Source organism: Terrisporobacter petrolearius, from assembly GCF_020748185.1.
Classification (GTDB): Bacteria; Bacillota; Clostridia; order Peptostreptococcales; family Peptostreptococcaceae; genus Terrisporobacter; species Terrisporobacter petrolearius.
Window position 1 is genome coordinate 115343 of sequence record NZ_JAHZMO010000003.1, and the last position, 57671, is coordinate 173013.

The following is a 57671-nucleotide window of genomic DNA, read 5'->3' on the forward strand; positions in this document are numbered from 1 at the left end:
CATGCACGAAAAAAACAGTTAACAAATTATATTTAACTAATAAATATTAACTCTTGATTTTTATATTTATTTCTGTTAAAATCTAATATGTTGACGATGAGAATAATTATATTTACGAGGAGGTGTTTTTCGTGGCAAACATAAAATCAGCTAAAAAGAGAATAAAAGTTATCGATAAGAAAACTGCTTTAAACAAAGCTAGAAAATCTCAGTTAAAAACTGCTATAAGAAGATTCGATGAAGCTGTTACTGCAGGTAACGTTGAAGAAGCTACAGCTAGATTCCAATACGCTCAAAAGAGAATATATCAAGTAGCATCAAAAGGAACTATACACAAAAACGCTGCAGCTAGAAAAGTTGCTAAATTAGCTCAAAAATTAAACGCAATGAACGCATAGTAACAGTTTAATTTTTATAAATTTAAACCCTTGATTTTATATCAAGGGTTTTTTATTGCTTTAATTTAATATTATCTTACTACCCCATCCCCACAAATAAAAAAGTCTTAGCATTTTAACTAAGACTTTTAACTAATGTTTCTTTGGCAATACTTACTGACTAGTATTTCTATAGCCAAAGTATCCTTTATTAATCCATTTTTAATTTTAAAATCATTTTCTAATATAAAGTTTAACATATCTATTATTATATCATCAGAAAAGTTACGACTTTGTTTTAATGCTTTATTAACAACAAATTGTCTCAAACTAAGTTTTTCACAAATATCATTTACAGGTGTCCCCTCTATTTGTAAACTTCTAACCTGAAGAACAATTTTAAATTGTCTGCTTATCATAGCAAATATTCCAAGAACAGATTCTCCTTCACTAATCATATCATTCAATATTTTTATGGCTGACGAAGAATTCTTTTCTCCCATATAGTCTATAAGTTTGAAAATGTCATTTTCTATTTTCTTTTGAGACAGCCTATCTATAATCTCATTATTTACTTTATTTTCTTTGCCTACAAAGGAGCTAATTTTAATTATTTCATTTTCCAAATCTGATAAAGTCTTTTCACTATTTTTATCTCTATATCCTTGAGATTCAATAAAGTACATAACTTGCGCATTTTCTATTATAGAACCAAAACTTTCAAATTTTCTTTTTGTCCATTTAAATAGATCCATATCAGAAATTTTATCACAGTTAAATACAACACCTTTTTCTTGTATTTTTTTTACTATCTTTTTTCTTTTGTCTATTTCTCCGTACACGACAAATACTAAAACTGTACTTTCTGATATATTATCTAAGTAATCTACGAAGTATTTTTCATCACCTTCAGAAAGATTCTTTCTTTTTCCTTTTAATAGTTCAAAATCCTTTACTATAGTAATTTTTTTATCATCCATAAAAGGAAGAGTTTCTATAGAGCTTAGCAATTGATCCAAAAAAACTTCTTTACCATCTATTATATCTAAATTAAAATCAATCATAGACTCATTAAGACTTTCTTTAAAGCTTTTTATGGCATTATCAATTAAGTAACACTCTCTACCATATAAAAGATATATATTTTCAAAATTTTTATTTTTAATATTCCTTATAATATCCTTGTAATCCATTTTCTTGCTCCTTCATAATTTTTAACTCTCTATATATCATATACGAAAAAATTAAAATGTAATAAAAAGTTACATAAAATAATTTAGGATTGTTAATTTCTATATATGCTAATTTATTCCCTGCGAGTTTGTCTAATAAATAATATACCATAATAATAATACTTTTGCTTAAATATGCTAAAATTTTTGATATTAAAATACTAAATCTAAATAAAATAACACTAATTATACTTAAATTCATTATTATACCAATTACAGGAACAACAATCATGTTACCAATAAGGAATAAAACCGGTATTCCTTGAAACACGTAATATATAATTGGCAAAGTTAGTATGTTCGCACTTATACTTATGGATATTATGCTTATTTTTAAGTATTTATTTATTATTTTATAAAAATATATAATAGATAAAGTTGCTAAAAATGATAATTGAAAAGATATATTATAAATTACATAAGGATTATTCACAATCAAAAACACACCTATAAGAGATAGTGTGCATATACCATCTCTCTTTTCTTCTAAAAATATGGCCAAATACATAATCACAACAAAGACTATAGATCTACTTATAGATGGAGAAAATCCAATCATTATACTGTATAAAATCATTATAATTGTTAAAATTATAAGTTTATAAAATTTATTAATTCCTTTTATAATAATTGCAATCATAGTGCATAGTATGCCTGTGTGAAGCCCAGATATAGCTATCACATGACTAGTACCTGTTTTGGAAAACATGTCTTTTTCTTCTTTACTCAAGTTCTCCTTTTGCCCTAATATTAAAGAATTAATAAAATCAGATTTATCTTTATATAAATATCTAAATGTATCGCTCAAATAAGTTTTTGTATTACCTACAAAAGTATAAAATTTGTTATCTCCTTGTATTTTATAATATTTTGCAGTTATAATACCTTTAAATCCCATACTTTTAATATATCTACCATAATTAAAATCATCAAAGTTCATTTTATCTAAACTTTTAATACTTCCATTTATTTTAACTATTTCACCTATTTTTATGTCTAATTTTTTACTATAATCATTTACTAAGTATTTTTCTATTTTATATTGATCATATTTATCTTTTTCGATTTTATCCTTTACGACACCTTCTATAGTTATATTTTCTTTGTCTTTAATTTCGTCTAAGGATTTGTTATTTGTATAAGTATAAGATATGAATAATAAAAATATGAACAATATTAATATTGGTCTTCTCATCTTTCCTCCATAATTTTTTATTTATTTTTATTATCATCATCTTAAATTTTTTCAAACATATTATACTTTTCTATTAAATAAAAAATCAACTTCTCTTAGGATAAACCATATGAAATTTCAAGTAAATACATTTCCAAAGTAATTAGAAATTAAAAAAGCACATCTTCACACAAGAAGATATGCTTTTTTATAAAGTTACATTTATGTCTAAAAAGACAGTCTTTAGCTGTCTTTTTAGACATATTCATTTATATAATTTTCTTTTTTAACAAAAATTAAATCCAAAAATTCTATAACCTCTTTATTTTCTTTTAAGTTGTTTAATAAATAAGCTTCTTTTGAGTTTATATAAGAAAATGCTAGTTGAGATATAGTATTTATATCAAATTCCACATCATAATCAAAGTTACCATCTTCCACAATTAACTTATTATTTTCTAAGGTAATTTTAAATATTTTATTATTTTCCTTTATATAATTATCTTTAATAGAAATAATTACACTTAATTTATCGTTACCTTCTATATATAAACTTTCTAAATACTTTTTGAAATTAATAATTCTTCCCATCATAAAAGGTTTTAGTTTCATAGTAATAGTTCTAGGGTTTGATAAAATAAATCTTATCTTATCATCTAAAGGCGATGTTATATTTACTTTTTTGCATTGAGTATTATGATTGTATATAAATCTCAACATTCCCTTAAGAGCATTCATATTTTTATAATATAATTCTCTAACAAAAATATTGTCTCCATTTATAAAGTATATTATATATCCATCACTTTCATCATTTCTATGAATATAAATATATCCATCTTCACTTTCTATTTCTTTGAATAAGTTTTTATAGTAATCTTCATCCCTTATTACTTTTCCATTTAAATTTTCTAAGAAAGATTTTTCTATATTTATCATCTCATTAATATGATCTGTAGTAGCCTTTATTAAGCTGCCAGATGATTTAAATCCACCTAAGTCCTCTATATTAATTTCATACTCTATTTGATCATAACAATGCTCGTATCCATATTTTCTATACAACCTATAATCTATTGGCATCAAAATTGAAACAAGCTGTTCTTTTTTATATAACTCATTTAAAGTAAAATTCATAATATGTTTCATATATCCTCTACCCCTAGCTTCTGGCAAGGTAGATACTCCTACAACATAAGACGTTTCATATTCTTTATCATTTAATCTTATCTTATATTGATTTAATTGAAGAGAAGAGACTATATTCGCCTCTTCCTCAACTACTATTGTGTTATAATTTTTATATTTATTATTAAAATAATAATCTGTAAATTTAGGGCCATCATTAAAACAATAGTTCCAAATTTTCATTATATTATTTTGGTCACATTCCCTAGCAAACCTAATCTTCATAAATCTTATACCTCTCTAACAGTATATTTTTCTACAAACCTAACTGGGTGATAAGAAAGTTTTGCCTTTCTAAGTCCTTCTATCCCTAAATCTTCTTCCCTATTTATAAATTCTGCATCACTAAATTCATGAACTAAAAATTGTTGATTTATAAATGGATATAATCCTCTTATGACTGGATTAGCTTTTTCTATATGAATTAAGGCCATATTAGGGTTAATATACTCTCCCATTGTAAAAGCTTCTAATTTCCCGTCTATAAATATTCCAGCTATTTTAAGTTTATCTTTTAAAACACTGTAGTTTTCAAATAACTTCTTAATTCCAATAAGCTCTTCTTCCATCTCTTCATCTACAGCATTATTTTCTTCTTTATTACTAGTCCATTCTTGTACTAGTTCTAAACAAGCGTCAAAATCTTTTTCATCAAGTAATCTATATTCGTATCTTCCTTCATATTCTTTTTTGAAGTAATTTATATGATTTCTTTTCTTTACGTTCTTTCTACCCTTTAGTTCTCTCAAGCTTTCTCCATCATAAACATAATCGAATAAATCTCTTTCTTCAATATAATTGAATTTTCCTGGGTAATTTTCTTTTAAGAAATCTACTACTTCTTGTGTTATTCCCCTAAAATAGATTTTCTTTTGTTCTTTTTCAAAGTAATCAACCACAAATTGTATAACTCTTGGCATATCTTCTTTTCTAGCTAATGGTAATATTGAAAATGTATTTCCTTCATATTCTGCAACTATTACTGCAAATCCATCTCCTATATAATAACCAGTTTTATATAAATGTTGCCACATATATAATGTATTGAAACAATATTCACACGCTTCATAATCTACTAAATCGAAATATGGATTAAGCATTTCTCTGGATTCCATATTTATATCTTTAAAAATCATAATTTCCTCCTAATTTACTGCTACAAATTCTATGTTAAATAGTAATTTTACATTTATATTTTATTATTAAATCTTTTCGCTCAAAATTGAATTTAATATATATAATACCCTAACAATGCATATATAAACATTTTTATTTGAATTCAAATAAGTTTTTTTATTTTATTCATTGTATATAATAGCACTTTTATCCAAAGTAAACAAAAAATTTTAATTTTTTTGTTTTTTAATATTATAAATGTATAATAAGTTTTATTTTAATTAATAATTATGAATAAAATATGAAGAATAATTATTGGGAGGATTTATTATTGATAAAAAAAATTAAATGCATGATTATAGCTTTACTTCTTACTTTATGTTGTGGTTGCGACAGATATAAAGATTTTTTATCTGTACATATTATAGATGTAGGACAAGGAGATTGTATTTTAATAAAAACTCCTCAAAATCAAAATATATTAGTTGATGGTGGAGATGATAGTACTTATAAAATTATAAAAACCTATTTAAAATTGAATAAAGTACATAATTTAGACATAATTATAGCTACTCACTTAGATAAGGATCACATTGGTAGCTTAGACGAAATTATTAATAATTTTGACGTAAAGAAAGTTTATACACCAAATCAAAAAGATGATTCATCTCATTATTATGACCTTGTAAATGCTTGCAAAAATAAAAAACTTAAAATCAATCATTTAAGTAAAGGTGACTCAGTAAAAATAAACAGTACTACGCTTTTAAATGTACTTAGTCCTTCCTATATACAAGATAATAATAATCAAAATTCCATCGTGTTTAATTTAGAATATAAAAACATGGACTTTTTATTTACAGGAGACTGTGAAGAAACGAATGAGATTGATATGACTAATTCATTTGAACTTGAAGATGTTGATTTTTTAAAAGTTGCTCATCATGGAAGTAGTTCTTCTTCTACTGATAACTTTGTAAAAGATACCAGCCCTTCCATCGCAGCAATATCTTGTGGTTACAAAAACCAATATGGTCATCCACATAAATCAACTTTAGATACCTTAAAAAAATACGGAGCTAAAGCTATTCGTACTGATATTAATGGGGATTTAGTATTTTATAGTGACGGGTACAAGATTTTTACCACTAAAAATTATAAGTAATCACAAAATAAAGAAGTTACCATTAATACATTATTCTTATACATACTGACTCCCTAGTTATTTTCAAATACGTATAAATTTATAATAATCTACAATTCTAAAAAATACTAATATATTAAAGAAAGCCCTTAAAAGGGCTTTTAATATATTAGTTATTAATTAAATCATTTACAACTACAGAGGCTATTATTAAACCGCCCACAGAAGGTACAAATGAGGTACTTCCTGGAGTAACTTTTCTGCCATTCATTATTTTTTTCTTTAGTTCTTGTGGTTGCTCTTCAGAGTAAACTACTTTAAGTTTTTTAATCCTTCTATCTTTTAATTCTTTTCTCATTACTTTTGCAAGGGGACAAGTATGAGTTTTATGTATATCCGTAACTACTATTTTTGTTGGATCTAACTTATTTCCCATTCCCATAGATGATACTAATTTCAATCCTTTTTTGTTACATTCTTCAACTAATAAAATTTTAGATGTAACCATATCTATTGCATCTACAACATAGTCATAATTTTCTATTAGTATTTCATCTGTAGTTTCTTTATTATATTTTTTAGCTATAGCTCTTATATTTAAATCTGGATTAATATCTAATAATCTTTCTTTCATAACATCTACTTTTAATTTTCCTACTGTTGAATGTAGAGCTGGTAGTTGTCTATTTATATTTGTTATATCCACATCATCAAAATCTACTATAGTTATATTTCCAATTCCAGCACGAACTAAAGCTTCTGTAGCAAAACTTCCCACTCCACCTACTCCAAATACTATAACATTTGATTTTTCTAACTTATATATACCCTCATCTCCAACAATAAGGCTTGTTCTCATGGTAAAATCTTTCATATATACATTCTCCTTGATTTTTAAATAAATATTATTATAAATTATCTTTTATAAGATTAAAAGACAATCTGTATAATTAATTTTCAATTCCACATAAATACATCTTAATTATAGTTTATTATACCTTATTTTTATACTTTGTATTAAGTTATATTGTTACAAATAAAAATAAAAAAAACGAATTATCTATAAAATAGCTAATTCGCTCCTTTTTAATTATTTGTTTAAAGCTTCCAATCTAAGTATTTCTGCTTTATCAGTTTTTTCCCAAGTAACACCTAGGTCAGTTCTTCCAAAATGTCCATATGCTGCTGTATTTTTGAATATAGGTTTTCTAAGTTCTAAATCTCTAATTATTGCGCCTGGTCTTAAATCAAAATGCTTATTTATAAGTTCAACTAAAACTTCATTGCTAACTTTACCAGTTCCAAAAGTATCAACAAATATAGATAGAGGTTTTGCCACTCCTATAGCATAAGCCAGCTCTATTTCACATTTATCAGCAAGTCCTGCTGCAACTATATTTTTAGCCACATATCTTGCTGCATAAGCAGCCGATCTATCAACTTTAGTTGCATCTTTTCCTGAGAATGCTCCACCACCATGTCTTGAATATCCACCATAAGTATCTATTATTATTTTTCTTCCTGTAAGTCCTGTATCACCTTGTGGTCCACCTATAACAAATCTTCCCGTTGGATTTATATATATTTTAGTTTCTTCATCTAATAAATTAGATGGTATTACTTCTTTTATTACTTTTTCAATTAAATTTTCTCTTATTGTCTCAGTTTCCACATCTTCGCTATGTTGAGTAGATATAAGTATAGTATGAACTCTAAGAGGAGTATTCCCTTCGTATTCTACAGTTACCTGAGTTTTACCATCAGGTCTTAAAAAATCTAAATTTCCGTTTTTTCTAACTTCTGTTAATTTTCTTGATAATTTATGAGCTAAAGATATAGGTAATGGCATTAATTCTTTTGTTTCATTACATGCAAAACCAAACATTATACCTTGATCACCTGCTCCTATAGCTTCAATTTCATCTTCACTTTGTTCACCTATTCTATTTTCTAAAGATTCATCTACTCCCATAGCAATATCTGATGATTGTTCATCTATCGCTGTTAACACACCACAAGTCTCACAATCAAATCCATATTTTGCTCTATCATATCCAATTTCCCTTATTGTTTCTCTTACAACTTTAGGTATATCAACATATGCATTTGTGCTTATTTCCCCCGCTACCAATACAAGGCCTGTTGTAACAGTAGTTTCACAAGCAACCCTTGATAGAGGATCTTGTTTTAATAATTCATCTAATATGGCATCTGATATTTGATCACATATTTTATCTGGATGCCCCTCTGTAACTGATTCTGATGTAAATAAATGTCTCGTCATTTTTTTCTCCTTATATAAGTTTATTTTTTTCTTTTTTTTCACGATTTTTTATTAAATTATCTGAAGCAACTAAAGATAATTCTCTTAGTATTTTGCATGCTACAATTGTAGATACGTTGCTTGTGTCATAATCAGGACTAAGTTCTACTATGTCGCAGCCTACTAAATTTATATTTGAGTTTTTTAGTATTTTAAATATTTGTTCAAACATTCTATATGTTATTCCTCCAGGTTCTGGTGTACCTGTTCCTGGGAATATAGATGGATCTAATACATCCAAATCTATAGTTAAATAAACATTTTTACCACCTAATGTAGATACTATTTTCCAAAAAGTATCTATAGTATGAGTTTCCATATAAGTATGTTTTTCTCTTAAAGCAAATTCAAACTCTTGCCTCGTGCCTGATCTTATTCCAAATTGAAATATTTTTCCATCACCTGTTATATCCCAAATTCTTTTTATTACTGTTGCATGAGAGTTTTTATTATTATTGTACTCTTCTCGTAAATCTGTATGCGCATCAAAATGAAGTACATAAACATCCCCATATTTTTCTTTAATTGCTTGAAATGCAGGAAGAGTAACTAAATGTTCTCCTCCTATCATAAATGGAAATTTTTCATCATTTAGTATTTCTTTTGTACCTTCATATATCTCATTTAATACTTTATCAGTATTGCCTATACTTAGCTCTAAATCACCTATATCACATATATTAAAATCTTGTAAATCTAACCCCAATAGCGGACTATATGTTTCAAGTCCATAAAACTCCCCTCTCATGACACTACTTGCAAATCTAGTTCCCGGCCTATTAGAAGTAGTTCCATCAAACCCAGCGCCAAATACTATTACATCTGACTCTTCATAATCACATTCCATTTCCATAAATTGACCAATATTATAAAATCTATTATTTTTCATTTAACATATCCTTTACATATTGTGGTAACATAAATGCTCCTCTATGAATATGGCTATTGTAGTACTTAGTTTTTAGCTCTAAAGCTTCCCATTTTTCTATATTTTGGTCTTTTATAGGATCATATTTTTTTGATGCAAACCCAAATAACCAATGTCCAGATGGATATGTTGGAATATGTGCTTGATAAACTTTAGCTATAGGAAATAAATCATTTATTTTTTCATAAGCTCTTTTCATTTCTCTTGCATTAAAATCAAAATATGGACTTTCATTTTGATTTACAAGAATTCCTTCATCAGACAATATTCTATAACAATCATTATAGAAATCAACGGAGAATAATCCTTCTCCTGGACCTATCGGATCTGTTGAATCAACTATTATTAAATCATAGGTTTTGTCTTTAGAATTTTTTACAAAAGCAACACCATCTTCATAATATAAGTTAACTCTTTCATCATCTAATTTGCATGCACAAATATCTATAAACTCCCTAGATACATCTACTACCATTTTGTCTATTTCAACCATATCTATGTTTTCAATTTGAGGATATCTAGTAAGTTCTCTTACTGTTCCACCATCTCCACCACCTATAACTAATACATTTTTAATGTTCATATTAGTTGCCATTGGAGTATGAACTATCATGTCATGATAAATAAACTCATCTTTGTAAGTTACCATCATTAAGCCATCTAATGTTAAGAATTTCCCATATTCCTCACTTTCAAAAACATCTACCCTTTGAAAATCTGACTGTCCACTGAAAAGTTGTTTATCAACCTTTATGGAAAAACGTACATTGTCTGTCCACTCTTCTGTATACCAAAATTCCATAATTCTTCCTCCTTTTGTTATTTTATAACTATCTATTTTATCTATATCTCTGTATTTGTATAATTTTTATTTTTATGTTAAAATGTTATTTCGATTTTTATTTTATATTTTTATTTTATATTTAGGTATTAATTTGCTTATATAGCCTCTGGCTTATGGCTAATTTTGCCTAAATCTTTTTTTGCAAATTTTTGTATTTTACTTGTTAATCCTCTTGGTATTTCTGTTGATTCACTTCTTTCAGCTTCTAATAATTTTTCTAATAATTCAAAACTCTTCCATGGATCAATATCTCCACATGTAAAGAAATCTGCTGCTGCATAACCATATTCTGGCCATGTGTGTATTGTCAAATGTGACTCAGCTATTATTACTGCACCTGACACACCCCAGGGATTGAAATGATGAAAAACTGAATCAACTATTGTTGCTTTTGCATTTAATGCAGAGTTGTTCATATACTCTTCTATAAGTTTTGGATTTGATAGCATCTCCTCATTGCAATTATAATATTCTACTAAGATATGTCGACCTAATGTTTCAAATTTCATATTATTCACTTCCTTCTTTCTATTTTTCTTTTATTACCAAAATTGTATTTAGTTCTTTATCTATCATATCTGTTAAGTGCGCATTACTACTTTTAAGAACTTTTATATAGTCTATAATTTCTTTAGTTATTATTTCTCCTGGTGATATTATAGGAATACCTGGTGGGTACGCCATAATATTCTCTCCACAAATTCTATTTATAGAATTTTCAATATCCAGACTTTCCTTTTGGCTATAGTAAGCATCTCGTGGATTCATTTTCACAATAGGATTTATTTGTTTCATAGAAGGACTCTTTAATATAATATCTTTTTTGTACATCTTAGAAATTATACCTAGGGCATTTATAAGTTTATCCACATCTCCCTTGGTAGTTCCTAATGATATTAAGGCTAAAATGTTATACAAGTCTCCTAATTCCACCTGTATATCAAATTCTTGATATAAGATATCATATACTTTAAATCCAGTTATATTTAAATTTTTAACGTTTATGCAAAGTTTTGTTTCATCAAGAAGATACATTCCTTCTCTGTTACTACTTTTATGACTAATAACCTCTATTCCTGGTATTTTATTAAGTTTATATTTAGCATATTGAGAAATATTCAAAGCTTTAGATAATTGTAATCTACCCTTATTAACTAAATTATATCTAGCTCCATCAATACTTGACATTAATAAGTAGGATGCAGATGTAGATTGTAACATGTTTAAAGTTTGACTAACTTTCTCTCCATGGATATTTTCTTCATTCACTAATAGCACAGAAGCTTGAGTTAATGCACCTCCTGTTTTATGCATACTAACTGCTGCCATATCTGCTTTTAACTTCATTGCCGAAGGTGGTAGATCATCATGAAATGGAAAATGTGCTCCATGAGCTTCATCTACTAATACCAATACTGAATGGCTTTTGCATAAGCTAATTATTTTTTCTAATTCACAACAAGCTCCATAATATGTTGGGTTTAATAAAAATATTGCTTTTATATCATTATTCTTTTCCAACTCATTTTTCACACTTGAATAACTTACATTTAAACTTATGCCTAATTCTTCATCAAATTCAGGTTGAATATATACAGGTTCTCCTCCACTAAGTATTAATGAATTAATGACCGACTTATGTATATTCCTAGGTAAAAGTATTTTGTCATTAGGGTTTATTACACTTAAAATCATAGCTTGAATCCCTTGTGTAGTTCCATTTGTTACAAAAAAAGCTTTATCACATTCATAGGCTTGTGCTAATAATTCTTGTGATTTTTTTATAATTCCACTTGGTTTGGATACATTGTCCATATATGGAGATGAGTTTATATCCATTTTCATAACATCGTCTCCAAAAAAATCATTTAATATTTGCACGCCTTTGTTTTTAACATGACCAGGTACATCAAAGCACGCTATATGCCTATTAGAATAATCCTTCAATCCTTGTAACAAGGGTATATTATCTTCGCTTAATCTAAGGCTATTATTTTCAATAATCATATTTCCATTCCTCCTTCCCATGCATATTACACTGACCAATTGATTATTATTTCTAATTTTCTAATTTAGTTTTATTAAACTTACGAATCAAATTATATAAACATTTCCACCAAATTGCAAGAACTTTTTTCACATTCAAAACCTCTATTTTTCAATATTATTTCAATATCATTTCATTTATGTTTATATTATTTTATTTAAATTTTAGTATAAGTAAACATTATTTTTAAGATTCATTCTCTAAAAACCTTTTAATTATTTAATTTGAGTTATATAATCAGAAATACTTTATTTAATATTTTTAATAATAAAATATACTATTACTAAACTTTTAATTTTTAGTTTTTGACACAAAAATATAAAAAATTTCCTTATCTTTAAACCACGTTTGATGGAAACATTTCATATTACAAGAATTCATCTTCGCTTCTTTTAAAATAGTAATTATTATAATTTATCTAAAAATCAAATAATTTATAATATCTCAGTTCATAAAAAAACCTTAAGATGGTTGTCCACCTTAAGGTTTTTATCTATTGAACAATATATATATCTATTGTTCTTTTACCCCAGTTATTACACTGAGATTCACTATTCATAAATATATCGATTTTATTACCTTTGATTCCTCCACCACAGTCTTCAGCTATAAAATACTTATCAAATTGAGGTATATATACCTTGGTTCCATATGGTATAACAGTCGGATCTACTGCTATAGTTCCCCATTTCGGAACTGTACCTGTAGCTGTTATAGTATGTCCACTGTAAGCTGTCGCTGACACTGTTACTTTCTTCCCTAAACTGCTTTTCGCACTACTTGACTTTTTACTAGTATTAGTATTTCTACTAGTGCTTTTAGCCTTTTTCTTTTCTTTTGTACCCTTTTTAATTATCTTATCCTTAGATTTTTCTATTGTATTTTTTTCTACTAAGGTTTTACTTACTAGTCTACCGTTTTGGTATATAGCTTCATATATAAGCTCTCTTGTACCTTTTTTACCTTTTTGTGATACCTCTATTCTACCCTCTAATAAAGAATTATCTTTTTTTATAACAGTATCATAAGGTATGTCTTGCGTTTCAGTAATAGTCTTTTTTTCAACCTGTCTAACTTCTATTTTCATCCCATTTTTCAAGGAAGTATCTAAGTCTTGGTTAATTATATCATGTTTATCATAATCTATTTCATTTTCTTCTAGTACACCTTGTACGTTTCGTTGAAATGATTTCACTTCAATTTCTTGCCCATCAACTACTAAAACAACCTCTTTATTAAAGGCAACATAATTTGCTGTTACAATCCCCATAGATAATAGTCCCGATAACATAATAGATTTTACTTTTCTATTTATATAACTCAAACTATCTCCTCCTAAGTTTTATTTAACTTTAAATTATTTTCCAAAGTTATTTTGTTACTAAATTGTAAACTGTTTTTTATCACCTGTCAACTTGACAAAAAATACAAAGAGTGCTTATCTAGTTTTTTCAACCATTTAAGCACTCTTTCACCAAAGTTCAACATTTAACAAAAATGTTACCTTTTGTTTAAATTTTTTTATACAGTTTGTATTTATAATTTTTTATTCCATTAGCAAGACTATACACATTATTAAACCCATCTAACAGAAGAACTTTTCCCACCGTTATGCTTTGATTTCCATTAGCACAGTACAGCAATATACCTTCATTTGTAATACTTCTAATCTGTTCTAGGTTATCATTTATTTCACCTTAACCGCCTTTGGTAAATGTCCTTCTAAGTAAAGTTCTTCTTCTCTTAAATCAATTATTAATTTAAATTCATTATTTTTTACCATTTCACTAATTTTTTTACTATTTAATATATTAACCTTCATAATTAACACCTTACCTCAATATAAGATATTACATTTTGAGGTAAGGTGTTACAATAAAACATATTATTCTATATATTTGGTATTTGCCAATCAATAGGATCCTTTCCTAACCTTATAAGTATGTCATTTATTTTAGAAAAATGTTTACATCCAAAGAATCCTCTATGTGCAGATAATGGACTTGGATGAGGAGCTTCTAGAATATAGTGTCTATCACTGTCGATAAAAACTTTTTTCTTTCTAGCATTTCCTCCCCACAATACAAAAATTACAGGTTCTTCTCTTTCATTTAATTTCTTTATTATTTCATCAGTAAATATTTCCCAACCTTTATTCTGGTGAGAATTTGCCTCTCCAGCTCTAACTGTAAGAGCAGTGTTTAATAATAATATACCTTGATCTGACCAAGGAATCAAATAACCATTGTTAGGTATAAAATATCCCAAGTCATCCTTCAATTCTTTGTACATATTCAATAAAGATGGTGGAGTCCTAACTCCTGGTTGTACAGAAAAAGCTAATCCATGAGCTTGATTTTCTCCATGATATGGATCTTGTCCTAAAATTAATACCTTTGTCTCCTTATAGGACGTATGCTTTAGCGCTTCAAATATATTGTACATATTTGGATATATAATCCTGCTTTTATATTCTTCAATCAAAAACTCTCTTAATTTTACGTAGTAATCTTTTTCAAACTCTTCTTTTAGTAATTCATCCCAATCATTTCCTAAGTTAACCATTTTATCCTCCAATTCTTAATTCGATATAACATCTTCTTTATTTTTATCCTTATCTTTGTTCTGAGTTGTTATTTTTATATGAACCTTGTTTGGTAGACATACTATACTTTCACTGGGTTTGGTAATAAAACCAGCATGAACACATACTTTATCTGGACAAGATGCCTCTGATATTTCAACTCCATGATCATGAATTTTAATTATATTATATCCTTCTTGACTTTCTATTTTGATTTCGTCTTCATCATCAATACTATAAGTTTTATATAACTTATTATCCACATATATTTCTATATTGTCCCCACTTTTAGTATTTACAAAGTAGTTAATCCCAAAAGTAGTGGCTATAACTATTAAAATTGCAATTATTAATATAAAGTCTTTTTTTTTCAACCTTCTACCTCCTAATCATAAATATTATTTGTAAATATTTATGATATAATTATAAATATTAAATTAAATATAACATAAAAAATTGGAGGAATCATTATGAATAAGAAAAAACTCCCATCAATTTTAATTTTAGTTGTAATTATAGTATTTGGTCTTTTTATAATAATTAAGAACAAAAAAGAAGATAAGTGTTCAAATACCTACTATAATTTAGGAACTATAAATGAAATAACTTTATACGATATTACAAAAAAAGATGGGGATAGGATATTAAAAAAATGTGAGGCAATATTAAAAGATATAGACGATAAAATGAGTTCCCAAATAGCTTCTAGTGAAATTTCTAAAATAAATAACAATGCTGGGAAAAGCCATGTTAAAGTATCCGAGGACACATATTATGTTATTAAAGAATCCATAAAATTCTCTAGCATGTCTAACAATACATTTGATATTAGTGTAGGTCCTATTATCGGCTTATGGGGAATAGGTACAGAAAGTGCAAAAATACCTAAGGAAAAAGAAATTAAGGATAATCTAACTTTAGTTAATTACAAAGATATACTTTTAGATGAGGAGAATAACTCTGTAAAATTAGCAAAGAAAAACATGAAAATAGATTTGGGCGGTATCGCTAAAGGATATGCTGCAGATAAAATATATGAATACTTAAAAGAAGAAAAATTAGAAAGTGCTTTAATTAATTTAGGCGGCAATATATACGTTCTTGGTAATAAAGAAAATAATCAACCTTTTTCCATAGGAGTTCAGGATCCAACTAAACCTCGTGGCAATTCTATAGGAAATATTAAAGTTTCTAATAAATCTGTTGTTACTTCTGGAATTTATGAGAGATACTTTGAAAAAAATAATAAAATCTATCATCATATGCTAGACCCTCATACAGGGTATCCTTTTGATAATAATTTAAGTAGCGTTACTATTGTATCTGATAAATCAATTATTTGTGATGCATTATCAACCACAACCTTTGGTTTAGGCATTAAAGATGGCCTAAAATTAGTAGAAAGCTTAGATGGCGTTGATGCTATTTTTATTACAAAGGATAAAAATATATATTTAAGCAGTAATTTAAAGAATGAATTTAACTTAACTGATAGTAGTTTCACTATTGTTGATAAATAATATTTTTACAAAAAATTCTTCCTAGGTTTAAAATCCCTAAGAAGAATTTTTTATTTATAGAAAGTTATAATTTCATTTTACACATATTAAATCCTTCATGTCTTCAAATTTTTTGTCTCCTATACCATTAACATTCTTAATTTCTTCAATAGATTTAAAATCACCACTTTCACCTCTGTGATTGACTATTTTATTAGCTGTAGCCTCTCCCACTCCTGGCAAGGTATCCAGTTCTTCTATTGTAGCTGTATTTATATTTATTTGGGATGCTTTTGATGATTCACCCTTATTAACATCATTAACATCGCCCTCCTTTACAACCTGAGTAGCATTGTGCTTATCCACTGCTCCTACTTTAGGAATTATATAATGCATTTCATCTTGCACTTTAATCGCCATATTTACACCATCTAAATCAGCTTTTTTAGTCGTTCCTCCAACTTTTTGGACAGCTGTTGCAAGTCTTTCGCCTTCATTCAAAGATACTATTCCCGGCTTACTTACTTCACCACTAATATACACCGTTATTTTTTTATTGGTAACACTTTCTTCTTTTTTTACTTCTTTTTCCTCAGTAGTTTTTTCAGGTTGATTCTCATCTTCTGTCAAAACGTATACATTTTCTTTTGATTGAAGCTTATCCTTAATAACCAATCCAATGGGGCACATTAATATTATAAATATAAAAACAATTATTTTCTTTTTATTCATTATTTTTATCCCTCCTTAATTTAATTATTAACAAAAATATGGTATACTAAAAGACGAGACTAAAATTGGGAGGTTACCTATGAAAAAGTTTTTATCTTTTTTGCTAGCATTTCTTTTTTCTATAACAACTTTTTCAGGTCCAATTTCTGTATTTGCTGATAGCAAAGATGTATCTATTTCTTCACCTAACTCCGTAGTATTAGACTACGAAACAGGTACAGTGCTTTATGAGAAGAACGGAAATAAAAAAATATATCCAGCATCAACAACAAAGATATGGACTGCTTATCTAGTTATAAAAAATGTAAAAGATTTAGACCACTCTATTGAGATTGATAAAGATCTTTCTGTAGATGGTTCGAGTATGTACTTACAAAAAGGGGAAATATTTACTGTTAGAGAATTATTACAAGGATTACTTGTACATTCTTCAAATGATACTGCAGAAGTATTGGCTGAATATGTATCTGGATCCAAAGAAGCTTTTGCTGACTTAATGAACAAAGAGGCTAAGGCAATAGGGGCAAAAAATACTCATTTTAATAATCCACATGGATTACCTGACAAAGAACATTATACAACTGCTTACGATATGGCTTTAATGGCAAGACAAGCTATGAGTAATGACCTTATTAGAGAAATAGTTAGCACAAAATCATTAACCTTTGAAAAGTGCGATACCCCTACTAGTAAACGTTTTATAACAAGAACTTTCTTTAATACAAATAAGTTTTTAACTTCAACTGAAAAAATCGAATATAAAGGAAAGTCTGTAGATATAAAATACGACATAATAGATGGGATAAAAACAGGGTATACTGATGATGCAGGAAGATGCTTATTATCAAGTGCCGTAAAAAATGACATGAGAGTTATATCAGCAGTTTATAAAGATGCTGGTACTGATGTGTATGCAGACTCTAGAACTCTTATAGATTATGCCTTTAACAATTACTACAATCAAACAATAATTAACAAGGCTGATTATACCAAGAGCAAAAGGGTTCTATTTACTGAAGAAAAAGAATTACTTTACGAACCTGAATTTAACTATAAAATTGTTTTAGAAAAGGGAAGTAAAGCATCTGAAAATTATAATGCAAAAGTCAATTTAGACTATGATTTGCCTATTAAAAAAGGGGATAAAGTAGGTACCCTTGACGTATACAACGGTAAAACTTTAGAAAAAACCATAAATTTAGTAGCAAAAAATAATTTAAATAGTTTATTTGGATTTATTACAGAAAATACTACTGTAAAATATTCTATTAAACTTGCTTTGGCTTTAATTTCTTTATTTATTATATTTATAATTTCTAAAATAATAAAGAAAAGAAAAGCAAGAAGAAGAAGAAAATCAGTCAATTTTAAAAGAAAATAAAAATAAGATGGATCATCCATCTTATTTTTTATTTTAAACTTTTCTTTATACCTTTATCCAGTATATTTTCATAATCAATAAAATCATATATATCTTCATCAAAAACTTTAGAGAAACTATGTAACTCACCTAAAGATAAATCTTCTATAGATTTATTATTATCTTCACAATAAATTACAATTCTACCCACTATACCATGAGCATCCCTAAAAGGCACATTTTTATTTACTAAATAATCTGCTACCTCTGTAGCATTTAAAAAGCCACCTTTAACAGCTTTTTTCATATTATCTTTTCTAATTTTCAATGTAGCTATCATTCTCTCCATTATTTGAAGACACATGGAAATAGTGTTTACACTATCAAAAAATCCTTCTTTGTCTTCCTGCATATCTTTGTTATAAGCTAGAGGCAATCCCTTCATTACTGTTAATAGAGAAATTAAGTTACCATATACTCTTCCTGTTTTTCCTCTTATCAATTCTGCTCCATCAGGATTTTTCTTTTGTGGCATTATAGAACTACCAGTTGAATATAAATCATCTAACTCAATAAATCTAAATTCTTGAGAACTCCAAAGTATTAGTTCCTCACTAAGTCTGCTTAGATGCATCATTATTATAGAAAAATCACTCATAAGTTCCAATAAATAATCTCTATCACTTACTCCATCCATAAAATTGTCTACTGGCTTTTTAAATCCCAACATGTCACAAGTAATATTTCTATCAATATTATGAGTAGTACCAGCCAATGCCCCACATCCTAAAGGCGATTCATCTAAAATTTCTAAAGCATTATTTAGTCTTTTACTATCCCTATCTAACATACTATAATAAGCCATAAGGTGATGTTTAAATGTAACTACTTGAGCTCTTTGTAAATGAGTATATCCAGGCATAATAACCGGATTATTATTTGCCACTTCTTTAAGTGTATTTTTTAACTTGTCTACATAGAAAATAATTTCTTTACATTTTTCCTTTGCAAATAATCTCATATCTATAGCTACTTGATCATTTCTACTTCTTCCAGTATGAAGTTTTTTACCCACATCTCCAACTCGCTCAATTAAATTTATCTCAACAAAACTATGAATATCTTCATAATTTCCTATAAGAGATAACTTTCCTTCTTCTATGTCTTTCTCTATGGATTTTAGACCTTCAATTATTGTTTTTCCTTCTTCTTCACTTAACAAGTTAACCTTAACTTGCATATGAACATGAGCTAAACTTCCCTCAATATCTTTTTTATATAAAAGTGAGTCAAAGCCAAAGGATTTATTAAATTCCTCCATTAACTTATTTTCATCACTTCTAAAACGTCCTCCCCAAAGTTTCATCTAAATTGCCCCCTTTAGCACATAATTTGTCCTATTAATCTACATTTCTTATAATAGTAGCATAATTATTAATTAAGCACTAACAACTTTTTGTAAAATTAAATCATTTATAGCCTTAGCTACCCCACTATCTCCATTTTTATCTGTTATATGATTAGCAATTTTTTTCACATCTTCTTCTGCATTTCCCATTGCCACACCTGTTCCTGCAAATTCAATCATAGATAAATCATTGTAATTGTCTCCAAAAGCCATAATTTGTTCTCTATCTATTTTTAATAAATTAGATAGGTACTCTACAGCATTCCCTTTATGACTTCCCTCACTCATCATTTCTAAGTTGCCTTTCCATGAAGATGTAATTTCTATATTATTTACAAATTGTAAATCAGCTCTAACTTTATCTAATAAATTTTCCATTTCCATTTCCATAACATTAAACTTTAAAACATTGCTGCTTTTAACATCTTCTCTTAAATCTTTTTTAAATATTATTTCAGCCTTATCAGAAAAATTTTTTTGAATAAATTCTTTCATAAATTTCTTTTCTTTTTCAGTCTCATACTTTTGAAATATCTTTTCATCTGTATAAACTTGATATCTAAGATTATATTCATCTATAATATCCATTATTTTCAAACATATATCTTTATCTATAAAATTAGAATATAGAACTTCATTTGTTATTGGATGTTTAATTATAGATCCATTGGAAGATATTATTGGCATTGTATTATCTAAAAAAGTAACATGTTCCTTAGCTGAATCATGAAATCTCCCTGTAGCAAAAACAACTTTAATCCCCATTTTTTCTGCTTCCTTTAATGCAATTTTATTTTCCTCTGTAATTTTATGGTCTTCACCTAAAACAGTGCCATCCATATCTGTAACTATCAATTTATAATTTTTCATACTCACTTTACCTCTTTTTATTATTTAGTCACTTTATATTTTATCATATAGATAAATACCCTTAAAACAAAAAAATATAGCATAAATACAAATATTTTATACTATATTTTTCATTCTTAATTTAATGTTACCTCTTTACTTTCTTCCTCTTCCATTTCTAGTAAACCAAGTTTTTTAGCTACAAGCTTAGTTGTACTTCCTTGTAATATAAGTGTTATTAATATTGTCATAAACACAATAGATGATATTATTTCACTTCCAGGCACCTTCATAGCAGTAATTATACCACAAAGGGCTGCTGGGATAACTCCTGTTTCCCTTACCCACATCATAAATATAAGTTGGTTTTTATTCCATTTTGCTTTTCTATCTACTAAAGTACATACTAGTACACACAAAGGTCTTACTATAAAGATTAAACCTAGAACAGATATTAACGAAGGTACGAAATATTTAAACAACACATCTAGTTGAACTTGACTACCTAATATTATAAATATGCACATTCTACAAATTGTACCTAAAGTTTCTGCCACACTACAATCTGCATCATAATGTTTTTGGCTAAGCCATAATTTAAAGTTCTGTTTGTTTCCTGTAACCAAACCAACTATAAAACATGACATATATCCACTACCACCTAAGTAGGTAGAAAGCTCATATGCTATTATTACAGATAGTATAGATATTATAGGTGTATAATCTTTAAATATTCCCTTGGGGCTGTCATTTACTAAGAATAATAAAACTAGCCCTGTAATTAAACCTACTATTATCCCCACTATAACCATAATGCAAAGATTATATATATTTTCCTCTACAGAAAAATGCCCTCCCATAATTATGGATAGAACTGCCACTGTTAATATTGCCCCAGTAGCATCATTTAATGCAGATTCACTAATTACTGTTTGTTTTACTTTTTTATCAATTTTCACTTGGTTAAATATCGGCACAATTGTTGCTGGGTCTGTAGATGCTATTATTGAACCGGCTAAAAGACACGTCATAAAACTAATTTGAAAATTCAGCCCTATAATTTTTGCCATAAAAAATGATGTTATAACAACACCAAGTGTAGATAAAAGAAATACACTAATTTTTACATCTTTCAGGACTTTTAAACTAACTTCTTTTCCTCCCAAATATAAAATAAATGCTGATCCAAATGTTAATATTAATTGATTTTCTAGTTGAAACTGAGTAATATCAATAATTTTCAAAACGGAAGGCCCTAAAAATATACCAACAATCAAAAACAATACTACATCCGGTATATTTATTAATTCACTACCTTTGCTGCATATTATCCCAGTAATAGCTATGGTTGCAAATAGAATTAATAACTTGTTACATGCTATTGCATGAATGGATGTTTCCATGTCTCCATCTCCTTTTTTCGTGTATGTTATTTTATATCATAATATTAATTATAAATAAAAAATGACCATCTGTGATGGTCATTTGTGTTAAATTTATGTTATAAATTTTACTATTCAACTACTGCTATTATTTCTATTTCAACCTTAACGTCTTTTGGTAATCTAGCAACTTCAACACAAGCTCTAGCTGGTTTATTTTCTCCAAAATATTCAGCATAAACTTCGTTTATTTGAGCGAATTCATTCATATCCTTTATGAATACTGTAGTTTTAACTACATGTGAGAAATCAGCTCCTGCTTCTTTTAATATAGCTTGAAGATTTTTTAATGATTGAGCAGTTTGTGCTTTTACATCTCCTTCAACTATTTCCATTGTTTCTGGAACAAAAGGAACTTGTCCTGATATAAATAATAAATTTCCAGCCTTAACAGCTTGAGAATATGGTCCTATTGCAGCTGGTGCATTATTAGTATGTATAACTTGATGTTTCATGTTTTTTACCTCCTAAAAAATATATTGATTAAAAACATTTTCCTCTCTATTATACTACTCATAAAAAGAATTGTACATATGGTTTTTTATAATTCTTTTTTATTTAATAAACAAAAAAAGGCCTAAATATTTATTTTTAGACCTTTTTTTTATTTTCACTTTATATATTTAAAGCAAATTCTATTTAACAACTATGTTTACTAATTTTTTAGGAACAGCAATAACTTTTACTATGTTTTTACCTTCTATTGCAGCTTTAACTTTTTCGCTTTCTAAAGCTACTTTTTCCATATCTTCTCTAGCTATATTAGCATCCATAGATACTTTGTCTCTTAATTTACCATTAACTTGAACTATTACTTCTACTTCATCTTGAACTAAAGCTTTTTCGTCGTATTTAGGCCAGTTTATATCAAATACACTACCTTCTTTACCTATCATAGTCCATAATTCTTCACCTACATGAGGAGTGAATGGTGCAAGTATAGTAACTATAGTTTCGATACCTTCTCTGATTATTCCATCATTTCTAGTATTTAATTCTTTATATTTGTACATTTCGTTTATTAATTCCATTAATGCTGCTATAGCAGTATTAAATCCAAATTTTTCACTTAAATCAGCAGTAACTTTTTTAAGTGTTGAATGTATTACAAGTCTCATAGCTTTGTCTTCTTTAGTTACAGCTTTAACCTCTGCATTTGATTTAGCAACTTCAGCTAATTCATCAACTAATCTGTAAACTCTGTTTAAGAATCTGAAGCATCCTTCAACACCTTGTTCTGACCAGTCTAAGTCTCTTTCTGGTGGTGCTGCGAATAATACGAATAATCTAGCAGTATCTGCTCCGTATTTGTTTATTATTTCTATAGGTGATACAGTATTACCTTTAGACTTACTCATTTTACTTCCATCCATTAAAACCATACCTTGAGTTAACAAGTTTTTGAATGGTTCATCAAAGTCTAACATTCCCATTGATTTGAACGCTTTAACAAAGAATCTAGCGTAAAGTAAATGCATTATAGCATGCTCTACCCCACCTATATATTGATCTACTGGCATCCATTTATTTACTAATTGTTTATCAAATGGCTCTTCAGTATTTTTAGGATCTATATATCTTAAGAAGTACCAAGATGAATCTACAAATGTATCCATAGTATCAACTTCTCTTCTAGCTTCTTTTCCACAGTGAGGACAAGGAGTAGTTGCAAATGCTTGGGAAGTAGTAAGTGGAGATTCTCCTTTTCCTGTGAATTCAACATCTGTAGGAAGTAATACTGGTAAATCTTTTTTATCTACTGGCACTATTCCACAGTCATCACAGTATACAACTGGTATTGGACATCCCCAGTATCTTTGTCTAGATAATAACCAGTCTCTAAGTCTATAGTTAGTTGTTTTCTTACCTCTATTATCTTTGGCAAGTTTTTCAACTATAGCTTCAAATGCATCTGAAGCATCCATACCGTTGAATTCTTCTGAATTTATCATTTTATTATCTTCATCTATAACAGGTATTATATCTAAACCAAATTTTTCGGCAAACTCTTTATCTCTATCATCATGAGCTGGAACTGCCATTATGGCTCCAGTACCATAGTCAGCTAATACATAGTTTGCTATCCAAACTGGTATTTTCTTGTTGTTTACTGGGTTTATAACATATTTACCAATAAACATACCTTCTTTTTCTACATCAGAAGCAGTTCTTTCTATTTCTGTCTTAGTGTGCATTTTTGCTATGAAAGCATTAACGTCAGCTTCATATTCAGTTCCTACAACTAATTCTTGAACAAGTTCACTTTCAGGAGCTAAAACCATGAAAGTAACACCATACGTAGTATCTGGTCTAGTAGTGTAAACTGTCATAGATTTGTCAGTTCCATCTATATCAAATACTAATTCAGCACCATTAGATTTTCCAATCCAGTTTCTTTGCATTGTTTTAACTTTTTCTGGCCATCCATCTAAAGTGTCTAAGTCATTTAGTAATTCCTCAGCAAATGCAGTAGTTTTGAAATACCATTGTTCTAAATCTTTTTTAACAACTACGCTATCACATCTATCGCAAAGTCCTCCAACAACTTGCTCATTAGCAAGAACTGTCTCACAAGATGGACACCAGTTAACGAAAGATTTTTTCTTATAAGCAAGACCTGCTTCTAAGAATTTCAAGAATATTTCTTGTGTAAATCTATAATATTCTGGAGTAGAAGTAGCTACTTCTCTTTCCCAGTCATAACTTAATCCTAATAATTTTAATTGACCTTTCATGTCTTCTATGTTTGCCATAGTCCATTTATGCGGATGTACTCCATGTTTTATAGCCGCATTTTCAGCTGGTAAACCAAATGAATCCCATCCCATTGGATGAAGTACATTGTATCCTTCCATTTTCTTAAATCTAGCAACTACGTCACCTATAGAGTAGTTTCTAACATGCCCCATATGTATGTTTCCTGATGGGTAAGGGAACATCTCTAAAGCATAATAATTTGGTTTTGAAGAATCTGTTGTGTCAGTTTTATATTGATTATTTTCTGTCCATGTTTTTTGCCATTTGTCTTCAATCTTTTTAAAATTGTAAACGCTCATGATTTACCTCCTAAGTATTCTCTGTAATAATTTCCATAAGTATTATTTTATCCAAATTGAGAAATTCTAAAATTTCTTAATAATATTAAAAAAATCCCCGTCCTAAACTTTACGTTTAGGGACGAGGATATATTTTCGCGGTACCACCCTAATTAGTTTACAAAAGTAAACTCTCTTAGACAGTTTTTATGCCAACTAAGGCCAAATAATTCAATGTTAGCAAGTTCAAAAATAGTTTATGCTGATTCACACCAAATATCAGCTCTCTGAAATAAACAAAGTTTTCTACTACTCTAACTTATTTGATTTCAATCTTTATTTTTCTATAATATTAACATCTTTATGCTAAAGTGTCAACATCCACGTATGGAGCATCTTTCCATAGTTTTTCTAAATTATAGAACCCTCTATTTTCTTCATCAAATACGTGAACCATTACATCACCATAATCAAGTAATATCCAATTTTGAGTTTCATATCCCTCTTTTGATCTTGGTTCTATTCCGTGCTCTGTTAAGGCATCTTGTACATTATCTGCTATTGCTTTAACTTGTCTTGTAGAACCAGCAGTTGCTATAACAAAATAATCACATAGAGAAGATACTTTCCCTATATTTATTATTGATATATCTTGACCTAATTTATCATCAATTGCATCGTAAACAATCTTTGTCATTTGTTCAACAGTCATGTTAGTCATATTCCGTCTCCTTTCAATTTTAAAGCTACCTAGTTATTATATCATAAATATTTGTATTATTACTATTATATATACAAATTTAAAAATTTGCGCCTATTATTATACAATCTGACAATACTATTTTCCATAAATATAATTATTCTAGTTAAAAGTACCTATAATCAACTCTTCCAAGATATAATTTCTAGCTTTTATAGTTCTTGGGTGTATTAACTGGTTATTATCTATGATAAATTTTATAGTATTATTGAAAGATAAAAGTAATGCTTCTTCTAATTTACCACTATATGTTAGTTCTCTCAACTCTTCTACTTTTGGAAAGTTTCTACCCTCTTCTATTAAGTCCGCCATATATATTATTTTTTCTAAAAGAGACATATTTTCCTTTCCTGTAGTATGATATTTTATTGCATTTATAATTTCTTCATCCTTAATATTAAATACATCTACAGCTACATAAGAACCTATAACGCTATGAGATAGAGCTATATTGTTTACTTCCAAAGGATCTAGTTCTACATTAAATCTTTTTATGCTATCTTCAATTTGTTCATCTGTAAAATATTTAGCACAATCATGAACAAGTCCCGCAATCTGGGCCTTTTCTTTGTCACACTTATATATTTCACTTAACTTTACTGCACATTTTGATACATTTAAAGAATGTTTTAATCTTCTTTCAGGTAACATCCCTTTTAGTGTTTTTTCTATTTGTTTTATATCCATTTACTCAACTCCAAAATTGTATAAACCCTTTTCCTTTATATATGATTCCACATTTTCAGGTATCAGGTACCTAACCGACTTCCCTAAATTCAGTTGATCTCTAATATATGTGGATGATATATCTAAAGAAGGTACATATACATTTATAATTTTTGCATTATATTTATTTTCTAATTTTTCTATATAGTCTTGAGCTCTAAGCAGACTTATACCCGGTCTTGTTGCTGCTACAAACGTGGCTAATTTGAAATTTTCAGCAACATCTTTCCATGCTTCTATATCACATATAGCATCTGCTCCTGTAATAAAAAATAATTCACAAGTTGGATAAGTCTTTTTTAACTCCCTCAAAGTATCTATAGTATAAGTCTTTCCATCTTTCTTAATTTCCATATCAGAAACTACAAAATTTTCATTTTTTACAGTAGCAAGTACTACCATTTCATAACGATCTTTTTTATCAGTTATATTCCAAAACTTATGAGGAGGATTACCAGAAGGTATGAAAATAACTTTGTCTAAATTATATTTGCCTCTTATAAACTCCACCGTTGCTAGATGAGCATAATGTATAGGGTCAAATGTTCCGCCTAATATTCCTATTCTTAAATTATGAGCACTGTCCCTAAATTTTGCCATCTTCTCATTATTTTTCAATATAGATTCAATAACTATATCTTCAATCCTCATTATTATTCTCCTTTTTACTCCCTTTTTCTATAACAATTAAGTTTATTATATAAAAACCCTTTTTTTAGTATATAATCATAAATATATATTTTTACTAACTAAATTATCTATATTTATACTTTAATTGCAAAAATTTGTTCACTATTAATATATATAATAATTTCAATTATATAACAAGTGATTTTTAACATTTATTTAACTTTAAGCAATAAATTTAATTCAAAGGAGACAAAATATGTCTGTAATAACAAAAATTGAGGTTCAAAAGAAAAACCAAGACAGAGTAAATATCTATGTTGATGAAAAATTTTTCATGGCTATTTATAAAGAATTAGTATTTACTTTTAACTTAAAAAAAGGTGACAACATAGAAGAAGATCATCTTAGACAAATTTTAAAAGATGAAATGTTTTTAAAAGGTAAAAATAAAGCTTTAAATATTTTATCAAAGGCTAGCCAATCTGAGAAAAAAATTAGAGAAAAATTAGGAAGCGATTTTGAAGAGGACGTTATAGACGAAGTTCTAGATTTTTTAAAAAAGTACAATTTTATCAATGATAACGAATTAGCTTCTAAAATTGTAACTACAAATGTTAATCTAAATAAATATGGTAAAAATAAAATAAAACAAAATCTTTATAATAAAGGAATTGAGAAATCAGCCATCGATGAAGCTATTTCTGAAATTGATGTAGATGCAGAGTTTGAAAATGCTCTTTATTTGGCTGAAAAAAGGTATGCACGAGTAAAAAATGAAGACCCTAAAAAAGCTTATGCTAAAGTTGCAAATCACCTTGCTTATAAAGGCTTTAATTATGATATAATTAAAAGCGTATTAAATAAGATTTTTAAAAATGATTACAATGATGATTATTAAGATATAAGTATATATATTATACTTTAGGAGGTAATATGAAAACTGCTATAGCCATACTTTGTGTACTATTATCAATTTACAATATTAAACAATTATACAAAGAAGATAGATAAAAAAGAGATTATTTAATAATCTCTTTTTTAAATAAAAGATATTTTGTTAAGACTATAACTAGTGATTGTTATTTTAAAATAAATTATACATAAGGAGAATTAATATGATAGATTTAGTTTTGCTAGGCTGTGGCGGTAACGTGCCCATGCCTAATAGAAACCTTTCTTCTTTATTTATTAATTATAAAGGGAAAAAAATTTTAATAGACTGTGGTGAAGGTACTCAAGTATCTATGAGAATGAAAAATTGTGGTTTCAAAGATGTAGATTTGATTTTAATAACTCATCTCCACGGTGACCATATAATAGGTCTTATTGGTCTTTTGTCTACTATGGGTAATAGCGGTAAAACAGAAGACTTAACTATTGTTGGACCTAAAGGAATTATAGAAACTATGAAGGCTATAAAAGTCCTTGTGGAATATTTGCCTTATAAATTAATAATAATAGAAAACCCAGATAAAAATTTCACCTTAGAAGATCACCCTACTTTTAAAGACTTACAAATATCTACACTAGACCTCGATCACTCCACTGAATGCTTAGGTTATAGCTTGTATTTTAAAAGATCTCCCAAGTTTAACGCAAAAAAGGCAAAATTAAATAATGTTCCTAAACATTTGTGGAGCAGACTACAAAAATGTGATTCTGTTTTTTATGATGGAAAAATGTATACTTCTGATATGGTTTTTGGGGATGATAGAAAAGGTATTAGAGTTAGCTTTGTAACTGATACACAATTTTTACTTACTATTCCTGACTTCATTAAAGATAGTGATTTATTTGTCTGCGAGGCCATGTATGGAGATGATATGGATATCTCTAAAGCTGTAAAAAATAAACATATGACCTTTACAGAAGCTGCTAATCTAGCATCCTTAGGAAAAGTTAAACAACTACTTTTAACTCATTTTAGTCCTTCTTTAGAAAATCCTCATGAATATTTAGAAAATGCCACAAGGATTTTCCCAAATACTATAGTTGGAGAAGATAGATTGTCCTTATCTTTAAATTACGAAGATTAAAAATAGTGCTCAATACAATGAGCACTATTTTTATTTAATATTTTCAAGTTCCAATACCTTATTTATACAAGGGTCTATTTTTCGTATACCATACCTTATAGTATTATTCACCACTATATCTGGTGTAACTTTTTTCTCTTCGTCACATATACCACTCTCTGTCAAATACATTGTAGATGACATTCTAACAATAAGACCACTATTATTTAGTTTGAAAAGCACTGGATCATACACATATCCATCTCCACCAGTTTCAGATCCTATTATAGTAGCAAATTTTTGTTCTTTGCAAAATATAGCAAAGGACTCAGCTCCAGAAAATACATCACTATCTACTAATAAATATATTTTTCCTTTAAAAGGTGATTTTGATTTTCCTTCTACAATTTCTTCATTATATTCAAAATGTGTAAACATATCAGTAGCTTCTTTGGGTGCATTACTTAACATAGGTAATTCATCAATATCATTAAGTTTTACGTTTCTCGCCTTTGTGTAGCTTCGTATAACATTTGAAGAATTTCTAAATAAACGATATCCCCTACATTTATAATTTTTATCAGAAATATTAGATACTAAGTCTATCCAGTATTGATCATTACCACCCATATTTCCCCTTATATCAATAACAAGAGATTGATACTCTTTTATTTCGTTTATATAGGAACTAATTTTTTTCATATCACTGTCAATGCTTCCACTTGCTGAATTCATTTGAGGTATATAGATATATCCCACTTTATCTTCAACTAAGTCTTTAAGTTCTATGCTTTTACCACTTCCCATTCCATATACATTACTTTTTTCTTTATCATTATATAACTGGCTTAAATCTTTATCATCAAAAAAACCATACCATTTTAAAGGTTCATACACATCTTTTAACATATTAAAGTATGAAGCATCCGTAATCACTTCTGTGTGGCCATTATGCAATTCTCTCATTATAGAATTTAACTCATTAGCAAAATCTTCATCAGATGATGTTTTTTCAATTCTCTTTTTAAATTCTTCTTTATTCGCTAGCCAATCCTCTTTATATAGCCTTTTATTAACTTCTAAATAAGGATATCCCTCTTTAACCTCATTGTATAATTGTTCAAAATCAGCCACTTTTTCTTCTAAAGTTAAAGTACTAGTCTTTGAACATCCAGCTGTAATTAGACATGTTAATAGAGATATTATTAATATTCTCCACCTCATAAATTTTCCCCCTAATTATTCTTCCTCGTCTTCTATATACTCAAGTATATCTCCTGGTTGACAATCTAAAACTTTACATATTTCGTTTAGAGTTGTAAACCTAACAGCCTTAGCTCTGTTATTTTTTAGTATAGATAAATTGGCATTAGTTATCTCTATTTTTTCCGCCAAATCTTTCAGAGACATTTTCCTCTTTGCCATCATCACGTCTAAGTTAACTATAATAGTCATAATAATCTCCTATACAGTAAATTCATTTTCCTCTTTTATTGTGATAGCTTGATCAAACGCATCTGCTATAACAAAACATAATAACCCTGATATAAAATACACACACATTCCCGGTGTTATAAAAACTCCTGGAGCTAAGTCCAAAAATCTCATGCCACTTACACCATAAATTGTACCAAAAGCGTAATGTATAACTAAATTTATAAGTAGTAAATATCCTATTTTCCTAAACTTATATACATTTGATTTCACGAATATGTTAACTCTAGAACTACTTACTATATCTGATAAAAGAGCTACCATTATAAAGTATGTAATCCCTATAATAAATCCACCTATAGCATTTAATATCTTAGTCCTATCACCAATATTATTAATAATATAAGGAATGCCTAAAATCACCCCTATGATAAGAATTAAACCTAATACGAAAAATAATATTATCAATGTAGTACTTAATACCCCTTTTGTTTTCATTGAATTTTTAAACATCTATCATCACTCCTTTTTATAACATAATAATAGCAGATACTATATCGAATTTCAATAAATTAATATTGTATTTTAATATGTTTTTATTATAAAAGATTAATATATCAAACTTTTAATTGCACAAAAATAGAGGTAGACTAATCTACCTCTATTTTTATTATTCATCTGATTTTATTGCAATCCATGCTTTATCATACATTTTTTTAACGTCTAATGAGAAATCTTTGTAAATTTCACATCTGTTCATTATTTCTGTAGGCATATATGCATTCGGGTTATTTTTCACATTATCTGGTTGTTCTTCTCTCGCTTCTTTGTTAGGAGTCGTGTATCCTATTTCATCAGCTATTCTAAGAGCACTTTTCTTATCACTTACAAAGTTTATAAACTGTTCAGCACCTTCCACATTTTTAGCATTTTTAGGTATACATAAACTATCAATCCAGAAGTTTGCTCCTTCTTCAGGCACTACATAAACCAAATTAGGATATTCATCTTGTAAGTTTAATCCTTCCCCAGACCATATCATGTTTATATCTGTCTCTCCTGCTGGAATCATTGTCGTTCCGTTATCTACACCATATAATGGTTTAACCAATTTTCTTTGTTCTAATAGTAATTCTTTTGCTTCTTTTATTTCCTTTGGATTAGTTGAATTTAAAGAGTACCCTAATTTCTTTAATGCTACACCTATTGTGTCTCTATATGTATCAAACATAAATATTTTGTCTTTATATTTTTCATTCCATAATATATCCCAACTTTTTACTTCTTCTTTCACCACATCTTTATTATAAATAAGTCCTACTGTTCCAAACATATAAGGTATTGAATATTTATTACCTGGATCTATTTCCAAATCTAGGTATTCTTTGTCCATTTGAGATATATTAGTTATATTATCTTTATTTATTTGCTGTATAAGCTTTTGGTCTATCATTCTTGGCATTAAAGCATCTGACACTAAAATAACATCATATTTTCCTGCACCACTTTTAACCTTTGAATACATAGCTTCCATATCATCAAAAGTTTCAATATTAACTCTTATATCATATTTTCTCTCAAACTCTTTTACTGTTTCATCATCTATGTTTTCTCCATAGTTAAAAAAGTTTATTTCTTCAGGATAATTATCCTTTTTACTACAACCTATAAAAAATACGCTTACTGTTGTTAAACATACTATTAAGGTTAATAATTTAGCTATTTTTTTCATATTTTAATTTCCTTTCATATTTTATGTTTTAATTTATCTATGAGTTATAAAACCAAATTAAATATAACTTATTACAATTATATTTTAAATAAGTAAATAATAACACAAATTTATAAACTCATATAGTACCAATTATTATATCTAAATTTGTCTTTAATAAACTGTTTTTTATATTTCCCTTACTTAATATTTATTATAAATCCAAATATCATTTTACAGTATAACATACTTTATATAAAAATTAAAATTTACCTTTCTCAAATCAATCAATTAGAAATAAAAAAAGCCATTATAAATGACTAGCTTAGTCACTTAATAATAGCTTCTTTTTATATAATTCTGACATTATTTTATTATAAATTATATATCATTATCTTCTTTGAGATCTTTTAGTTGGTTTTCCTTTTTTAGTCATACCTTCTTCTGCTACCTTTTTAACTGAAGCTTTTTGACCTGGGAATAATATTTTTGGTTCTTCTACATTTTTTCTGTATAATGTAAATTTAAAACCTATAGCTTGAACAAATTCCGCTCTTAATGCTTTACATATAGCATTAGCTGCTTCTTTCGTATCTATACCAGCAGTTTCTAATATAGTTACTTTAACTAATTCTTTTGAATCTAGCATTACATCTAATTGTTCTAAAAAACCTTCAGTTACACCGTCTTTTCCTATTTGAGTTATAGGCTTAAGAGTATTTGCTAAAGATCTTAAATACGCCCTTTGTCTTCCGTTTAACATATTGTCACCTCTTTTGTATTAAATTTTAGTCATAGAATTCAAATTCTATTTCGTATATCTTAACTGTATCTCCATCTTCAATACCCATTTCTCTAAGTTTGTCAAATACACCTTGACTTTCCATAGATTTTTGGAAGAATTGAATAGATTCCATATCTTCAAAGTTAACAGAGTACATAATTCTTCTAAGTGCCTTACCTGTAACAACATATACTCCATTTTCTATTTCTACTTGTAAAGCTTCTTCTTCTTCAGAGTCTAATTCAGGAACATATAGTTCTTCTTCAGATACAAGTTCTATTTCTTCAGCATCTTTCAACACTTGAGAAACATAAGTTATTACATCATCTATACCTTCTCTTGTTGCTGCAGACATTTTGAATACTTTGTATCCTCTTTCTTCTAAAGTTGTCTTAAACTCTTCATAAACTGATTCATCTTCAAGTATATCTATTTTATTAGCTACTACAACTTGAGGTCTTGTAGCTAGTTTTTCATTGTATAATTTAAGTTCACCGTTTATACTATCAAAGTCTTCTAAAGCATTTCTACCTTCTAGTCCTGAAATATCAACTATATGTATTAATACTTTAGTTCTTTCAACGTGTCTTAAGAAGTCATGGCCAAGACCAATGCCTTCAGCTGCACCTTCTATAAGTCCTGGTATGTCAGCTAAAACAAAGCTATCGCCAAATTTTGTTTGTACCACACCAAGATTTGGTGTTAAAGTTGTGAAGTGATAGTTTGCTATCTTTGGTTTAGCTGCAGTAACAACTGATAAGAATGTAGATTTACCTACGTTAGGAAATCCTAATAGTCCTACATCAGCTATCATTTTAAGCTCTAATATAACCCATTTTTCTTCACCATCAGTTCCTGATTTTGCAAAGTTTGGAGCTTGTCTTACTGCGTTTGCAAAATTGTGGTTTCCTTTTCCGCCTCTACCACCTCTTGCAACAACAGCTTTATCTCCTTCTTTTTTTAAGTCAGCTATTATTTTATTTGTAGCTTCATCTCTGACTATTGTTCCAGCTGGTACCTTTAGCACTAAATCTTCACCATTTTTACCAGCTTGTCTTTTTTTACTTCCATCTCCACCTGGAGTGGCTACGTATTTTCTTTGGTATTTAAAGTCCATTAGTGTTCTTAAGTCGTTATCAACTTCGAATATAACACTAGCGCCTCTTCCTCCGTCTCCACCATCTGGTCCACCTGCAGGAACATATTTTTCTCTTCTAAATGATACTGCACCGTTTCCACCATTTCCAGCTTTGACAAATATCCTTGCCTTATCTATAAACAAAAGTGGCACCTCCTATTGGAATTTGCATTTTATTCAAATTCTCATTATTTAAAAAGAAAAGGAGTGTAAATACACTCCTCTCCCTTTATTATTCAGCAACTTGTACTGGATATATACTTACTTTTTTTCTTTTTTTGTCTTTTCTTTCGAATTTAACAGTACCGTCTATTAATGCGAATAAAGTGTCATCTCCACCTTTACCTACATTAGTTCCTGGATGTATTTTAGTACCTCTTTGTCTTACTATTATACTACCAGCAGTAACTATTTGTCCGTCATATCTTTTTACACCTAATCTTTTAGCTATAGAATCTCTACCGTTTTTAGATGATCCTACCCCTTTTTTAGATGCTAATAATTGTAAGTTCATGTTTAACATTTGGAGTCACCCCCTACTTTTTTAAGATTTTTATATTGTTTCGATAATCCTTTTGGATTGATTTCATTGTTAACTCAAAATGTTCTAGTAATAAATCAGTTTTTTCATTTAAACTTTCTTCGTGAACTAGACATTCAATAAAACCTTCTTGGCCTATTACAGAGTCGAATTTTACTTTTGCTAATGTATCTAATGAATTGATAACACCAATAGCATTAGATGTCACAGCGGAACAAACAATATCTTGTCCTATTGGAGCAAAATCAGCATGTCCTTTTATTGTAAAACCTTTACGTCTAAATTCGTCTGTATAATGATATTTTATCTTTATCATTTTGTTAACCTACTACTAAGCGTTTATTTTTTCAACAACTATCTTAGTGTATGGTTGACGATGACCTTGTTTTCTTCTGTAGTCTTTTTTAGCTTTATACTTGTAAACTACTATTTTCTTAGCTTTTCCTTGCTCTACTACTTTAGCAGTAACAGAAGCACCTTCTACAACTGGAGCTCCAACTTTAAGTTCTCCTTCTGCATTAGTACAAGCTAATACTTCGTTTAAAGTTATTTCTTCACCAGCTTGCGCTTCTAACTTTTCAACGAATAATACATCACCTTCAGCAACTTTGTATTGCTTTCCACCTGTTTTAACTATAGCGTACATTAATATACACCTCCTCGGTCTAAGAACTCGCCATCAAGGTATTTCCAAAGGAAAGTTTGAACCTTTTCTGTGCGGCATTACAGTTATAAATAATACTACTTATTGAACAAAATGTCAACTAGCTTACAAAAATAATTTTATATTTTTCATAGGATATATCTTTATTTTCTTCTAACAAAATGTTCATTTCATATTTTTTACTTATTTTATTAATTAGGCCCATGTAATTAACTTTAATTTTACTAAGTGCTGTGGAGTTAAGTTCAACAATAATATGATTATAGCATGTGTGATGTTTTATTCTATTTATTTCTTTTTCCAAATCATCCATAATACAGTTTATTGATTTTGTTGATGAATCTCCATTACATGTACTACATTCTTCTAAATAATATTCATTTATTGATTTTTTTTCTCTTCTTCTCGCAACTTCTACTAGTCCTAGTCTTGTAAGTCCTAATACTTCAGATTTTCTTTTATCTTTTTGCATCTCATGATTTAAGATTTTTAGTAAATTTTCCTTATTTTTCTTTTTAATCATATCTATAAAATCAACTATGATTATTCCGCCTATATCTCTAAGTTTTAACTGCCTTGCAATTTCTATACATGCTTCTTCATTAGTCTTATATACTGTATCTTCTCTGCTTGAATTTCCAGTGAATTTTCCTGTATTAACATCTATAACAGTTAAAGCTTCTGTTTTTTCTATAATTAGATAACCACCGCTTTTTAGCCATACTTTTTTATTCAGAGCTTTGTCTACTTGACTTTGAACTTTATATAAATCAAAAATATCTACATTATCAATTATCTTTAGTTTGTTTATATAATCTTTATTAATACTTTTTAAAATACTTTTTATCTCTTCATATTTATTATTATCATTTACAACTATTTCGCTAGTGTGGTCATTTACATTGTCTTTTATGTATTTTGTAGATGCATCTAGATCTTTATATAAAAGCTTAGGCCCTATGCCTAACTTAAATTCTTTGCAAATTAAATCATACTTTTCCTTTAAGTCAGAAAAATCTTTTTCTAATTCTTCTTCGCTGCATCCATTAGCTTCTGTCCTAATTATAATTCCACAGTCTTTTCCAACAAGTTTTTTTATAATTTTTTTAAGTCTAAATCTTTCTTGTTCATCTTGCAATCTATTAGATATGGTTATCCTATCATTGCTTGGTATATAAACTAAGTAACGACCTGATAAACTAACTTCTAAGTTTAATTTAGGACCTTTTGTACCTACTGCGTCTTTATTAATTTGAACCATAATATCCATTCCAGATTTTATGTCTGAATCCTTCTTAAGAGGAAGATAAGCTAGCTTTTCCATGCCTATATCTACAAAGCAGGCCTCTAGGCCTGCTTTTACATTTTTGACTATTCCTCTATATATGTTAGATACTAATTTATTATTTTCATTTTCATCAATTAATAATTCTACAAGTTTATCATCTTCAACTATGGCAGTTTTCTCTGATGATACTAAAGTTTCAATTATTATTTTTTTCATTATTATCCTCACTATAATGGAGTTACTAATTCTCCATCTACTATCTTATAAAGGTCTCTTCTTATTATTTCAACTTCTTTTGGATCCATCTGTATCCCTAATATTTCAAGTAAGATTGGTACAAATATATTAGTATTTAAGTTAGCTTTAGATCCTGTAGCTATAATAGCTTCAAAAGTAGCTCTACTATCATCTAACGCAACTAAGTCAAAAGTTTTAATCATTGGTCTTATATCAACTTCCACTATTTTACCTTTTTTATTTTTCTTACTTATCATTATTGATTTACTTGTTATAAACTCAAGTACTCTAGTTTTTACAAGCTCTTTGCTTAAAGGAGTTTCTAAATCTATATTAAATAAATATTCTCCATAAACTATTTCTTGTGCAAGAGCTGGAGTTTGTGGAGTTATTTCTTCTGCTTTTATAAACTCCACACCTATTGGTAATTCTTCATTTATTCTTTGTAAAAAGTCTTCAACCGATATATCATCTTCTATTTCTATATCTACATACTCTCCTTGACTTTCTGTTCCTAGTGCTAAAGCATTAGCATAACTCATCTTTGGGTGAGGGTTAAATCCTTGAGAATAAGATAAGTTTATTTCTGCTCTTCTAAATGCCCTTTGTAAAAGTCTTTGTAAGTCAAGATGAGATATAAATATCATATCATTTTCTTTTTTGTATTTAGCTCTAATTAACTTACTCATAATTAACATAGCCCCCTTCCTAAGTCCGTTATATTTATTCCACAACCATTACATTTATGTCTACAGTCTGGTGTTACTGCATCTTCTTTTGATTTGTCATTTTCTCTCATCAAGAATTTTTTGGATACACCTACATCTATGTGGTCCCATGCAAATACTTCATCGTAACTTCTTTCTCTATGAGCATACCAGCTTACGTCCAGTCCGTTTTTTTCCATAGCCTCAGTCCATATATCTAAGTTAAAGTATTCTGACCATCCATCAAATTTAGCTCCAGCTTTAAATGAATCGTAAATGACTTTACCTATTCTTCTATCTCCTCTAGATACAACAGCTTCCATTAAGCTAGTTTTTGAATCATGATAGTTATATCTTATATCTCTATTTTTTAGAGCTTTAACTAAGTATTGTTGTTTTTCTCTAACTACATCTCCTGTATCTTGTGGATGCCATTGGAATGGAGTAAATGGTTTTGGTACAAATGTTGATGTACTTACTGTTACTCCAAACTTTCTAGATAATTTTCCGCCGTGTACTTCTCTATAAGTATCTATTACATTGTATGCTAAATCTTTTATTCCATCTAAATCTTCGTATCTTTCTGTTGGAAGACCAATCATGAAGTAAAGTTTTACACTATGCCATCCCATTTCAAAAGCTTTTGTAGTAGCATTTTTTAAATCCTCTTCACTTACACCTTTATTTATAACATCTCTCATTCTTTGAGTTCCTGCTTCTGGTGCAAATGTAAGTCCTGATTTTCTAACTTGTTGTATTTTTTCCGCAATTTCCATTGTAAAGTTATCTAGTCTAAGTGATGGTAATGATATACCTATGTTTTTGCTTGCGTATTCATCTATTAAAACATCTGTAAGTTCACTTAGTTTAGAATAATCACTAGTTGAAAGTGAAGATAGAGATATTTCATCATATCCTGTACTTTTTATTAGTTTGTCTAAAGATGTTTTTAGCGTATCTATACTTTTTTCTCTTATCGGTCTATAAATCATACCAGCTTGACAGAATCTACATCCTCTTGTACATCCTCTAAATAGCTCTAAAACTACTCTTTCGTGAACAGTTTCTATATATGGAACTATTAAAGCTTCTGGATATGGAACTTCATCCATGTTTTTTATTATTCTTTTTCTTGGATTAGTAGGGACTCCTTCTCTATTTGGTACTGTTTCTTTTACTGTTTTATCTTCATTATATGTAACATCATAAAAACTTGGTATGTAAACACCTTCTATTTTAGATGCTCTCATTAAGAAGTCTTCTCTAGTTGTTTTGTTTTTCTTCCACTCTTTGTACTCATTTAGTACTTCTAAATTAACCTCTTCGCCTTCTCCAAGTATTACTATGTCCACAAAATCTGCTAAAGGCTCTGAGTTGTAAGCACAAGGTCCTCCAACCATTATGAATGGATCATCTAACTTTCTATCTTTGGCAAATATCTCTATATTAGCTAAGTCTAATATGTTTAATATATTTGTATAAGAAAGTTCATATTGAAGGGTAAATGTAACAAAGTCAAAATTTGTTATAGGTTGTCTTGATTCTATTGCAAATAGAGGTATATTCTTTTCTCTTAATATTTCTTCCATATCTACTGCTGGAGAATAAACTCTTTCACAATAAACATTTTCATCGCTATTTAATACTCTATATAAGATTTGACTTCCTAAGTGACTCATTCCTACTTCGTATAAGTCTGGGAAACACTGTGCGTATCTTATTAAACCTTCTTTGCTAGTATCTTTATGTATAGAATTTATTTCATTTCCTAAATATCTAGCTGGTTTTTCTACTTTTTTTAAAATTTTTCTAAATTCTGCTTTATCCATCTAATATTGAAACCTCCGATAAACTAATTGTAATTAACATAAATTTTATTATACACTATAAAATATTCGGTATCAAAAATTTTTACTTTAAAAATCCAAATATTAACTCATTACTTATATTATCGCGTTATTATTATTCATTATACTTGTTTTTCAACAACTTTATCTATTATAAATATTAATTTGTAAAATGTTCTTTATAATAATATAATTTATTTAGTAAGATTATTTATACTATTTTAGTTTTTTCTTATTTATTGAGTAAAAATAACAAATAACTAAGATAATAATCTTAATCATATTTTTAGTTTTATTTTGAATCAGATTGGGTATATACAATTTGTGCTATGATTTTTTATATTTAGGAGGTTTGCAATGAGCAATGTTTTTGAAATTAAGCCAGATATATTTTACACTGGCGTAGTAGATAAGGATTTAGAAATATTTGATATTATAATGGAAACAAAATATGGAACAACTTATAATTCTTACTTAATAAAAGATGAAAAAGTTGTTTTATTTGATACTGTAAAAGATTGTTTTAAAGATGAATTTTTAAGTAATTTACAAGAAGTAGTAGATATTAAAGATATTGATTGTGTGGTTGTTCACCACACTGAGCCAGACCACTCTGGTTGTTTAAAGTATATATTGGATATAAATCCTAACATAGAAGTTGTATGTACTAATGCAGCTAAATTATACTTAAGCGACCAAGTTAATAGACCATTTAATTGTACTACTATTAAAACTGGTGACAAATTAAACATAGGTAAAAGAAATCTTGAATTTATTCAAGCTCCTTTCTTACATTGGGCAGATACAATGTTTACTTATGTTCCTGAAGACAAAATTTTATTAACTTGTGATGCTTTTGGATGCCACTATTCTCATTATGATGCAAAAGCTATACATGGTGAAGGATATTTAGATTCAGCAAAATTATATTATGATTGCATAGTTAGACCTTATGCAAAATATGTTTTAGACGCTGTAAACAAAGTTGTTGAATTAGGATTAGACTTTGACACAATATTAACTTCTCATGGTCCTATTCTTTCTGAAAAACCAATGGAGCAAGTTACTAGATATGTAGAATGGTCAAAAGAAGCTTTAGAAGAAACTAACCAATGTGAAATGGCTATATTCTACTTATCAGCTTATGCTAATACTTTTGAAATGGCTAAAAAAATACAAGAAGGTGCTCTATCTCAAGGTGTTAATGTTAAGTTATTTGACTTAGAAAAATTATCTTTAGAAGAAATGCATACTGCTGTATTAAATGCAAAAGTAGTTTTAGTTGGTTCTCCAACAATTAATAGAACAATGGTTAAACCTATGTGGGATTTATTCTCAGCAATAGATCCAATGGCTAATAAAGGAACAATTGCAGGTGTATTTGGTTCTTATGGTTGGAGTGGTGAAGGTATCTCTATGGCAGAGAATATATTCAAAGCTATGTCATTTAAACTTCCTCAACCAGCTCTTAAAAAGAAATTCTTCCCATGTGATGATACATTCAAAGAATGTTTAGATTACGGTATAGAATTTGCTAGTTATATTAAATAAAAAAATTAAAAAGGTTAATGTGTTGAAAATTAATTCCTCACATTAACCTTTTATTTTAAACTCTTTGACTTGTAGTTTTTCTTACTTCTCTAAAAGAAAACTCTCCCCTATCCAATGCTTTAATAAAAATTTCTGCACTAGCTAAGTTTGTTGCCACTGGCACATAATATACATCACAAAGCCTAATCAATGCTTGTATATCTGGTTCATGAGCCTGAGAAGTTAGTGGGTCTCTCAAAAATATAACCAAATCAATATCTTGATTAACAATTAGTGAACCAATTTGTTGATCTCCCCCAAGAGGTCCAGATGCTAACCTATTTATTTTTAAGTTCGTTTCATCCATTATTCTTTTACCTGTAGTTCCTGTTGCATAAATGCCATATTTTTTTAATATGTTTTCATAGGCAATACAAAAACCTACCATAGTATTTTTCATCTCATCATGTGCTACTAATGCTATATTCATTTTCATATTTCCCTTGCACCCTACTTTCTCTAGAAGTTTATTTTTTTTCTTCTCATACAAACATTTAATATTAAACCTAAACTTGCCATAGATGTTAAAACAGAACTTCCTCCATAACTTATGAATGGAAGTGTTACACCTGTTACTGGTATTAAGGATACAGTCATACCGATATTTTGGATAATTTGATATGCAAACATGGAAGCTACACCAACTGCTATCAATGCACCGTATTCATCCTTGGATTCAGCTGAAATTCTTAACATTCTATATAAGAAATAAGCAAATAAGCTTATTAAGACTACCATCCCTATTACACCTAATTCTTCTCCAACAACTGCAAATATAAAGTCACTATCTTGTATAGGTAGGAAGTCTTCTTGGTTTTGTGTTCCTTTAAATAGACCCTTTCCAATGAATCCACCTGAACCTATAGCTATATTAGACTGCATAACCTGATAGTTTCCTTTTATGCTTGTGTCTTCTGGATGTAAAAATCCTGTTATTCTGTCTTGTTGATATGGATCTATACATAGATATACAATAGGCAGAGCTACAACTCCAACTATCATTGCTTTTCTTAATATTTTGTAGTCAATCCCAGCTGTAAATATTATTCCTGCAATTATGCAACAAAATACTATAGCTGTACCTAAATCTGGTTGTGCAATTAATAAACCAATTATAGGTGCTGCATACATTAATAATCTTACAATGTCTTTTGCATTATCCATTTTTCCCTTTTTGATCTCTACAATCTTTGCATAACTTAATATAAATGTAAATTTAACTACTTCTGCTGTTTGTAAATCAAGAGGACCAAAGGATAAAGTAGATCTAGCTCCTCCTCTAATAGCTCCTATCCCAGGTATTAGAACAATTGCTAATAATACAACACTTGCAACATACAACTCCTTGTAATATTGTCCTAAAAAGTTGTAATCAAAAATCAGTATGAACATAATTACCCCTAGACCTAAAACAAAAGCTACAGTTTGCTTTATTAGTCTAGAATAATTTCCAGTTTGATTTGCATGAGTAGCACTGCTTAGAATAACAATACCAAAAGTAAAAATTACTAAAAGTGTAGCTATTAATTTCCAATCTAACTGTTTCAATAACTTTAAACTATTTTTATACTTAACCAATTCATCACCGTCTTTCTGGTATAGAAATTCATATTAAAATGTCATGAACTAAATAGGGAATATACCTTATGTATATCCCCCTTTTATTAAGACTAATTTATATTTTTTTGTCTTTTAAATTCTTAAGTGGTATATTTGCAACTAAGGCAGATACTGCTCTGTCTCCATTATCACTTCTAGTTTTAGACATTTTTATCTCTAAACCATCTTCTTCTATATCAGCGTAGTTAGATATAACTTTTAATATGTCATCTTTAATCATATTTAAAAGTTGTGGAGAACAATCTACCCTGTCATGCACAAGAACTAATTTTAACCTTTCTTTTGCTACATTTTTGCTAGTCTTATTTTCGCTTGAAAAAGCCTTAAAAAGATCAAACATGAATATCCCCCTATTCTATTTAGCTACGCCAAACATTTTTTTGATTTTTCCAAAGAAGTTAGTTTCTTGTTCCATTTCCATAATAGGAACATTATTACCTAATATTCTTTGTGCAATGTTTCTATATGCTTTACCTGCATTTGATTTAGTATCAAGTATTGCTGGTTCCCCTTTGTTTGTTGATATGATTATACTTTCATCATCGGGTACTATACCAATTAAGTCTATAGCCAATATTTCAACTATATCTTGCTTGTCCATCATATCCCCACGTTTAACCATATCTTGTCTTATTCTGTTAATTATCAGCCTAATGTCACTGATTTCATTAGCTTCTAATAACCCAATTATTCTGTCTGCATCCCTAACAGCAGAAACTTCAGGATTTGTAACAACAATAGCTCTATTTGCTCCTGCTATGGCATTTCTGAATCCTTGTTCTATTCCTGCAGGACAATCTATTATTATATAATCAAAACTTTCTTTTAATTTTTCACAAAGCTCAGACATTTGTTCAACAGATACTGCATTTTTATCTCTTGTTTGTGCTGCTGGTAATAAGTATAGATTTTCGAATCTCTTATCTTTTATCAATGCTTGCTTTAACTTGCACGTTCCCTCAACTACATCTACCATGTCATATACTATTCTGTTTTCTAGACCCATAACCACATCTAAATTTCTAAGCCCTATATCTGCATCTACTACAACAGTTCTTTTATTTTCTAAACTAAGTGCTGTACCTAAGTTAGCTACCGTTGTTGTTTTTCCAACTCCACCTTTGCCTGAAGTTATAACTATGACTTCGCTCATTATACTACCCCCTATATATTTCCTTGTTTTTTAAAGTTTTAGGTAAAAAGCTTTCAATAACAATCCTGTCTTTACTCACAAAGGCTATTCCAGGAATAATTTTTTTATCATTCTTAGATTCCTCATAATCATCCTCTGGCGCCTCTGCAATATTATCTGCTATTTGCAGTATTTTAGGATTTAAATTATTTGCTATAACATAAGCCGAATTATTTCCTTTGGCTCCTGCATGAACAAACCCTCGCACTTCACCCATTACTACAATATTCCCATTAGCAACTACTTTAGCTCCAGAATTCATATTACCCATAATAACAACATTTCTAGTGGAACTAACATGTGAACCAGGGTTCATATCACTCATTACTACAACATCTCCATCAAAGACTACATTTTCCCCAGATCTCATAGCATCCACATACTTTGTTTCGAAAGCGTTAATATAAGTTTCTTTTTCTTCTTCTACAAACTCTATGTCAAATTTAGATGTAATAGATTCTTTAATCATCATCATGTGAATATCATTTAGATAGTCACAATTAATCTGATAAATTTTTGCCCCATTAAAAAACCCAACATTTTCTTCCAATCTATCTATTATACTTTTTTTTACATGTTCAAAGGGTGCTACTTTTTTAATATTAATAATAAGCCCTTTTTTATTTCCTTTAAACTCTATAAGCTCTTCTGTGGAATATTCACTAAAAGACATAACAACCTCCAGAGTGATATTAGTTTATTTATATATTCTTCATAAATATCTTAATCACCTTTTATTTTTTCAATTGTGTCGAAAAATTTATGTTATCTTCTTCTGAATTATTGTTGTCTTCTTTGTCTTTACTGCCTGTTGTATTATTTGTATCATTAGAAGATTTACCTCTTAGACCCATGTAATGTCCTATAATATCCTTCATAGGCAATGTTGCATAAGTCCCTGAGTTACCTTGCGGTATTACAACACATATTGCTATTTCTGGATCATCTGCTGGAGCGTAAGATACTGCCCAACCAAAGTCTCCATATGTTTCTTTAAATGCATCTATATCCTCATCTGTAATTTTGTGATTAAGCTCTTTTATTGCCCTTCTTAAATAAGCTGCATTTATTCTATCATTATCTTCAGGTAATTTCTCAGAAACACCTTCTTTTAATTCTTTTTCTAATGCTTCCTTAGTTTCATCATCAATATCTTTACTGCCTAATTGCTCTTTAATTTCAGCAATTCTAGCCTTAGTTAATTCTGCTTCTCTTTCTGCTCTTAACTTATGATATACATCTAACACTTCATCTTTATTTACATTGTATGATGATAAATGACTCATTAAGTATTCATACTCATTATCTGTTGGTATTTTTGTACTCTTTTGTGCTGTACCAGTCTTAGCTGCTATAGGCACACCAAGATTTCCTAACACTTTATTTGCAGTACCTTCAGTAACAACTCTTTTCATACCTATAATTAAATCTTTTAGGTTATCATCATCTTTAAAATCTATTTTTTCAGATTCAGGTTCTTTTATATCTACTTTACTATAGTCAGGTGATATAGACTTTTGAACAACGTATAGTTGATTTAAAGTCCCTCCATTTGCTATAGCTGAAATATATCTAACTACTTGAGCAGGCGTATAAGCATTTTCCCCCTGTCCAATAGCCAAGTTAAATGCATCTGATACAGTCCATTTAGAGAAATTTAGATAAGTATATACTATTTGATCTGCTAAAGGTTCTAAATCATCTTCTTTTACCTTAAGTTCTGATAATCTTTTTAGAACTTCAGCTTTACTTGGTGTAGTTTTTTCTTCGCACCAATTTGCTATTTGCTGAATTCTTGCAGCAAATTCTTCAGGATTTTTATCCTTAGTTATGTCAGTAAAACTATTTTTCATAACTTTATTTAAATATGTTTTTAACATAGATTTTGTAGATTCAATTTTAGCTTCTTCACTAGGTACTGTACCCTTGCTTTCACTACCTAAGTCTTCATATAATCCAGTGCGATCATCTAAACCAAATAATTTAGCATATTCCATAACTTGTTGTGGACCTATTTTTGCATTAGGATCAGCTCCACCAATTCTATTTTCTCCTGTACCTATAGTGTAGAAATAAATATTACAAGATTCTTGTATGGCTTTATAAAGATTTACAATCCCATGATTGGCTCTACTTTTATTCCATATGGCATCACCATAAGATTTTTTTAATGGTCCTTTTCCCATCCAAATAACACCTGTGTCATTTATGCTATATTCTGGGTTTAATCCATGTTCTAATGCTGCCATTCCTGTAATCATTTTAAATGTTGAACCAGGTTGGAACACCCCCTGAGTAACTAAGTTTAACAGTGGTGCTGGTGCAAGCAAGTCATTTGTGTTTTTAGGTTGTAAATTATTATAATCCTTTGAAGATATTCCAGATACAAATAAATTCGGATCATATGATGGATAAGACGCCGAAGCTAAAACCTCACCAGTATTTACATCTGTAACTATAACAGCACCTGATTTTGCATTTGGATTGCCTCCTGCAACACTTACATCTCCATAATCACTTTCATAAACTCCACCATCACGTAATGCCTTAAGTGTCTTTTCTAAAGCTTTTTCTGTTACTTCTTGTAAATCTTTATCCAGAGTAAGATATACTGTATCTCCTGAGATAGGCTCAGTTACCTCTAGATTTTCTGTTATGTTTCCAACAGCATCAACTTTAACTTTTTTATATCCATCTGAACCATGTAATTTGCTTTCTTGAGTTTTTTCCACTCCAGCAAGGCCTACTATGTCATCTTTAGAATATTTTTCTTCCTTATTTTCTAGATACTGTTTTTCTTGAGTTGAAGGTATTTTTCCTAAATATCCAAGAACATGAGATCCTAAATTTCCGTTAGGATAGGTCCTAACTGGTTCATTAGACACAGATATTCCAGGAAGCTCAAGGGCCATCTCCTCAATTGTTGCTATTGTATTTTCACTTATATTTTTTGCTATTGTTACTGGTTTATATTTTGTATAACCCTGAGATTTTATAAGATCTCTAACTATAAGCATTTTTCTAGCCTCTGAATCACTTAAACTTGAATCTATTAAGTAGTAATCTCTAATTGCTTTAAATGCTACCTCTGCATCAGGTTTACTAGAATCTATTTTCTTTTCTTTCATCCATTTATCTACTTTGTATCCTTCAAGCCAGTCATTCTTCTCTCTATCTTCTGTAAATATCCAAGCAGATACAAGTATTGGAGGATAATATCCTGCTTCATTCACTTTTTTCTGTAGATCCGATGGCTTTAAGTTTCTATTTTCTTCTGTTAATTTTCCATCTGCTATTAATTGATCTACTAGATAATAAAATGTTTCCTTAGCATTTAAATCTTGTGGAATATTATTTTCTTCCTTATACTGTTTTATATTTTCATCATAAGTATAATAATATTTCCCATCTTCTATTATTATTGGAAACTCATCTGTATACTTTTCTTTATTTTTTTCTAATAAATTGATAAGTTTTAAAGAAATATTATTTCCTTCTGACTTATCTTCCTTTGTATCATTTTTTGTTAATTCATTTATTGATACTTGAACAGTAAACTGATTTTCATTTCCTGCTAATATTCTTCCGTATCTATCTCTTATTTCCCCTCTAGCCGCTTTTACGGTAATTTCTTTATATGTTTTATTATCGGCTAAATCTGTATAATAATCATATTTAATTATATTCATATATAAAATTTTGATTATTATAGCTGCAAAGGCAAAAAGAAATACATTTTTTATTATCCTACATCTTTCATTAATTTTCTTTTCATCCATTAAATCACCAACTAATCTTCTTTAAGTTTTAATATTGACTTATCAAAAGCCTTATATAAGATTAAGGCTATTATACTATTTAAAATTGGTAATATTACTATACCTCTTATTATTAATCTAGTAAGAGTGAAACTATTATATACAACAATAGATGCTAATATATTAAGCACAGAACTAAATATAGTCGTTGCCAAAATCAGCGTAAATATAGTAACTTTACTTTCTTTGTATATTTTTTTTCTTGAGTAACTAATTGTATAACATATCAAAAAATAAACTAAACCATTTAATCCAAATATGCCACCAACAGTTATATCCTTCAATAAACCTAATATGGCTCCTATTATACCTATCTCAAGCTCATCTAGATACAAAGATATAATTGTTAGGAAAATCAAAAGAAAATCTATTGTTACTCCAAATATACTTATATAATTTGTTATACTATTTTCTAATATCAGTATAGCTATTCCCAAAAGAGAAAGGTAAATTTTTTTCATTTTAGATACCCCCCTCTAGTTTATATTTCTTGGCTCAACGATTACTACATCGTCTATATTTTTGAAATCAACATTTGGCTTTACTATTACATATTTCAATGAGTTATTTTTATTTTCAATTACTTTTTCTACTTTACCTATTACAATTCCCTCTGGAAATAGTGCAAGGCCTGATGTTGTAACTACGTCACCTGGTAATACATCATAAGTAGAATCAAACATATGTCCTTGTAGCAACCCACTATCTCTATAGTCTGTTTTTTCGTCTACACTTTCACCATATGTAATAATACCCTTAAATTCAGAGTTCTTTGCTAACTTAAAACTTACTGATGATTTTGTGTCTAGTAAGGAAATAACCTTACAATAGTTTTCAGATACTTCGTATACTATACCTACTAAACCATTACCATTCATAACTAAACTGTCTTTTTTTACACCATCTTTACTACCAGCAGATACAACAAAGCTTGTATACCAGTTTCCATCATTCTTACTAACTACTCTGGCAGATAAAGTTTTCGCTACATATTTTTCATCTACAAAATTTAGTGCAGTTTTTAAACTCTGTAGAGATTGAACATCATCTAATTTGCTTTGTAAATCAATTACGTCTTGTTGTAATTTGTTATTTTCCTTTTCTAAACTTTCAGCCTTTTTGGCATTTTTTTGAAAATTAATTATATTTTCAAATCCACTTTTTACAAAGGTAAATCCACTATTTATCGTACTTCCTATAGTAGATATTGTAGTCATTCCAACATTTGAGCCTGCAGGGTTACTCCCACCAGTTCTTCCAATAGACATAGCTACAATTCCAATTAAAGTGATAGCAACTACACCTGTTGCTATCACTTTAAAATTAACCTTTTTCTTGTTTTTATTATTCTTTTCAAACTTCAAGGTCAGCACCTACTTCATTACTTTTTATTGTTCATCATTAATACTTTTTCAAATATTTCTACATCTTCTACTGATTTACCTGTACCTATAGCAACACAGTCTAGTGGATTTTCTGCTATTTTAACCGGCATTCCAGTTTCTTCTTTAACTAATTTATCAAGTCCTTTAAGTAGGGCTCCTCCTCCAGTTAACATTATTCCATTTTCCATAATGTCTGAAGCTAATTCTGGTGGAGTTTTTTCTAATGTAGATTTGATTCCATCTACTATAGAATTAACAGGTTCTCTTAAAGCATCTCTTACTTCTGATGAAGATATTTGCATAGTTTTTGGAAGTCCTGATATTAAATCTCTACCTCTTATTTCCATTTCAACTTCTTCGCCTTCTTTGTAAGCTGAACCTATTGTAATCTTTACATTTTCAGCAGTTCTCTCACCTATCATTAAGCTGTATTCTTTTTTTACATAACTAACTATAGCTTCGTCTAGTTCATCTCCACCAAGTCTTATTGATTTAGCTGTAACTATACCACCTAGTGATATTATAGCTATTTCAGAAGTACCACCACCGATATCTACTACCATATTTCCTTCTGGTTCTTCTATTCTAAGTCCAGCTCCTATTGCAGCTGCCATTGGTTCTTCTATTAAGAATGCATCTTTCGCTCCAGCTTGTCTTGCAGCTTCTTCTATTGCTCTTTTTTCAACTTCTGTTACACCAAAAGGCACGCATATAGCTATTCTTGGAGACACTACACCCTTTTTAGCTGCAGCCTTTTGTATGAAGTAACTTAACATTGATTGAGTAACATCAAAATCAGCTATAACTCCATCTTTCATTGGTCTTATAGCTACTATGTTTCCTGGTGTTCTACCTATCATTCTTTTTGCTTCTTCACCAACTGCTAAAACTTGCTTGCTATCGTCTCTTATAGCAACAACTGATGGTTCTCTTACTACTATTCCTTGTCCTTTTATATAAACTAATGTATTTGCAGTACCTAAATCGATACCCATATCCTTAGTCATTTTTCCAAATCCAAACAAAGATTTATAACCTTTTTTTTCCTTCTTTTCCTTTGCCATTTTCATGCACCTTCCTTACTTTTATTCTTATTAAATCAACATATTCTCTTTAAAACTGAAATAAACTCCGTCCCCTATTATGATATGATCTATAACTTCTATGCCCACAATTTCACCACAATCTCTCAGCCTGCTTGTTACGTTTTTGTCTTCTTTTGAAGGCTCACAGTTTCCAGATGGATGGTTATGTAATAAAATAATCTTATTACTACTTCTTCTTATTGCCTCTCTAAAAACTTCTCTAGGATGAACAAGGGATGAATTTAGAGTTCCCACAGAAATGTCCACATCAGTTATTATTTCATTTTTAGTATTTAAAAGAACTACCTTAAAAATTTCTTTATATTGATATCTTAAACTCTCCATATAGTATTTATATATGTCCCAAGGGTTTTTGACTTTATATTTCGCAGGCTTATATGATGCTATCCTACTAGCTAATTCTAGGGCTGCCTTAATTTGAAGTGCTTTAGTTTTTCCTATACCATGAATGCTTTTTAGCTCTTCAAAAGTTAAGTCTTGTAAGTATCTGATATTATCAGCTTTGTCTATAATAGCTTGGCCTAGTTGAATTGCATTTGATTCTTTAGTCCCAGTTCTTATAAGTATGGCTAATAACTCTGCATCAGATAAACTATTTGCGCCATTTAGAATCATTTTTTCTCTTGGTCTTTCTTCTAATGTCATCTCTCTAATTGTCATTAATGAATTAGAAGACTTTTTCAGTTGAATCAACCTCCGTAAAAAAGATTTATTTTAAAGTGATCCTTCAAGCAGTCACTTATTTTTGATATAGGAAGACCTACTATATTAAAATAGTCGCCTTGAATATTATTAACTAATAATCCTCCATACCCTTGTATTCCATAAGCTCCAGCTTTATCTAAAGACTCTTTTGTATTCAAATAATCTTTTATACATTCTTCGGATAATTCTTTAAAAGTTACTTGACTAACCTCACAATCAATAACTTTTTTGTTCAAACTTAAATTTATCAAAGCGAAACCAGTAATTACATAATGAGTTTTCCCTGACAATAACTTAATCATGTCGTATGCTTCTTCTTCATTTTTAGGTTTCCCTAAAATTTGGTTGTTTATCACAACAATTGTGTCTGCACCAATTACTAGCGATTCTTCATTGTTATTTGCCACATCTAATGCCTTTTCATATGCAAGCCTCATTACTGTTTCTTTTGGTGATTCATCTGCTTTGATAACTTCATAAACTTGACTTTCTTTTACGGAAAATCTCACCTTAGTATTTTCTAAGATTTCTCTTCTTCTAGGTGATTTCGATGCTAAGATTATATCCATTCTCTCACCTCACCTTGTACTATTATTTTGTACTAATTAAGTTTATCATTATATTGTAAAAATTTCAATGTTAATGTCGAGTCTTTTGATTACATAATTGTTATATTTATAATTTTTTCTTCTAAATAATTAGAAAGCTTATATAGTTTGATTTTTAACAAAAAAAATAAAGGTATGGATTATTTCCATACCTTTATTTTAACCATATTTAAAATATTTTTACATTTATTTTATAACATGTTTTATTGGTTAGTTGCTTTAATCTCTTCATCAACTAAACTCATAGCACCCTTTTTACATTTTGGTAAACATAAATGGCACCCTTTACATTTATCTTGGTCAATTTTGTGTGGTTGTTTCTTTTCACCTTCTATTGCACCAAATTTACATGCTCTAGCACAAGCAGTACATCCTATACATTTTTCTTCGTCTATAGCAACTTTTCTTCTGTCACTTATATCTCCTGATATAACTTTTGTTGGACATTTGGCTACACAGACTTTACATCCTATACATTTTTCTTGGTCTATTACTGCAAGCTTGTTATCTATAGTTATAGCTTCAACTGGGCAAACTTTAGCACAAGCTCCACATCCGATACATCCAGCTGAACATTTTACTTTTACTGCTTTACCAAATTCATGGCTATTACATTTTACAAATACTTCTTTACTAGCTGGTTTTTCTACTATTAACGCCTTTGGACATGCTTCCATACATTTACCACAGTTTACACATTTTTCTTCGTCTACTACTGCTACGCCATTTTCTATTTTAATAGCATCAAATTTACATACAGAGACACAAGTTCCAAATCCTAAACACCCTGCACTACAAGCTTTTGAACCACCTATTAAAGCTGCTGCTGCTCTACAATCTTTTAATCCTTGATGTTCATATTTATCTTTTGCTTTGTCACAAGTACCACTACATTTTACTGCTGCTACTATTTTCTCTGAACTACCTACTGCTACACCCATTATTTCTCCAACTTTGGCAGCAACTGCTGCTCCACCAACTGGACATCCATTAACTGGTGCATCTCCTTTAGCTATTGCAGCAGCTAATCCTCCACATCCTGGGAATCCACAACCACCACAGTTTGCTCCTGGAAGTACTGCAAGTATTTCTTCTTCTTTTTCATCTACTTCAACGGCAAATTTTTTAGATGCATAAGCTAGTATTGCTCCGAATATTAATCCTAATCCACCTAAAATTATTATTGCTTTAATTATGCTCACAAAATCACCCCCTGTTTTATAGTTTAATTAATCCTGTAAATCCTAAGAAAGCTATTGACATTAACGCTGCTGATATCAACGCTATTGGATATCCCTGGAATGATTCTGGTATATCTGCTAATTCTAGTCTTTCTCTAATTCCTGCAAACAACACTATTGCAAGTGTAAAACCAACACCTGCACCTGCACCATTTATTAACGTTTCAACTATATTGTAGTTGTTTTGTACGTTAACTAATGCTATACCTAGCACAGCACAGTTTGTTGTTATAAGTGGTAAATACACACCTAATGCTTGATATAATGAAGGACTTGATTTTTTTATAAACATTTCAACAAATTGAACTATTGATGCTATTACTAGTATAAACGCTATTGTTTGTAAATATCCTGAAGTACCTGTTAAATTTAACAATTTTTGTATAAAGAAAGTTATTACAGATGCTAATGCTAGAACAAAGGTAACTGCTACCCCCATCCCTACAGCTGTATCAACTTTTTTAGAAACACCTAAAAATGGACATATACCTAAGAATTGTGATGTTATAACATTATTAACAAGTACAATACTTAGAAATAATAATATATAATTCATATGACTTCCCCCTTAATTACGCTTTTTTCTTTACTACTTTATTAAATAGTGCCATTAAAAATCCTAAAGTTAAGAATGCACCTGGAGGTAGTATAAATAATAAAGCTGGCTCATAAGAAGCTCCTAATATAGCAAAGCCAAATATTGTTCCTGCTCCTAATATTTCTCTAACTGCTCCTAATATTGTAAGAGCCAAAGTAAATCCAAGACCCATTGCTATTCCATCAACTGCTGATTCTACTGGCCCATTTTTTGATGCATATGCTTCTGCACGAGCAAGTATTAAACAGTTAACAACTATTAATGGAATATATAATCCAAGAGCCTTATCTAACGAAGGCACAAATGCTTTTAAAACCATTTGTACTATTGTAACGAATGTTGCTATTACAACTACAAATGCTGGTATTCTTATTTTATCTGGTATTACTTTTCTAAGTAGTGATATAGCTATATTTGAACACGCCAAAACTATAGCCGTTGAAAGACCCATACCCATACCATTTATGGCAGAACTTGTTACAGCTAGAGTTGGACACATACCTATAACTTGAACAAAGGTTGGGTTCTCGTCTATAATACCATTTTTAAATATTTTTCCTAGACTCATATTGTTAATCCCCCTATCCTATTTATTAATGCTCTCATATACTTCTACTGCTGCATTAACGCCTGTTGTTACAGCTGTAGATGTAATAGTAGCTCCTGATATTGCTTGTATTTCTGTCTCTCCTGGAGTCCCACTTTTTATAACACTAAGTTCTGTTGCTGGTTTTCCTGCATATTGTCCGTAAAAAGCTTCCTCTTTTGCCTTAGCACCAAGTCCTGGTGTTTCAGTCATATTGCCTATATTAATACCTGATATAGTACCATCAGATTTTATACCTACCATAATTTCTATACTTCCACCATAACCGCTTGGAAGAGCTTTTATAGTATAACCTGCCACATCAGATCCTTTTAAACCTTCAAAAACCTCTACAATCTCTACACTACCATTACTTTTATATTTTGATTTATCTAAAGCTTTAAAATCACTTATACCTGGTAATACAGTTTGTCTTGCTTCGTTATTAGCTTGTTCATTCCTTTGTTCTATTATTGGTGCAGTTATTTGGTTTGTTCCAGCTAAAAGTCCTGCAGCAATGGCACAAATAATAAATAAATTTAATCCTAATTTTAATATACTATTCACTCTTAGCCACCTCCCCAAATACTCTGTTATTAACATATTTATCTATTAATGGTGTAGCAACGTTTGCTAATAATATTGAATATGAACATCCTTCTGGATAACCACCATATAATCTTATTACCGTTGCAATGACACCAGCTAAAACAGCATAAATAATTTGTCCTTTTTTCGTCATAGGAGACGTTGTATAGTCAGTTAACATGAAGAATGCACCTAACATAACACCACCTGCTAAGATTTGGAACATTGCGAATTCAAAACTAAATCCACCTAATAAGAAACTTAATATAAATATTGTACCTAAATAGCATACTGGCATTATATAAGAAATGATTCCCTTATAAATTAAATAAACTCCACCTAGAAGTATTAATATTGCACATGTTTCACCTATAGATCCACCTATATTACCTAAAGCCATATCTAAAAGTGATACTCCACTTTCTTTTAATGGTTCAAGACCAGCTGCACCAGCTTTTAAGAAACTAAGCGGAGTAGCAGTTGATACTGCATCTAAACTTCCTGTACTTACCCAGTTTACACCAGTTTTAGTCCAAGCAGTCATTGCTACTGGAAATGATGCTAGTAAAAAAGCTCTACCTGCAAGAGCTGGGTTAACAAAGTTATTCCCAATTCCGCCAAATACCATTTTTACAACTATAATTGCAAATACTCCACCTAGTATACACATCCACCACGGAAGTGATGCTGGCATATTAAATGCAAGTAATAATCCTGTTACTACTGCAGATAAATCTCCCACAGTACTTTTTTGTTTAGTTATCTTTTGATATAAAAATTCTGAGCCAACTGTACCCAGTATACAAAAGAACATTACGAATAAAGCACTAGCTCTAAAAAAATACACTGCAGCAAGTGCTGCTGGTACAAGGGCAAGTACTACTTGTTTCATTATATAAGACGTATCTTCATTGCTTCTAATATGAGGTGATGATGATACAATAAACTTATTTTCCATATTTTTTCCCCCTAACTACTATTTGTTAGCCGCTTGTTGTTTTCTTCTCATAGCTTGAATTTGTCTTTTAGCATTTCTTATTGATTCTACTAACGGTCTTCTTGCTGGACATATAAATGAGCAAGATCCACATTCTATACAATCAAGAGCTCTATGTTCTGCTGCTCTCTCAAAGTCGCCTTTTAAAGAATTCGCACTTATATATAAAGGTTGTAAAAATGCTGGACATACGTCTGTACATCTACCACATCTTAAACAGTTACTTGGTTCATCTATTTTAGCTTCTTCTGCTGATATACATAAAATACCAGAAGAACCTTTGTTAGTAACTACATTTGTTGTATACTGAGTCATACCCATCATAGGTCCACCCATTATAAACTTACCTACTTTTACATCTTCTTTAAATCCGCCACATTGATCAATTATTTCAGAAACTACTGTACCTACTTTTGTTACTAAGTTTGCAGGTTCTTTTATACAGCTTCCTGTTACTGTTGTAATTCTCTCGATTAATGGTAATCCAGTTTTAATAGTTTTGGCTATTTGAGCAGCCGTTCCAACGTTATCAACCACAGCTCCTGCCGCTGATGGTAATGCTCCTGATGGAACTTCTCTTCCTGTACAAGCATATATTAATTGTTTTTCTGCTCCTTGTGGATATTTAACTTCTAGACCAACTACTTCCACATCGTTAAATCCTTTTGCAGCATTTGTTATGGCTTCTATAGCGTCTGGCTTGTTAACTTCAATACCTATATATCCTTTTTTAACGTTTAGAGCCTTCATTATTACTCTAATACCAAAGACTACGTCTTCAGGATTTTCTACCATAAGTCTATGGTCAGCTGTAAGATATGGTTCACATTCTGCCCCATTTAAAATAACAACATCAATATTTGCATCTGGTGGTGGTGAAAGCTTAACATGAGTTGGGAATGTCGCTCCACCCATTCCAACTATACCTGCTTCTTGGACATACTTGATTATATCCTTTGAGTCTAATGTTTCTAGATCACCTTTTGGCCCTATACTTTCATCCAATTCTTCTTTAAAGTCATTTTCGATTACAACACAAATTCCTTTTCCTCCTGGAATTTCATGTTCTTCTATACCAATAACTTTTCCTGAAACAGATGAATGAATATAAGTTGATACAAACCCTTGAGGTTCACCAATCTTTTGTCCTTTTTTTACCTCTTCTCCTACTTCAACTATAGGTTTTGCTGGTGCACCTATATGTTGTTGTAGAGGTATATAGACTACTTTTGGAGCCTCTGCTTTTTTTAAAGCGATTTGATTTGTATACTCTTTATTATATGAAGGATGTATTCCTCCTTTAAATGTTAAGAGCTTCATTTTACTACCTCCCCAAACTGTTTTTAACTTTTATGCTATTAACTATAGTATACTATAAATTTTTTAAAAGTTAATAATTGTTAAAAAAATATCCCAATTTACTAATTCTGATAATCATTTTAAACCGTTACTAATATATCAATTTAAAAAATTAAGAATTTACAAATCATTCCATTTTGTCATGTTTCATTTTTATTACATAAAAAAAGGTTGATACAACAACCTTTTTTTACGTTAACTATTTCATTGATTGTACAAATAAGTAATACTGTTGTATAGAAGATAACAACAAACCTTGACTCACGTAACCTTTATTTTCACTTGCATTTTTTGATGAAGTTAAAATATAATTTTGTGTGTTATCTATGTAAGAAATTAAATTATTTTTAAATTTATCCATTTTTGAATAATCAATTTTTTGTGTATTTTTTTTCAAATTTTCTAGTATCGTCTTTCGATTTGTTAAAATTTCATTGTAAGAAGATAAATCATTTTTATTTTTATCCCAATATTGACCTTCTTTTTGATAATTTTCAATCAAATCATTTAAACC

At 29.2% G+C, this 57671-nt stretch carries 61 protein-coding genes and 1 other annotated feature (1 of these 62 cut by a window edge); of the genes, 7 read left to right on the forward strand and 54 right to left on the reverse strand.

Annotated elements, in window-relative coordinates:
- The first annotated feature begins 131 nt into the window (after window positions 1-131).
- Window positions 132-398, forward strand: coding sequence for a 30S ribosomal protein S20 (rpsT, locus tag K0040_RS03100; protein WP_018591488.1), 267 nt, complete (start codon window positions 132-134; stop codon window positions 396-398).
- Window positions 399-526: 128 nt separating this feature from the next.
- On the opposite strand, the gene holA is transcribed toward rpsT, so the two are convergent.
- From holA to K0040_RS03120, 4 genes are all read right to left on the reverse strand, one after another.
- Window positions 527-1570 (reverse strand): DNA polymerase III subunit delta, encoded by a 1044-nt coding sequence (gene holA / locus K0040_RS03105; protein ID WP_228107502.1) that lies wholly within the window; start codon window positions 1568-1570, stop codon window positions 527-529.
- Window positions 1539-2804: a ComEC/Rec2 family competence protein gene (locus tag K0040_RS03110; protein ID WP_228107503.1), complete on the reverse strand. Its 1266-nt coding sequence runs from the start codon at window positions 2802-2804 to the stop codon at window positions 1539-1541. Before K0040_RS03110 ends, holA begins: the two co-directional genes overlap by 32 nt.
- Before the next feature lie 234 nt (window positions 2805-3038).
- Window positions 3039-4196 (reverse strand): GNAT family N-acetyltransferase, encoded by a 1158-nt coding sequence (locus K0040_RS03115; RefSeq protein ID WP_228107504.1) that lies wholly within the window; start codon window positions 4194-4196, stop codon window positions 3039-3041.
- Window positions 4197-4201: 5 nt separating this feature from the next.
- The gene (locus K0040_RS03120; protein WP_228107505.1) at window positions 4202-5107 is read right to left on the reverse strand and encodes a DUF2156 domain-containing protein; all 906 of its coding nucleotides are present in this window, start codon (window positions 5105-5107) and stop codon (window positions 4202-4204) included.
- A gap of 311 nt (window positions 5108-5418) precedes the next feature.
- On the opposite strand from K0040_RS03120, the gene K0040_RS03125 reads away from it, so the two are divergent.
- The gene (locus tag K0040_RS03125; protein WP_316719399.1) at window positions 5419-6252 is read left to right on the forward strand and encodes a ComEC/Rec2 family competence protein; all 834 of its coding nucleotides are present in this window, start codon (window positions 5419-5421) and stop codon (window positions 6250-6252) included.
- 148 nt (window positions 6253-6400) lie between these two features.
- On the opposite strand, the gene K0040_RS03130 is transcribed toward K0040_RS03125, so the two are convergent.
- The 11 genes from K0040_RS03130 to K0040_RS03170 all read right to left on the reverse strand — a co-directional run bounded on the left by K0040_RS03130 (window position 6401) and on the right by K0040_RS03170 (window position 15331).
- Window positions 6401-7105, reverse strand: a complete 705-nt coding sequence (locus K0040_RS03130; RefSeq protein WP_228107506.1) for a tRNA threonylcarbamoyladenosine dehydratase — start codon at window positions 7103-7105, stop codon at window positions 6401-6403.
- Window positions 7106-7321: 216 nt separating this feature from the next.
- Entirely contained in the window at window positions 7322-8515 is a 1194-nt protein-coding gene (metK, locus tag K0040_RS03135; RefSeq protein WP_228107507.1) for a methionine adenosyltransferase, read from the reverse strand.
- A gap of 10 nt (window positions 8516-8525) precedes the next feature.
- Window positions 8526-9443 carry an agmatinase gene (gene speB, locus K0040_RS03140; RefSeq protein ID WP_228107508.1) on the reverse strand — a complete coding sequence of 306 codons (918 nt, stop codon included), beginning with the start codon at window positions 9441-9443 and terminating at the stop codon, window positions 8526-8528.
- Complete coding sequence (gene speE, locus K0040_RS03145; RefSeq protein WP_228107509.1) at window positions 9433-10284, reverse strand: polyamine aminopropyltransferase; 852 nt, start codon at window positions 10282-10284, stop codon at window positions 9433-9435. The genes speB and speE overlap by 11 nt, the downstream gene beginning before the upstream one ends.
- Window positions 10285-10421: 137 nt before the next feature.
- Window positions 10422-10835: an adenosylmethionine decarboxylase gene (gene speD, locus K0040_RS03150; RefSeq protein WP_074914803.1), complete on the reverse strand. Its 414-nt coding sequence runs from the start codon at window positions 10833-10835 to the stop codon at window positions 10422-10424.
- Between the two features lie 19 nt (window positions 10836-10854).
- Complete coding sequence (locus tag K0040_RS03155) at window positions 10855-12333, reverse strand: aminotransferase class I/II-fold pyridoxal phosphate-dependent enzyme (protein WP_228107510.1); 1479 nt, start codon at window positions 12331-12333, stop codon at window positions 10855-10857.
- 533 nt (window positions 12334-12866) lie between these two features.
- A complete protein-coding gene (locus K0040_RS03160; protein ID WP_228107511.1) occupies window positions 12867-13697 on the reverse strand; it encodes a 3D domain-containing protein in 831 nt (276 codons plus the stop codon).
- Between the two features lie 187 nt (window positions 13698-13884).
- Window positions 13885-14016 (reverse strand): hypothetical protein, encoded by a 132-nt coding sequence (locus K0040_RS21445; protein WP_369123722.1) that lies wholly within the window; start codon window positions 14014-14016, stop codon window positions 13885-13887.
- Window positions 14017-14060: 44 nt separating this feature from the next.
- Window positions 14061-14195: a rhodanese-like domain-containing protein gene (locus K0040_RS20640; protein WP_265588792.1), complete on the reverse strand. Its 135-nt coding sequence runs from the start codon at window positions 14193-14195 to the stop codon at window positions 14061-14063.
- A 68-nt stretch (window positions 14196-14263) separates the two neighbouring features.
- Entirely contained in the window at window positions 14264-14938 is a 675-nt protein-coding gene (locus tag K0040_RS03165; protein ID WP_228107512.1) for a uracil-DNA glycosylase, read from the reverse strand.
- Between the two features lie 15 nt (window positions 14939-14953).
- Entirely contained in the window at window positions 14954-15331 is a 378-nt protein-coding gene (locus tag K0040_RS03170; RefSeq protein ID WP_074914795.1) for a NusG domain II-containing protein, read from the reverse strand.
- Window positions 15332-15427: 96 nt separating this feature from the next.
- Here K0040_RS03170 and K0040_RS03175 point away from each other — a divergent pair, with 96 nt between their 5' ends.
- A complete protein-coding gene (locus K0040_RS03175) occupies window positions 15428-16477 on the forward strand; it encodes an FAD:protein FMN transferase (protein ID WP_228107513.1) in 1050 nt (349 codons plus the stop codon).
- Window positions 16478-16549: 72 nt separating this feature from the next.
- Here the strand turns inward: K0040_RS03175 and K0040_RS03180 are convergent, their stop codons facing one another.
- Window positions 16550-17188 carry a helix-hairpin-helix domain-containing protein gene (locus tag K0040_RS03180; protein ID WP_228107514.1) on the reverse strand — a complete coding sequence of 213 codons (639 nt, stop codon included), beginning with the start codon at window positions 17186-17188 and terminating at the stop codon, window positions 16550-16552.
- Window positions 17189-17267: 79 nt separating this feature from the next.
- Between K0040_RS03180 and K0040_RS03185 the strand changes: the two genes are divergently transcribed.
- The gene (locus K0040_RS03185) at window positions 17268-18569 is read left to right on the forward strand and encodes a D-alanyl-D-alanine carboxypeptidase family protein (protein ID WP_228107515.1); all 1302 of its coding nucleotides are present in this window, start codon (window positions 17268-17270) and stop codon (window positions 18567-18569) included.
- Window positions 18570-18597: 28 nt separating this feature from the next.
- Here K0040_RS03185 and argH read toward each other — a convergent pair whose 3' ends face one another.
- The 8 genes from argH to nadD all read right to left on the reverse strand — a co-directional run bounded on the left by argH (window position 18598) and on the right by nadD (window position 27419).
- The gene (argH, locus tag K0040_RS03190; RefSeq protein ID WP_228107516.1) at window positions 18598-19914 is read right to left on the reverse strand and encodes an argininosuccinate lyase; all 1317 of its coding nucleotides are present in this window, start codon (window positions 19912-19914) and stop codon (window positions 18598-18600) included.
- Window positions 19915-19986: 72 nt separating this feature from the next.
- Complete coding sequence (locus tag K0040_RS03195) at window positions 19987-20826, reverse strand: Cof-type HAD-IIB family hydrolase (protein ID WP_228107517.1); 840 nt, start codon at window positions 20824-20826, stop codon at window positions 19987-19989.
- Window positions 20827-20942: 116 nt separating this feature from the next.
- On the reverse strand, window positions 20943-22208 hold the full coding sequence (locus tag K0040_RS03200; RefSeq protein WP_228107518.1) for a cation:proton antiporter: 1266 nt from the start codon (window positions 22206-22208) through the stop codon (window positions 20943-20945).
- Between the two features lie 110 nt (window positions 22209-22318).
- The gene (locus tag K0040_RS03205; protein ID WP_018591515.1) at window positions 22319-22702 is read right to left on the reverse strand and encodes a RidA family protein; all 384 of its coding nucleotides are present in this window, start codon (window positions 22700-22702) and stop codon (window positions 22319-22321) included.
- A gap of 180 nt (window positions 22703-22882) precedes the next feature.
- Window positions 22883-25303 (reverse strand): leucine--tRNA ligase, encoded by a 2421-nt coding sequence (leuS, locus tag K0040_RS03210; protein WP_228107519.1) that lies wholly within the window; start codon window positions 25301-25303, stop codon window positions 22883-22885.
- Between the two features lie 114 nt (window positions 25304-25417).
- Window positions 25418-25614, reverse strand: a binding site (T-box leader).
- A gap of 29 nt (window positions 25615-25643) precedes the next feature.
- Window positions 25644-25994: a ribosome silencing factor gene (gene rsfS, locus K0040_RS03215; RefSeq protein ID WP_026255137.1), complete on the reverse strand. Its 351-nt coding sequence runs from the start codon at window positions 25992-25994 to the stop codon at window positions 25644-25646.
- Window positions 25995-26144: 150 nt separating this feature from the next.
- Window positions 26145-26729, reverse strand: coding sequence for a bis(5'-nucleosyl)-tetraphosphatase (symmetrical) YqeK (yqeK, locus tag K0040_RS03220; RefSeq protein WP_228107520.1), 585 nt, complete (start codon window positions 26727-26729; stop codon window positions 26145-26147).
- The gene (nadD, locus tag K0040_RS03225) at window positions 26730-27419 is read right to left on the reverse strand and encodes a nicotinate-nucleotide adenylyltransferase (protein ID WP_228107521.1); all 690 of its coding nucleotides are present in this window, start codon (window positions 27417-27419) and stop codon (window positions 26730-26732) included.
- A 235-nt stretch (window positions 27420-27654) separates the two neighbouring features.
- Here nadD and recX point away from each other — a divergent pair, with 235 nt between their 5' ends.
- Window positions 27655-28296, forward strand: a complete 642-nt coding sequence (recX, locus tag K0040_RS03230) for a recombination regulator RecX (protein WP_228107522.1) — start codon at window positions 27655-27657, stop codon at window positions 28294-28296.
- A 217-nt stretch (window positions 28297-28513) separates the two neighbouring features.
- Entirely contained in the window at window positions 28514-29434 is a 921-nt protein-coding gene (locus K0040_RS03235; protein ID WP_228107523.1) for a ribonuclease Z, read from the forward strand.
- A 30-nt stretch (window positions 29435-29464) separates the two neighbouring features.
- Here the strand turns inward: K0040_RS03235 and K0040_RS03240 are convergent, their stop codons facing one another.
- The 12 genes from K0040_RS03240 to K0040_RS03295 form a co-directional block, all read right to left on the reverse strand.
- Window positions 29465-30637, reverse strand: coding sequence for a S41 family peptidase (locus K0040_RS03240; RefSeq protein ID WP_228107524.1), 1173 nt, complete (start codon window positions 30635-30637; stop codon window positions 29465-29467).
- 15 nt (window positions 30638-30652) lie between these two features.
- Window positions 30653-30868 carry a helix-turn-helix domain-containing protein gene (locus tag K0040_RS03245; protein WP_148556087.1) on the reverse strand — a complete coding sequence of 72 codons (216 nt, stop codon included), beginning with the start codon at window positions 30866-30868 and terminating at the stop codon, window positions 30653-30655.
- Between the two features lie 9 nt (window positions 30869-30877).
- Complete coding sequence (locus K0040_RS03250) at window positions 30878-31360, reverse strand: DUF2975 domain-containing protein (protein ID WP_228107525.1); 483 nt, start codon at window positions 31358-31360, stop codon at window positions 30878-30880.
- Window positions 31361-31517: 157 nt separating this feature from the next.
- Window positions 31518-32579, reverse strand: a complete 1062-nt coding sequence (locus tag K0040_RS03255) for an ABC transporter substrate-binding protein (protein WP_228107526.1) — start codon at window positions 32577-32579, stop codon at window positions 31518-31520.
- A 370-nt stretch (window positions 32580-32949) separates the two neighbouring features.
- On the reverse strand, window positions 32950-33321 hold the full coding sequence (locus tag K0040_RS03260) for a YhbY family RNA-binding protein (protein WP_074914769.1): 372 nt from the start codon (window positions 33319-33321) through the stop codon (window positions 32950-32952).
- A gap of 25 nt (window positions 33322-33346) precedes the next feature.
- Window positions 33347-34624, reverse strand: a complete 1278-nt coding sequence (obgE, locus tag K0040_RS03265; RefSeq protein WP_074914767.1) for a GTPase ObgE — start codon at window positions 34622-34624, stop codon at window positions 33347-33349.
- A gap of 88 nt (window positions 34625-34712) precedes the next feature.
- Window positions 34713-35003, reverse strand: coding sequence for a 50S ribosomal protein L27 (gene rpmA / locus K0040_RS03270; protein ID WP_018591528.1), 291 nt, complete (start codon window positions 35001-35003; stop codon window positions 34713-34715).
- 13 nt (window positions 35004-35016) lie between these two features.
- Complete coding sequence (locus K0040_RS03275; protein ID WP_018591529.1) at window positions 35017-35337, reverse strand: ribosomal-processing cysteine protease Prp; 321 nt, start codon at window positions 35335-35337, stop codon at window positions 35017-35019.
- Between the two features lie 15 nt (window positions 35338-35352).
- Window positions 35353-35667 carry a 50S ribosomal protein L21 gene (gene rplU / locus K0040_RS03280; protein ID WP_074914765.1) on the reverse strand — a complete coding sequence of 105 codons (315 nt, stop codon included), beginning with the start codon at window positions 35665-35667 and terminating at the stop codon, window positions 35353-35355.
- A 118-nt stretch (window positions 35668-35785) separates the two neighbouring features.
- Window positions 35786-37189: an Rne/Rng family ribonuclease gene (locus tag K0040_RS03285; protein ID WP_228107527.1), complete on the reverse strand. Its 1404-nt coding sequence runs from the start codon at window positions 37187-37189 to the stop codon at window positions 35786-35788.
- A gap of 11 nt (window positions 37190-37200) precedes the next feature.
- Window positions 37201-37899, reverse strand: a complete 699-nt coding sequence (locus K0040_RS03290; RefSeq protein WP_074914761.1) for a TIGR03936 family radical SAM-associated protein — start codon at window positions 37897-37899, stop codon at window positions 37201-37203.
- Between the two features lie 2 nt (window positions 37900-37901).
- Window positions 37902-39746 (reverse strand): TIGR03960 family B12-binding radical SAM protein, encoded by a 1845-nt coding sequence (locus tag K0040_RS03295; RefSeq protein ID WP_228107528.1) that lies wholly within the window; start codon window positions 39744-39746, stop codon window positions 37902-37904.
- Window positions 39747-40121: 375 nt separating this feature from the next.
- On the opposite strand from K0040_RS03295, the gene K0040_RS03300 reads away from it, so the two are divergent.
- Entirely contained in the window at window positions 40122-41315 is a 1194-nt protein-coding gene (locus K0040_RS03300) for an FprA family A-type flavoprotein (protein ID WP_228107529.1), read from the forward strand.
- A gap of 55 nt (window positions 41316-41370) precedes the next feature.
- On the opposite strand, the gene mgsA is transcribed toward K0040_RS03300, so the two are convergent.
- The 18 genes from mgsA to K0040_RS03390 form a co-directional block, all read right to left on the reverse strand.
- On the reverse strand, window positions 41371-41784 hold the full coding sequence (mgsA, locus tag K0040_RS03305; protein ID WP_074918960.1) for a methylglyoxal synthase: 414 nt from the start codon (window positions 41782-41784) through the stop codon (window positions 41371-41373).
- 29 nt (window positions 41785-41813) lie between these two features.
- Window positions 41814-42932 (reverse strand): rod shape-determining protein RodA, encoded by a 1119-nt coding sequence (gene rodA / locus K0040_RS03310; protein ID WP_228107530.1) that lies wholly within the window; start codon window positions 42930-42932, stop codon window positions 41814-41816.
- 97 nt (window positions 42933-43029) lie between these two features.
- Window positions 43030-43314, reverse strand: a complete 285-nt coding sequence (gene minE, locus K0040_RS03315) for a cell division topological specificity factor MinE (RefSeq protein ID WP_018591537.1) — start codon at window positions 43312-43314, stop codon at window positions 43030-43032.
- Between the two features lie 15 nt (window positions 43315-43329).
- Entirely contained in the window at window positions 43330-44127 is a 798-nt protein-coding gene (minD, locus tag K0040_RS03320) for a septum site-determining protein MinD (protein WP_228107531.1), read from the reverse strand.
- 4 nt (window positions 44128-44131) lie between these two features.
- On the reverse strand, window positions 44132-44839 hold the full coding sequence (locus K0040_RS03325; protein WP_228107532.1) for a septum site-determining protein MinC: 708 nt from the start codon (window positions 44837-44839) through the stop codon (window positions 44132-44134).
- Between the two features lie 61 nt (window positions 44840-44900).
- On the reverse strand, window positions 44901-47945 hold the full coding sequence (locus K0040_RS03330; protein ID WP_228107533.1) for a penicillin-binding transpeptidase domain-containing protein: 3045 nt from the start codon (window positions 47943-47945) through the stop codon (window positions 44901-44903).
- 11 nt (window positions 47946-47956) lie between these two features.
- Complete coding sequence (mreD, locus tag K0040_RS03335) at window positions 47957-48445, reverse strand: rod shape-determining protein MreD (RefSeq protein WP_074914748.1); 489 nt, start codon at window positions 48443-48445, stop codon at window positions 47957-47959.
- A 15-nt stretch (window positions 48446-48460) separates the two neighbouring features.
- The gene (gene mreC, locus K0040_RS03340) at window positions 48461-49357 is read right to left on the reverse strand and encodes a rod shape-determining protein MreC (protein ID WP_228107534.1); all 897 of its coding nucleotides are present in this window, start codon (window positions 49355-49357) and stop codon (window positions 48461-48463) included.
- Window positions 49358-49365: 8 nt separating this feature from the next.
- Window positions 49366-50433, reverse strand: coding sequence for a rod shape-determining protein (locus K0040_RS03345; RefSeq protein ID WP_272491577.1), 1068 nt, complete (start codon window positions 50431-50433; stop codon window positions 49366-49368).
- Window positions 50434-50463: 30 nt separating this feature from the next.
- Window positions 50464-51135 carry a RadC family protein gene (radC, locus tag K0040_RS03350; RefSeq protein WP_228107535.1) on the reverse strand — a complete coding sequence of 224 codons (672 nt, stop codon included), beginning with the start codon at window positions 51133-51135 and terminating at the stop codon, window positions 50464-50466.
- 29 nt (window positions 51136-51164) lie between these two features.
- On the reverse strand, window positions 51165-51749 hold the full coding sequence (locus K0040_RS03355) for a Maf family protein (RefSeq protein WP_228107536.1): 585 nt from the start codon (window positions 51747-51749) through the stop codon (window positions 51165-51167).
- 242 nt (window positions 51750-51991) lie between these two features.
- Window positions 51992-52990 carry an RnfABCDGE type electron transport complex subunit B gene (locus K0040_RS03360; RefSeq protein ID WP_228107537.1) on the reverse strand — a complete coding sequence of 333 codons (999 nt, stop codon included), beginning with the start codon at window positions 52988-52990 and terminating at the stop codon, window positions 51992-51994.
- A 16-nt stretch (window positions 52991-53006) separates the two neighbouring features.
- A complete protein-coding gene (gene rsxA, locus K0040_RS03365; protein ID WP_228107538.1) occupies window positions 53007-53585 on the reverse strand; it encodes an electron transport complex subunit RsxA in 579 nt (192 codons plus the stop codon).
- 16 nt (window positions 53586-53601) lie between these two features.
- Window positions 53602-54195: an electron transport complex subunit RsxE gene (gene rsxE / locus K0040_RS03370; RefSeq protein ID WP_228107539.1), complete on the reverse strand. Its 594-nt coding sequence runs from the start codon at window positions 54193-54195 to the stop codon at window positions 53602-53604.
- An 18-nt stretch (window positions 54196-54213) separates the two neighbouring features.
- Window positions 54214-54780: an RnfABCDGE type electron transport complex subunit G gene (locus K0040_RS03375; protein ID WP_228107540.1), complete on the reverse strand. Its 567-nt coding sequence runs from the start codon at window positions 54778-54780 to the stop codon at window positions 54214-54216.
- Entirely contained in the window at window positions 54773-55759 is a 987-nt protein-coding gene (locus K0040_RS03380; RefSeq protein WP_228107541.1) for an RnfABCDGE type electron transport complex subunit D, read from the reverse strand. The genes K0040_RS03375 and K0040_RS03380 overlap by 8 nt, the downstream gene beginning before the upstream one ends.
- An 18-nt stretch (window positions 55760-55777) precedes the next feature.
- Window positions 55778-57118 (reverse strand): electron transport complex subunit RsxC, encoded by a 1341-nt coding sequence (gene rsxC / locus K0040_RS03385; protein WP_228107542.1) that lies wholly within the window; start codon window positions 57116-57118, stop codon window positions 55778-55780.
- A gap of 238 nt (window positions 57119-57356) precedes the next feature.
- Window positions 57357-57671, reverse strand: the 3' portion of a protein-coding gene (locus tag K0040_RS03390) for a hypothetical protein (RefSeq protein ID WP_228107543.1). Its footprint extends 600 nt past the window's final position; 315 of the gene's 915 nt are visible here — the last part of the coding sequence; its start codon lies beyond the right edge, outside the window — the gene reads right to left on this strand; its stop codon occupies window positions 57357-57359.

Coding starts and splice junctions, on each gene's coding strand:
- K0040_RS03235 (WP_228107523.1), top strand. CDS start 28,514: ATGATAGATTTAGTTTTGCTAGGCTGTGGCGGTAACGTGCCCATGCCT.
- rplU (WP_074914765.1), bottom strand. CDS start 35,667: ATGTACGCTATAGTTAAAACAGGTGGAAAGCAATACAAAGTTGCTGAA.
- K0040_RS03155 (WP_228107510.1), bottom strand. CDS start 12,333: ATGATTATTGAAAATAATAGCCTTAGATTAAGCGAAGATAATATACCC.
- leuS (WP_228107519.1), bottom strand. CDS start 25,303: ATGAGCGTTTACAATTTTAAAAAGATTGAAGACAAATGGCAAAAAACA.
- rsxA (WP_228107538.1), bottom strand. CDS start 53,585: ATGAATTATATATTATTATTTCTAAGTATTGTACTTGTTAATAATGTT.
- K0040_RS03115 (WP_228107504.1), bottom strand. CDS start 4,196: ATGAAGATTAGGTTTGCTAGGGAATGTGACCAAAATAATATAATGAAA.
- K0040_RS03110 (WP_228107503.1), bottom strand. CDS start 2,804: ATGAGAAGACCAATATTAATATTGTTCATATTTTTATTATTCATATCT.
- K0040_RS03355 (WP_228107536.1), bottom strand. CDS start 51,749: ATGGATATAATCTTAGCATCGAAATCACCTAGAAGAAGAGAAATCTTA.
- yqeK (WP_228107520.1), bottom strand. CDS start 26,729: ATGGATATAAAACAAATAGAAAAAACACTAAAAGGGATGTTACCTGAA.
- K0040_RS03295 (WP_228107528.1), bottom strand. CDS start 39,746: ATGGATAAAGCAGAATTTAGAAAAATTTTAAAAAAAGTAGAAAAACCA.
- mreD (WP_074914748.1), bottom strand. CDS start 48,445: ATGAAAAAAATTTACCTTTCTCTTTTGGGAATAGCTATACTGATATTA.
- K0040_RS03200 (WP_228107518.1), bottom strand. CDS start 22,208: ATGGAAACATCCATTCATGCAATAGCATGTAACAAGTTATTAATTCTA.
- K0040_RS03330 (WP_228107533.1), bottom strand. CDS start 47,945: ATGGATGAAAAGAAAATTAATGAAAGATGTAGGATAATAAAAAATGTA.
- rpmA (WP_018591528.1), bottom strand. CDS start 35,003: ATGTTAAACATGAACTTACAATTATTAGCATCTAAAAAAGGGGTAGGA.
- K0040_RS03250 (WP_228107525.1), bottom strand. CDS start 31,360: ATGTTTAAAAATTCAATGAAAACAAAAGGGGTATTAAGTACTACATTG.
- K0040_RS03165 (WP_228107512.1), bottom strand. CDS start 14,938: ATGGTTAACTTAGGAAATGATTGGGATGAATTACTAAAAGAAGAGTTT.
- K0040_RS03205 (WP_018591515.1), bottom strand. CDS start 22,702: ATGAAACATCAAGTTATACATACTAATAATGCACCAGCTGCAATAGGA.
- recX (WP_228107522.1), top strand. CDS start 27,655: ATGTCTGTAATAACAAAAATTGAGGTTCAAAAGAAAAACCAAGACAGA.
- K0040_RS03290 (WP_074914761.1), bottom strand. CDS start 37,899: ATGAGTAAGTTAATTAGAGCTAAATACAAAAAAGAAAATGATATGATA.
- rsfS (WP_026255137.1), bottom strand. CDS start 25,994: ATGACTGTTGAACAAATGACAAAGATTGTTTACGATGCAATTGATGAT.
- nadD (WP_228107521.1), bottom strand. CDS start 27,419: ATGAGGATTGAAGATATAGTTATTGAATCTATATTGAAAAATAATGAG.
- rsxE (WP_228107539.1), bottom strand. CDS start 54,195: ATGAGTCTAGGAAAAATATTTAAAAATGGTATTATAGACGAGAACCCA.
- K0040_RS03260 (WP_074914769.1), bottom strand. CDS start 33,321: ATGTTAAACGGAAGACAAAGGGCGTATTTAAGATCTTTAGCAAATACT.
- K0040_RS03275 (WP_018591529.1), bottom strand. CDS start 35,337: ATGATAAAGATAAAATATCATTATACAGACGAATTTAGACGTAAAGGT.
- speE (WP_228107509.1), bottom strand. CDS start 10,284: ATGGAATTTTGGTATACAGAAGAGTGGACAGACAATGTACGTTTTTCC.
- K0040_RS03175 (WP_228107513.1), top strand. CDS start 15,428: ATGAATAAGAAAAAACTCCCATCAATTTTAATTTTAGTTGTAATTATA.
- rsxC (WP_228107542.1), bottom strand. CDS start 57,118: ATGAAGCTCTTAACATTTAAAGGAGGAATACATCCTTCATATAATAAA.
- K0040_RS03325 (WP_228107532.1), bottom strand. CDS start 44,839: ATGTCTTTTAGTGAATATTCCACAGAAGAGCTTATAGAGTTTAAAGGA.
- K0040_RS03130 (WP_228107506.1), bottom strand. CDS start 7,105: ATGAAAGATTTTACCATGAGAACAAGCCTTATTGTTGGAGATGAGGGT.
- K0040_RS20640 (WP_265588792.1), bottom strand. CDS start 14,195: ATGAAGGTTAATATATTAAATAGTAAAAAAATTAGTGAAATGGTAAAA.
- K0040_RS03380 (WP_228107541.1), bottom strand. CDS start 55,759: ATGGAAAATAAGTTTATTGTATCATCATCACCTCATATTAGAAGCAAT.
- K0040_RS03240 (WP_228107524.1), bottom strand. CDS start 30,637: ATGAGGTGGAGAATATTAATAATATCTCTATTAACATGTCTAATTACA.
- mgsA (WP_074918960.1), bottom strand. CDS start 41,784: ATGAATATAGCATTAGTAGCACATGATGAGATGAAAAATACTATGGTA.
- K0040_RS03185 (WP_228107515.1), top strand. CDS start 17,268: ATGAAAAAGTTTTTATCTTTTTTGCTAGCATTTCTTTTTTCTATAACA.
- argH (WP_228107516.1), bottom strand. CDS start 19,914: ATGAAACTTTGGGGAGGACGTTTTAGAAGTGATGAAAATAAGTTAATG.
- minE (WP_018591537.1), bottom strand. CDS start 43,314: ATGTTTGATCTTTTTAAGGCTTTTTCAAGCGAAAATAAGACTAGCAAA.
- K0040_RS03285 (WP_228107527.1), bottom strand. CDS start 37,189: ATGAAAAAAATAATAATTGAAACTTTAGTATCATCAGAGAAAACTGCC.
- K0040_RS03120 (WP_228107505.1), bottom strand. CDS start 5,107: ATGATTTTTAAAGATATAAATATGGAATCCAGAGAAATGCTTAATCCA.
- K0040_RS03195 (WP_228107517.1), bottom strand. CDS start 20,826: ATGAAAAATTATAAATTGATAGTTACAGATATGGATGGCACTGTTTTA.
- radC (WP_228107535.1), bottom strand. CDS start 51,135: ATGACAATTAGAGAGATGACATTAGAAGAAAGACCAAGAGAAAAAATG.
- K0040_RS03300 (WP_228107529.1), top strand. CDS start 40,122: ATGAGCAATGTTTTTGAAATTAAGCCAGATATATTTTACACTGGCGTA.
- K0040_RS03180 (WP_228107514.1), bottom strand. CDS start 17,188: ATGAATAAAAAGAAAATAATTGTTTTTATATTTATAATATTAATGTGC.
- K0040_RS03245 (WP_148556087.1), bottom strand. CDS start 30,868: ATGACTATTATAGTTAACTTAGACGTGATGATGGCAAAGAGGAAAATG.
- metK (WP_228107507.1), bottom strand. CDS start 8,515: ATGACGAGACATTTATTTACATCAGAATCAGTTACAGAGGGGCATCCA.
- speB (WP_228107508.1), bottom strand. CDS start 9,443: ATGAAAAATAATAGATTTTATAATATTGGTCAATTTATGGAAATGGAA.
- speD (WP_074914803.1), bottom strand. CDS start 10,835: ATGAAATTTGAAACATTAGGTCGACATATCTTAGTAGAATATTATAAT.
- K0040_RS03255 (WP_228107526.1), bottom strand. CDS start 32,579: ATGAAAAAAATAGCTAAATTATTAACCTTAATAGTATGTTTAACAACA.
- holA (WP_228107502.1), bottom strand. CDS start 1,570: ATGGATTACAAGGATATTATAAGGAATATTAAAAATAAAAATTTTGAA.
- K0040_RS03345 (WP_272491577.1), bottom strand. CDS start 50,433: ATGGCAAAGGAAAAGAAGGAAAAAAAAGGTTATAAATCTTTGTTTGGA.
- minD (WP_228107531.1), bottom strand. CDS start 44,127: ATGAGCGAAGTCATAGTTATAACTTCAGGCAAAGGTGGAGTTGGAAAA.